Below are 56,118 nucleotides of genomic sequence, written 5' to 3'. Positions count from 1 at the left end.
ATCGCTGAGACGTTCCCGGCAGGCCGGGGCAGCCCGCATGGATGCGGGCTGAGGGCCGTGTTTTGCAAGGACGCTGCCTCGGCCCGACCCGAAGCCTGCAGGGATAAGTCGAAGGCACCGCGCAGCGGCGATGTTGCTGGCCGGAGCCCGGGGGTACAGGGGGCGGCGGCGACTGGCCGCCCCCTGTGCGCTCCCTGCGCCATGAGTGACATAACGCAGAAGGCGTATCGGGAGCGCAATGTGTGCTGAAGTCGTAGATCACATACAGGACTTCCCGACAGTGCTTTCCCTCCCCTACTCCCGGAGGGAAAGGGAACCGTCCAGCAGCGCCGGCCGGGCAATACCCGAAGATGGCACATTGCCAGCCATCTGATTCCCTGTGATTAATGTTGGTCCAGCCACGCCAACGCCTGCTCGCCCGCCTCGTCCATCGGCAGGTAGACCAACAGGCGCGAGCCGTTGCGCGGCGCCGAATACCAGTACATCTGCTGCAGGCTGAATCGCCCGAGCTGCGGGTGGTTAAAATGTTTAATCTGGTTTTCCACGCCGCGCACCTCGTAGCGCTGATGCCACAGCGCTTCAAACTCCGACGAGGCGGCGAAAAAGCGCGCCAGTTTGTTTTCCCACGCCGGATCGCCGCGGTGCTCGGCCATCGCGGCGCGGAAATAGGAGACGAAGGTCGGCAGCACATCGCGATTTTCGATCCGGCTGCGCCAGGTCTCATGGGTCAGATAGAGATAAATGCAGTTGCGATCTTCTTCCGGGAGGGTGGCGAAATCGATGCCCATCAGGCGGCAGAAGCTGTCGTTCCACGCCACAATATCAAAGTTCGGTTTCTGAATGCTGGCCGGCTGCGGCATCAGGCTGTCCAGCATCCGGCGGGTCCCTGGGCTGATGCCTTCGCACACCGTCACCTGGGTGGCTTCCGGCGGGGTCAGCCCGGCGAGCACGAACAGATGCCGGGTCTCCAGCGGACTGCACTGCAGGGCATTCGCCACCCCCACCAGCACCGCCTCCGACGGATTCACCTCCCGCCCCTGCTCCAGCCAGGTGTACCAGGTAACGCCGACGTCGGCGAGCATCGCCACCTCTTCCCGGCGCAGACCCGGCGTGCGCCGGCGGCCCACCCGGGGCAACCCCAGGCGCTGCGGATCGAGGCTTTCACGGCGGGCGCGCAGAAAGGCCCCCAGCTGTTTGCGTCGATCGTCCGGCACGGCGATCGTCGACTCCCGTTGCGGCATCGTGGTCATCACCCCTCCAGCATAGTAGTGCCAATACCAGTATAGACAGGAACTGGTACCCGTTTAATTTATCGGTAATGCTACGTCGGTCTGCTGAATGACGCAATGGAGAATCCCATGAATACGTCTGCTGTTTCACCCGGCCGCGCCGGTCTGTTGCTGCTGCTGAGCGGCCAGATGCTGCCGCTTATTGATACCTCGATCACCAATGTGGCGCTGGACGCCATCACCCACACCCTGGCGGCCAGCGCCACGCAGCTGGAGCTTATCGTCGCGCTGTACGGCGTCGCCTTTGCCGTCTGCCTGGCGATGGGCAGTAAGCTTGGCGATAACTATGGCCGCCGGCGCCTGTTTATGTGGGGCGTCGCCCTCTTTGGCATCGCTTCCCTGCTGTGCGGGATGGCGAACAGCATCGGCGCCCTGCTGGCGGCCCGCACCCTGCAGGGCGCCGGGGCGGCGCTGATTGTGCCGCAGATCCTCGCGACCCTGCACGTCACCCTCAAAGGCCCCGCCCACGCCCGGGCCATCAGCCTGTATGGCGGGATCGGCGGGATCGCCTTTATCGTCGGTCAGATGGGCGGCGGCTGGCTGGTGTCGGCGGACATCGCCGGGCTGGGCTGGCGCAACGCCTTTTTTATCAATGTGCCGATCTGCCTGCTGGTGCTGGCTCTGAGCCGCCGCTATGTGCCGGAAACCCGTCGCGAGACGCCGTCGCGGATTGACTGGCAGGGTACGCTGTACCTCGCGCTGATCCTCTGCTGCCTGCTGTTCCCGATGGCCCTCGGTCCGGAGCTGCACTGGCCGCTGTGGCTGCAGCTGATGCTGGTGGCGGTCCTGCCGCTGCTGTTCGCCATGCGTCAGAGCGCCCTGCGCCAGCAGCAGCGTGGCGACCATCCTCTGCTGCCGCCGCGTCTGCTGCAGTTGACCAGCATCCGCTTCGGGATGGCCATCGCCCTGCTGTTTTTCAGCGCCTGGTCCGGCTTTATGTTCTGCATGGCGCTGACCATGCAGGAGGGACTGGGGATGGCGCCGTGGCAGTCCGGCAATAGCTTTATCGCCCTCGGCGTGGCCTATTTTATTTCGGCGCTGTATGCCCCGCGGCTTATCGCCCGCTACAGCATGGGGCGGATCCTGCTGACCGGTCTGGCGGTGCAGATCGCCGGACTCCTGCTGCTGTGCGCCACCTTCTCCCGCTTCGGCGTCGCCACCAACACCCTGACGCTGGTTCCCGCCACGGCGCTGATCGGCTATGGCCAGGCGCTGATCGTCAACAGCTTTTATCGGATTGGTATGCGCGATATCAGCGCCAGCGACGCCGGGGCCGGGAGCGCAATCCTCAGCACCCTGCAGCAGGCGACCCTCGGTCTCGGACCGGCTATCCTTGGTTCGCTGTTCCTGGCGCTGGCCCGTCGCGGCGGCGGCAACTATCCGCAGGCGCTGATTGATTTTCTGCTGGTCGAGGTGGCCATGATGCTGTTGCTGGGGGCCATCGCGCTGTGGCTACGCCATCATCTCAACCGACAGCCGGCGACGGTGGCCTCGTAATACCGGCGGCGGTAATTTGCATAATAGCTATCCAGCGGTCATCATACCCGCTGGATATTCAGGAGACGTTATGCAGGAATTAATATCGCAAATTGCCGCCTTAGGAATCGAAATAACCCCCACCCGCTCGCTGATGATTATCTTCGGCATTATCTTGTTCACCGCCGTGGTCGTGCATCTGATATTGCACAAAGTGGTCCTGCGCGCATTTGAAAAACGGGCGCTGGCCAGCAGCCATCTGTGGCTGCAAATCATCACGCAGAATAAACTCTTTCACCGACTGGCCTTTACCCTGCAGGGGATCATCGTCAATGTGCAGGCGGTGCTGTGGCTGCAAAAAGGCAGCGAGGCCGCGGAAATATTAATCACCGTGGCTCAGCTATGGGTGATGATATATGCCATGCTGTCCTTCTTCTCGCTGCTGGATGTCATTTTAAAGCTGGCGCAGAAATTTCCCGCCGCCTCACAGCTGCCGCTGAAGGGCATATTCCAGGGAATTAAGCTGGTGACGGCGATTATTATCGGCATTCTGATTATTTCGCTACTGATAGGCCAGTCGCCAGCGATCCTGATTAGCGGGCTCGGCGCCATGGCCGCGGTGCTGATGCTGGTGTTTAAAGATCCGATCCTCGGTCTGGTGGCCGGTATCCAGCTCTCTGCCAACGATATGCTCAAGCTTGGCGACTGGCTGGAGATGCCGAAGTACGGCGCCGACGGCGCGGTGATCGATATCGGCCTCACCACGGTCAAGGTGCGCAACTGGGACAATACCATCACCACCATTCCGACCTGGTCGCTGGTCTCTGACTCGTTTAAAAACTGGAGCGGCATGTCGGCCTCCGGCGGCCGCCGCATCAAACGCAGCCTTAACATCGACACCACCAGCATTCATTTTCTTGATGAACAGGAGCAGCAGCGCCTGATCCGGGCGAAATTACTCAAACCCTATATGGATTCACGCCACGAGGAGATTAGCGCCTGGAACCAGCAGTACGCCGGGGAGCAATCGATCCTCAACGAGCGGCGGATGACCAATGTCGGCACCTTCCGCGCCTATCTGCAGGAGTATTTACGCCATCATCCGCGCATCCGCCAGGATATGACCCTGATGGTGCGCCAGCTGGCGCCGGATGCCAACGGCTTGCCGATCGAGATCTACTGCTTCACCAACACCGTGGTATGGGCGGAATATGAGGGGATCCAGGCGGATATTTTCGACCATGTCTTCGCTGTGGTGGATGAGTTTGGCTTACGCATTCATCAAACGCCCACCGGCAACGATATTCGCGCGCTGACCGGCGCCTTCTCCCGCTGATCCTCAGACGCTGGCGCGGTCTATCACGCGCCAGTCCATCATCACCCGCTCGACGGCAGCGTCGGGATCGTCGATGCGTTTCATCAGTAGAGACACCGCCGTACGGCCGATCGCCCGGGAGGGCTGTTCGACGGTGGTCAGCTGCGGGGAGACCACTTCCGCCAGCTCGGTGCCATCGAAGCCGATCACCGCGATATCTTCCGGCACCCGCAGTCCGGCCTGGGCGATAGCCCGCAGCGCCCCGGCGGCGAGGGAGTCCGAAACGGCAAACACCGCATCGGGCTTCTCGTCTTGCGACAGCAGTTGCTCCATCGCCCGTTTACCGGCCGCCGCGCTAAGATCCTGCGCGTAGGTCACCTGCTGATACGCCAGACCGTGCACGTGCAGCACGCTTTTATAGCCGCGCTCGCGCAGACGGGCATAGCGATAGCTGAGGTCGTGATTAATGAGCGCGATGCGGCGGCGGCCGCTATCGGCCAACCGGGATACCGCCCCCTGAGCCGCCTCAACGTCGTTAATCCCGACGCAGGAGATGCTGCCGGTGTCGGCATACTCCGCGCACTGCACCCAGGGCGCGTCGCCAATCATGGTGGTCAGTTCCGGCAGGCTGGAGAGCGCGTTCATGGTAATAATGCCGTCGACCATTTTGCCGGAGAGCAGCTGCAGGCCCGAGGTCGAGCGGGCCAGATCCGACCCGGAGTTACACAGCAGAATGCGATAGCCATTCTTCTCCGCCTCTTCTTCTATCCCCTTCACCACCTCGGCGCAAAAGGGGTTAGCGATATTGGAGACCATCACCAGGATCATATTGCTGCGGGCGGTTCGCAGCTGACGCGCCAGCAGGTTCGGCTGATAGTTGCTCTCTTTGATCGCCTGCAGTACGCGCTCACGGTTTTTGGCTTTTACCGTATCGCTGTTGTTCAGCACCCGCGACACCGTGGCCACCGAGACGCCGGCCAGACGAGCAATTTTCTGAATAGACATAAACCCTGCACTTCCTGCGATAGAGGTGGATCCTGCAGGCTATCATAAATGACCTCTGATTGGCCTGCCAGCCTGGCGCGAAAGCGCGGGAACGCGCGAGAAAACTATTAATAATCAGGGCTTCTCTCCCGCCCCGTTAACGCGCATCCTTTTGCCGTTTCATATTCTCATTAGCGCAGGAGGCGCAACAGACCGCCTGCGCCCCATTTTTTCTTTTATGATTAAGGATGATATCTCCATGAGGCTCTCCACCGCGATTCTCGCCCTCAGCTGTGCCCTGGCAACGATCACCGGCTGCACCTCGTCAAAATCGTCACCGGAACGCCATGCCTACGCCTTCGTCGCCCACCGCTCCGATTTTGTCGGCGGCAATTTCACCGTCAACCGCCAGGAAAATTACCGTTTAAACCTGCCGACCTTTACGGCGATGTATGCCCGCGGACAGCAGGATAAAGCCGCTGGCATGAGCGAAAGCGATGCCCGCCGCACCGCGGAAGCCATCAAACAGCAGGCGGCGCAGGGCACCCGCACCGAGCACGCCTTCACCGGCAATGCCAGCGACAAATGGGATAATGCGATGGAAAATAAAGATGCCGTCCTGTTCGGCAACGAGCTCTCCGGTGCCTATCTCGACGGCTATCTTGGGGTGAAATAATCCTGCGCCCCACCTGCGCTCAGCGTTCGACGCTGACCCAGCGCTGCTGCTGATGGCTTTTGACGATCGCCTCGATGATGTACATCACATCGGCGCCGTCGTCGAAAGCGGCGAAGCGCCGGGCCCCGGCCGCCGGCATCTTCCCGGCGCGCACCGCCTGATAAAAATGCCCCATCATATTCTTAAAGGCGTCCGGCCAGCCCTCAATGTGGCCGCCGGGGTAATGGGCGCTGTCAGCGATTTCCGGCCGCAGCAGGCTCGGGTCATCGCTGAGCAGGCGATCCGGCTGCTCGCGGTGGCCGATCCACAGCCGCTGGGGCACTTCCTGATCCCAGGCCAGAGAACAGAGGCTGCCGTTAATCTCCACCGCCAGACGGTTTTTCCGCCCGGCGCTCACCTGAGAGACCATAAAGCTGCCCTTGCTGCCATCGTCAAAACGCAACAGCACCGAGCCAAAGTCCTCGGTATCGACAGGCCGCGTTTCATATGCCTGCGCCTCGTGAACGGCGCTGAAGGTCGCTTTGCCATTGACCGGCGCTTTACGCGTTGGCCAGACGATAGACAGATCCGCCATCACCTCGACAATCCGCCGACCGGTCATAAACTGCACGGTATCGCACCAGTGGGAGCCGATGTCGGCCACCGTCCGCGACGCGCCGCCCTGCGCCGAATCGACCCGCCAGTTGTAGTCGGTCTCCAGCAGCATCCAGTCCTGTAAATAGCTGCCGTGGGCCGCGAAGATTCTGCCGACCTCGCCATGGCGGATCATCGCCGCCGCCTGCTGGACCATAGCGAACTGGCGGTAGACGAAGCTGACGCCATGCACCACGCCGGCCCGGGCGGCAAGCGCCACCAGCTTCCGCGCCTCCTCCGCCGTCATACACAGCGGTTTTTCGGAGAAGACGTGCAGCCCGGCGGCGAGGATCTGCCGGTTAATCTGGGCATGTAGATGGTTGGGCGTGCAGTTATGCACCACCTGCAGCCCCGGATGGGCCAGCAGCGCCTCCACGCTGTCGTAGGCATGGGCAATGTTCAGCGCTCGCGCCTTGCGCTGCGCCGCCTCAAGGCGGCTGTCGCACAGCGCCACCACCTCGACATCTCCCAGCCGCCGCAGCGCCTCCAGATGCGCCGGGCCGATAAACCCTGCCCCGATAATCGCGACCTGAATCATGTTATTCCCTCCCGCCGGCGGCAAAGTCATCGAAGGCCCGTCCGGCAACGGGAATGATATGGCGGCGGATAAACTCGCTGCCCTCGCGCGCGCCGGTCTCACTATCCTTCAGGCAGCACTCCCACTCCAGCACCGCCCAGCCGGCAAAATCATATTCGGTCAGCTTACTGAACACCCCTTTGAAGTCGATCTGTCCGTCGCCGGGAGAGCGGAAACGCCCGGCCCGCTGCTGCCAGGGCTGGTATCCACCGTAGACGCCATTGCGCCCGTTGCGGCGAAATTCGGCGTCCTTGACGTGAAACGCTTTAATACGCGCATGATAGATATCGATATAGGTCAGGTAGTCCATCTGCTGCAGATGCAGGTGGCTCGGGTCATAGAGCATATTGCAGCGCGGATGGTTATCCACCAGCGTAAGAAAACGCTCAAAGGTCACGCCATCGTGCAGGTCTTCGCCGGGATGGATCTCATAGCAGACATCGACTCCCTGCTCGTCGAATAGGTCCAGCAGCGGCCGCCAGCGCCGGGCCAGCTCGGCAAAGGCCTCATCCAGAAGCGGCTGATTGTGCGGCGGCCACGGATAAAAAAAGGGCCATGCCAGCGCCCCGGAAAAGGTCGCGTGCGCCTGCAGCCCCAGGCGGCCGGAGGCTACCGCCGCCTGGTGCACTTTCTCCACCGCCCAGCGCTGGCGCGCCTGCGGATCGCCATGCAGCGCCGCCGGGGCAAAGGCGTCTAACGCCGCGTCATACGCTGGATGCACCGCCACCAGCTGTCCTTCAAGGTGAGTGGACAGCTCGCTGATCACCAGCCCATGCTCCGCCAGGATGCCGCTGACCTCGTCGCAGTAGGTCTGGCTCGCCGCCGCCCGCTCGACATCAAAAATCGCCGGGTGGTTGCAGGGGATCTGCAATGCCTTGTACCCCAGGCCGGCGGCCCACTGCGCTATCCCCGCCAGGGTGTTGAACGGCGCCTGGGGCCCGATAAACTGCGCCAGAAAAATGCCCGGTCCCTTAATCGTTTTCATACCCCCTCCTGAAAAATTAGTGCGGCTCTTTCTCGTTGTACTGGAAAGAGAAAAGGAAAATCAGCGCGATAACCGCGGCGGCCACCGCCGGGATCCACCAGAAGGTCACCCAGGCCTGAGGCACGCTCTGGCCGGCCACCAGATGGTTATACAGCGCGCCGGAGATCTGCGAGCCCAGCAGCATGCCGATCCCGTAGGTGAACATCACAATCATGCTCTGCGCCTGGCCTTTTACCTTCTCGCCCGCCACGCGGTCGGTGTAGATAAAGCCAACGACAAAGAAAAAGTCATAGCACACGCCGTGCAGCAAAATGCCCAGATAGAGCAGGAAGCGCCCCTCCTCGCTGACTCCGAGAGCGAAAAAGGCGTAGCGGACGAACCACGCCGCCATGCCGATGAGCAGCATGTATTTCACCCCGAGGCGACGGAACAGCAACGGGATCACCAGCATAAAGACGATCTCTGACATCTGACCGAACGACATCGCGGTGCTGACATCTTTGACGCCGGCATCCGCCAGATACGACGCGGTATAGGCGTAATAGGTGCCTAACGGCACGGAAATTAAGGTGGCGCAGAGGGAGAAAATCAGGAAATGGCGGGTTTTCAGCAGCGCGAAGGCGTCCGCGCACAGCAGGTCGCGAAACTGAACCGGCATGCCTTTGGCCGGCGCCGGGGTGTGCGGCAGCGTCAGGCTGTAGAGCGCCAGCGCGACCGAACAGAGCGCCGCCAGCGTGAAGATGCCGGTGGTATCAGAGATACCGGTCACCCCGATGCAGATCCCGGCGATAATCCAGCCGATGGTGCCGAACACGCGGACCACCGGGAAGGTTTTATCGACATTGGCCAGGCTGTGGAAGGCGATATTGTTGGTCAGCGCCAGGGTCGGCATATAGCACAGCGTATAGCCGAACAGCAGGCCAATCAGCAGGGCGCCGTTCTGCGCCACCAGCGCCTGCGGGACAAACCACAGGATCGCCGCCCCGGCCAGGTGCATCACCGCCATCACCTTCTGCGAGGCGAAAAAGCGATCCACCAGCATCCCCAGCACAAAGGGAGACAAGATGGAGGCGATCGGCCCGGCGGAGAACGCATCGCCGATCAGCAATGACATCTCATAGCGGGTCATCACCAGCCCCAGGGTCACCGACCAGCTGCCCCAGATAAAAAACTGCATAAACATCATTAACGACAGCCGCGGCACCAGAAAACGGTGGCTCACGCGGACACTTTCCCGACCTTCTGTTGTTGTGACCATGTTGCTCGCCCTCAGAAAAGTAATCGATTACAAAACCACTCAAAACAAAAGTAATCGATTACAAAAAGAAGATCGCCAGGCAAATGCGCCGCCTGCGAAGAGGATCACAATAAAAAGGCAGGCAGCCCCGCCGGACGGCGGGGCATCTCGCTTACGCCGGGCGGCGCAACAGTTTGAAGGCGATAAACAGGAACAGGATCCACACCGGCAGCAGGATCGCCGACAGACGCATGCCGTCGATAGTGCACATCAGCGCCAGGATCAGCCCAAGGAAAGCAATACAGAAGTAGTTGCTGGCGGGCGCCAGCAGCGCTTTGAACTTCGATTCGCGCCCTTTGCGGCGCTGGGCGGCGCGGAACTTCAGGTGCGCCATACAGATCATGATCCAGTTCAGCAACAACGTCGCCACCACCAGGGCCATCAGCAGCCCCAGCGCTTCATGCGGCAGCAGGTAGTTCAGCACCACCACCAGCGAAGTGATAATCCCGGAGAGCAGCAGGGAGTTCACCGGCACGCCGCGCTTGCTGACGCGGGCGAGAAATTTCGGTGCATTACCCTGCACCGACAGGCCGAACAGCATCCGGCTGTTGGAGTACACGCCGCTGTTATACACCGACAGCGAGGCCACCAGAATGACGAAGTTCAGCGCGGAGGCCACCAGGTTGCTGTCCAGATTATGGAAAATCATCACAAACGGGCTGCTGTCGGATTTGATCTCCACCCACGGGTAGAGCGCCAGCAGCACCACCAGCGAACCGATATAGAACAGCAGGATACGATAGACCACCTGATTGACTGCTTTGGGAATGCTCTTTTCCGGATTTTGCGCTTCGGCGGCGGTGATGCCGATAAGCTCCAGCCCGCCGAAGGAGAACATGATCACCGCCAGCGACAGAATAAGTCCGTGCCAGCCGGTGGCGAGGAAGCCGCCGTGTTTCCACAGGTTGTCGAACCCGGCGTTGCTACCGCCGTGGCCGCCAAACAGCATCCACAGGCCAAAGGCAATCATGCCGATAATCGCCAGCACTTTTATCAGCGCGAACCAGAACTCGGCTTCACCATACAGTCGCACGTTGACCAGGTTGACGGCGTTAATAATGAGGAAGAAGGCCGCCGCCCAGACCCAGGTGGGGACGTCGGGCAGCCAGTACTGCATGTAGATCCCGGCGGCGGTCAGCTCCGCCATCCCCACCAGCACGAACATCACCCAGTAGTTCCAGCCGGACAGGAAGCCGGCGAACGGGCCCCAGTATTTGTAGGCAAAATGGGCAAAGGAGCCGGATACCGGCTCTTCCACCACCATTTCGCCCAGCTGGCGCATGATCAGAAAAGCGACAATCCCGGCCACGGCGTAGCCCAGTAAGACCGCCGGACCGGCCATCTGGATAGCGGGACCAATGCCGAGAAACAGGCCGGTGCCAATGGCGCCGCCAAGGGCGATAAGTTGAATGTGTCGGTTCTGTAAACCGCGATGAAGCGTCGGGCCACTTTCCGTGACGGTCTCCGACGACGTTGACGCGTCTTTCACGTCGTTCCCCTGTGTGTTTTTGTGAAGGGGCACCTTTTATCACTTAGGGGGGATTGTCGCAAGTTGCATGGGGCGAGCGTCAGCCGCCCGCCCCGCTTTTTTTAGCGTCAGAAGTCGTAGCTCATTGAGACGCGGACGGTACGCGGATCGCCTTCGAACAGATAAGTACCGGTATCGTCAATGCCAGACCAGTACTTCTCGTTGGTCACGTTGGTCACCCCGACGCGCCAGATCATTTCGTTCTGATCGGCGTTCAGACGCATACGATAGCGCAGACCTAAATCCAGGGTGGTGTAGCTATCCAGCTTTTTGGTGTTGGCCGCATCGGCATACTGCGACCCGCTATGATTGACGCGCGCGGTAGCGGTCAGGCCTTCCACCGGCTTGATGTCATATTCGGCGCCGAGCACCGCGTAGAAGTTAGCCACCCCGATGGCATCTTTACCGTCGGTTGCGCCTTCAGCGGTTTTAGTCTGTTTGGCATCCAGCCAGACGGTACTGGCGTTAAGACGCAGTCCCAGCATCGGCTCGCCAAAGACGTTCATCTCTACGCCGCGGTTACGCTGCTCGCCGTCGAGGCCGTAATTGCCAGCGGTATCGGAAATGGCGTTCGGTTTTTTAATTTCAAACAGCGCCAGCGATCCTCCGATCGTACCGTAGTCGATCTTGACGCCCACTTCGTCCTGCTTCGAGTACGCGATCCCGGTACTCTGCCCGGCATTGGCCGCCGTCGTCGGCGCCACAGAGCCCGGCTGCAGCGCTTCGGTATGGTTAGCATACAGCGACAGCTGCTCCCACGGCTTGTACACCAGGCCAAACGTCGGCATCCAGCGGCTTTGGGTATAACGCGAAGAGGTATCTTCCAGCCCGGTGGCGTTGCTGTAGTTGCGCACGACCACTTTCTGATGACGAGCGGCGGCGGTAAACAGCACTTTATCGTTAAAGAAGCCGAGGGTATCACTCAGCAGCCAGCCCTGCGTACGGCTGCGCGAGGTGACCAGCGGATCGTGGTAGTTGCCGCCAAAATAGGCGTTATCCGGCATCGCCACATCATGGTTGTCATAGATATTAGTGGTCGGGTTCCTGGCCGACATCCGCCAGGCGGTCGCATCGGTATGCACCTGCGCCGCATAGCCGAGGTTCACCTTATGCGAAATCGCGCCGGTATTGAAATCGCCGCGTACCCCGCCCATGCCGCTGATCGCGTCGATAATGCGGTTAGTATCCAGGCGGCCCACCGTCGCATCGCCGTTTTTATTCAGAAGCTTCGGCGCGCTGTAGGTACCAATTTCATGCGAATGCTGGCCGCCGAGGGCGCTGTATACCGTCCAGCTATCGGTCAGGTCATATTCTGCCTTCGCCATGCCGAACTCGCTTTCGATATCGCTATAGCCCCACTTCTGGCTGTAGTTTTTGCTGTTGTCCGGCAGCGCCGGAACGAAATCCACGCCGCTGATATTGACGCCCATCGTACCGCCGTGGAACGTTTTCTTCTGATAGCCGAAATCGAGCGAGGAGCGGAAACGGTCGCCGCGGTAATCAAGCCCCAGCGAAGCCAGCGTGGTACGGCGTTTATCATTATCAATAGCGCCTTCACCCTCGCGGTGCACCAGGTTGACCCGGGCGCCGAACTGGTTGTTGTCGCCGAAACGCCGCCCCAGGTCGAGGGTGCCGCCCACCTGAGAATCAGAGGTATAGTCGACGCCAACGCGCGCGGTCGGCAGATCTTCCGCCCGCTTCGGCTCGAGGTTAATCATCCCGCCGACGCCGCTGCTGGCCGCGCCGTTAAGCAGGCTGTTAGCCCCTTTGAAAATTTCAACGCGCTCCAGCATCTGGGTGTCCATCACCTGACGCGGCACCACGCCCGCCAGGCCGCCCATCGTCATGTCATCGCCATCGAGCTTAAACCCGCGGATTCGATAGGTCTCGGCGAAGTTGCCGTAGCCCTGTACGGCCTGCACGCCAGCGTCGTTACTGACGACATCGGCGATAGTTTTCGCCTGCTGATCCTGAATCAGCTTCGAGGTATAGCCGATGACGTTAAACGGGACGTCCATCGCTTTTTGTTCGCCAAGCATCCCCAGACGGCCGCCGTGGGCGATCTGGCCATCGAGGAATGCCGGAACCACCAGGTCGCCGCCGGATTTAAAATCGCTGGTTTCATTAGCCTCGACGATGAGGGTCTCTTCGCCAGGCTGCTTCGCGGCGGCAGCGTCCGCGGCCATCGCCGTTTGACTGGCGGCGCCGATGGCTAAGGCCAGCAGCGTTTTACGCAGCGGGAAGGATGAATAGTGCGTGGTGTGCATAATTTGCCCCATGGATGAGGATAAATGAATCAAAGGGCCCGTCGCCGGACCCGTTATTTTTATTGCGCGTTCAGGTCGATACGTACGACGCTGTCCGGGCCTTTAGTGGAGTGGTCTTTATTGAAGGGCTGTTTGACGGTGACAAACAGCGTCTGACCATCGGCGGAAAGCAGCAGGCTGTTGGGATTGGCCGGCAGCGCCCAGCTTTTCTTCAGCGTGTAGCGGCTGGCGTCAAGGCTGATGACCTTGCCGGATTCACGCTGTGAAATATAAATTTCGTGGCGTTTCTTATTGAATTGCACCGCCAGCGAATCGCCGACGTCGAGCTGTTTAAGCAGCTTGCCGCTGTGGATATCCAGCACCAGAGTGGTTTTCGCTTTCGAGTTGTCGGTCACGAACAGACGGCCGGTGTCGCTATCTTCGGCCATATTAAGCAGCAGCGCCGGCTTGTCGCCCAGCGGCTTCCAGCGCTGTTCAATGCGTTGGTTACGCGGGTTGATCACCAGAATTTCACCGCTGCCGTTAGCGGCGTACACGCGACCGGTTTGCGCGGAGTAGTGCAGGCCGGTCATCCATTTACCGGTATTTTTAATCCGCGTTTTCAGCTTCAGGGTAGTGGCGTCAACCACCCAGATTTGCGCCGGGTCGGCGACCGCGCCAACGTAGAGAGTATTATTCAGCAACAGCAGCTGACGGGCCCCATAAGGGCGACCTTTTTCATTGCGCTCGCTGAACAGCAGGCGGTTTTTTACCTTGCCGGTGGCGGTGTCGATAGCGCTGATGCCGCCGTCCAGCGAATTGCTGACATACAGCGTTTTACCCTCCGCAGAGAGCTGTAAAGCGAAGTTTTTCAGATCGGTATGCGTCAGGCCGATGGTATTGAGGGTGTGCGGATCCAGTGTGTAAACCGCCCCGCCCTGTACATTTTTAAAGCCTTCAGCGCTGGCGACGTACAGCGCATCACCCTGCGGGCTTAACGCCATCTCGTACAGCCCTTCCGCTAGCTGGCGCTGCAGCGGTTGCGCCACGTTAGGGACTGGCGAGTCGACAACCGGTTGGGAAACGGCAGAGGAATGAGGCGTCGCGCAGCCGCTTAACGCCGCGCTGATGGCCAGCGTCAACGCCGGAAGTGTGTATTTCATTGGATCAACCCTATAAAAAATCAATGACCCGATGGACGCGCAGCGGCCGATATTGTGTGTTTCCAGCCTGCTGTCTTTACGTCACCCTACGCCTTCGCGACTCTTAGTGAACGACTCACTGGCGCAGCTCGAACCTTGCCAAAATTACGAATGAAAAAGAGAATGAGAACTATACTCATTATCTAATATCAAACAAGTCCTGGCGGGCAAAAAAGATAATCTGCTGATTTTTTTTACGGCAATGGCGGATTAGGAGGGGAAGAAAGGATCCGTGACGGGAAAAGCGTCCCGGAAGCGATGCCGTGCACCGCCCGGGTTGCAGGCCAGAAGGCACACAATGTGTTGCCTATCTGGCGCAAAGCGACACATGACAGCGCTATGTCGCTGAACGGCGATTAATAGCGCACCATCACCGACTTCAGCTCCGTATAATCATCGATAAACGCGCTGCCGAATTCGCGCCCGATGCCCGAGCCCTTCATGCCGCCGAACGGTACCGCCGGGTCGAGGAAGGTATGCATATTGACCCATACGATGCCGGCCTCAATCGCCTCCGAGTAGCGTAGCGCCTGACGAATATTATCCGACCAGACGCTGGCCGCCAGGCCATACGGTGAGGCATTCATCCGCGCCAGCGCCTCTTCTTCACTGCGATAGCCGATAAAACTGCACACCGGACCGAAGGTCTCCTCGCGCATCAGGGTGCTCTCTTCGCTGCGCACTTTGACCGCGGTCGGCTGCAGGAAATAGCCCTCCCCCGGCAGCGCTTCGCCGCCGCAGACGATGGTATCGCCCTCGTCGCGGGCGGTCTGAATGAGCCGCAAAACTTTGTCATACTGCTGGCGGTTGGCCAGCGGCCCCATCAGCGTCCGTTCATCCAGCGGCGACCCCGGCGCAAAAGCACTGAGCTTGTCTTTCAGCAGCGCCAGTACCGCATCCAGTTTTCCCTGCGGCAGATAAAAACGTTCCGCAGCGGCGCAAATCTGCCCCTGGTTCAGGTAGCCAGCTTCAATAATGCCGTTGACCATCGCCTCCGGCGTCAGGTCATCGAGGAACAGCGCGGCGTTTTTGCCCCCCAGCTCAAGGGTCACCCGTTTACCTGACGCACTGGCCGACTGCTGGACTTTTTCACCGGTGGCCACCGAGCCGGTGAAGCTCACCTTGGCGCAGGCCGGATGCGTAATCAGCCGCTGGGCAATCTCGCCGCCGGCGCCGTTGACCACGTTAATCACCCCATCCGGGATACCCACCGCTTTTGCCAGCTCCGCCACGCGCAGCAGCGTCAGCGGCGTATATTCGCTCGGCTTGAGGACGATGGTGCAGCCGCAGACCAGGGCCGCCGCCAGCTTCCAGATGGCAATCATGATGGAGAAGTTCCACGGCACGATGCCAACCACCACCCCCAGCGGCTGGCGGCGGGTAAAGGCGGTATATTTCTCCCCGGCCATCGATGGCAGCGAGACATCCAGCGTTTCACCGGTGACTTTCCCCGCCCAGCCGGCGAAGTAGCGCAGGAACGCCACCGACTGGTCCAGCTCGAGCATCCGCGCCAGCGTGATAGTTTTGCCGGAACAGAGACTTTCCAGCTGCGCCAGCGCTTCGCGATGCTCTGCCAGCGTGTCCGCCAGCTTCAGCAGCAGCGCGCCGCGCGCCAGCGTCGGCATCTCGCGCCACTGACTAAACGCCTGGCGGGCGCTCTCCATAGCGCGATCCGCCTGGTCACTATCCGCCGCGGTGACCTCGGCAATCGCCCGCCCGGTCGCCGGGTTGATCACCGCGAACGGCGCGCCGCGGCCCGCCTCACGTTGACCGGCAATAAACTGCCCGTGCGGCTGGCGTAAGAAGGCGGTCACTTCCGCCAGTAAGGTTATCTCGCTCATCGTCAGCACCCGTTTTTCAGCAAAGTTAACCCATCACAGCACGGCTTCCCGCCGCAGCCTATCGTTCTAAAGAACGTCATTCTTCCGGACGATATTCAACGCCCGCGCGGCGTGCTGTGATGAGGGTCTTGAGCCAGGCAAGACCACAGGGTAACGCGATGAACATCAAGATCGATGCGCTGAACTACTACGGCGCGACGAAGAAATATCACCTCCATTTCCCGGCGCTACGGGAAGATATTGAAGCCGATGTGGTAATTATCGGCGGCGGCTTCTCTGGCATTAACACCGCCCTTGAGCTGGCGGAACAGGGGATCACCAACGTGGTGGTGCTGGAGGCGCGCCATCTCGGCTACGGCGGCACCGGGCGCAACGGCGGCCAGGTGATGGCCGGTATCGGCCACGATATCGAAGCGGTAAAAAAGCACGTCGGCAAAGAGGGGCTGGAGACGCTGTTTAAAATCGCCAACCTCGGCGCGGGCATCATTCGCGAACGCATCCGCAAATACAACATCGACGCCGATTTCGTGCCCGGCTACGGCTATCTCGCCTATAACCAGCGACAGCTTAAAACGCTGCGCCAGTGGGAGAAGGAGTTTAAAGCCGCTACCCCGGATGAAGAGATCGAACTGTATACCGGAAAAGAGGTGCAGCAGGTGGTGGGCTCCGAGGTCTACTGCGGCGCGCTGAAACATATGGGCGGCGGCCAGATCCATTCACTCAATATGCTGCTCGGTTCGGCGCAGGCCGCCCATTCGCTGGGGGTGAAGATTTTCGAATCCTCGCCGGTGGTGGAAGTGAATTACGGCAAACAGGTGCGGGTACGCACCGCGATGGGCAGCGTCAAAGCCGCCAAACTGCTGTGGGCCTGCGACAGCTTCCTCAACAATATGGAGCCGGAGATCTACAACAAGACGCTGGTCACTTACTCCTACCAGGTGTCGACCGAGCCGCTCTCCGATGAACTGATCGAACGCATCAGCCCACTGCGCGGCGCCTTCAGCGATATTCGCCCGGTAATTAACTACTACCGCGTCACCCGGGAAAACCGCCTGCTGTTCGGCAGCGCCACCCGCTTTGTGGAGTATACGCCGAACGATTTCGCCGCCTGGAACCGCACCTTGCTGGCGGAGGTCTTCCCCTATCTCAGGGATGTGAAGATCGATTTTGCGTGGGGCGGGCCGATGGCCTGTAGCGCCAACCTGTTCCCGCAGATCGGCACCTTACGCGACCATAACAACGTCTTTTACGTCCAGGGGTACTCCGGCTTCGGCGTCACCCCGTCGCACATCGTGTGCAAAATCCTCGCCGAAGGGATCAACGGCGGTTCCGACCGCTATCGTCTGCTAAGCAGCATTCCTCACGCGACCATCCACGGCCGTGACAGCCTGCGTCTGTTATTAGTCACGGCCGGAAAACTGATGCATCAAACCGCCGGTTTCTGGAAAGGCCGGAGTTAACCAGGAGAACGCTATGCACGCTTTTAAACTTAAACACCCGGTACCTGATCTGCAGCCGATCGGCAGCGTCAGCCTGCTCGGCGCGACGCCGACCGCCGGCGACCCGCAGGTAGCGGGCGCGATGATCTACGGCGAGCCGCAGGACGCCTTTACCTGCGGACTGTTTTCGTCCACTGAGGGGAGCTTTACCATGACCTATCCGTTTACCGAGCACGCCACCGTGCTGGAGGGCGAAGTGGAGCTGACCGTAGCCGGCGGCGAGCCGCAGCGCTTTGCGCCGGGTGACAGCTGGTTTGTTAAACAGGGCACCGAAGTGGAGTGGAAAATTCTGACGCCGCGCTTTGTGAAGCACTACCTGGCGAACGTCGAGACCCGCTAACAAACTGATAATGCCCGGCGGCGCATTACGCCTTCTCCGGGCTACCAAATCGCGCAGCGCTGTAGCCCCGGTAAGCGGCGCCACCGGGGGTTTTGAGGCCGCCAACACCGGCAGTTTCAGTCAGCATGGTGAATAAATTAAAGGCAGGCCGCACGGACCGTAGGCCGGATAAGGCGCAGCCGCCATCCGGCAGAAACAGGCGCAACGTGGCAAGACGGATGGCCCCGGTTTTCGGGGTCATATTGTTTATCCGCCGCGACATTCATCGACTGCGTCACAGAATCATGCGCCGCCCTCCACCTTCCGGACGATATTCGTTGAGCAGGATGCCCGCCTAAATTATGACTATCCGGGAGTGGCGCTGGCTATTCCCTGCCCTACCCCATTATTGTGCAGAGGTTGACTATGTTTAGTAACAGACTCGCCAGCCATCTTGAGCGCGGCGTCGTCGGCTTCCCGACCACCCTCGCCAGCTCCGTCGGGCTGATCATGGCCAGCCCGGTGATCCTCACGGTCACCAGCGGCTTCGGCATGGGCGGCGATACCTTCGCGCTGGCGGTGCTGCTGGCCTTTATTATGATGCAGGCGCAGGTCACCACCTTTGCCGAGGCGGCGACGCTCATTCCCACCACCGGTTCGGTGTACGACTATATCTCCTGCGGCATGGGCCGCTTCTTCGCTATCACCGGCGCGCTGTGCGCCTATCTGATCGTCCATATCTTCGCCGGGACGGCGGAGACGATCCTGGCGGGCATTATGGCGCTGGTGAACTTCGAGTCGATTAACGCCCAGATGGCCGCTCACCAGAACACCTGGATGGTGGGCGTCGGCATGGTGGTGATTTTCGGCTTGCTCAACGCCATCGGCGTGGAAATCTTCGGCAAGGTCGAAGTGGTGCTGACCTTCGGCATGTGGACCACGCTGACCATTTTCGGCCTGTGCGGCATTTTTATGGCGCCGGTGACTCATCTTTCCGGCTGGTTCGGCACGCCGCTGAACGTTAGCGATATCAACGGCCTGTTCGGCTATATCGGCATGGCGATGTTTATGTTCGTCGGTTGCGAACTGGTGACGCCGATGGCGCCGGAGATCAAACAGGCCCACCGCACCATACCGCGGGCGATGGCGCTGGGCCTGCTGGGGGTCGCCAGCTGCATGTTTATCTACGGCGCGGCGATCAACCGCCAGGTGGAGAATACCGTGCTCGACGCGGCCAACAACGTCCATCTGCTGGATACACCGATGGCGATCCCGGCCTTCGCCGAACGGGTGATGGGCCACGCCGGCCAGTACTGGCTGGGGGTCGGGCTGCTGTTGGCCGGCTGCGCCACCATCAATACGCTGATGGCCGCCGTGCCGCGTATTATCTACGGCATGGCGCTGGACGGCGCGCTGCCCCGTTTCCTGACCTGGCTGCATCCGCGCTTTAAGACACCGGTGATCGCCATTGCCATCGGGGTGGAGATCCCTTGCCTGCACGCCTGGTATCTGAACGGCGATCTGGACCGCATCGTGCCGCTGATCCTCGCCGCGGTCTGCGCCTGGGGCGTCGCCTATCTGCTGGTTACTCTGTCGGTGGTGATGCTGCGCATTCGCCGCCCGGACCTGCCGCGCGCCTACCGCTCGCCGTGGTTCCCGCTGCCGCAGATTATCTCCAGCGTCGGGATCATCATCGCTATCGTCAATATCACGCCGCCCGGGATGGACAGCCGCCAGGTGCTGGTGCCTTTCGGCATAATGCTCGGCCTGACCGCCGCTTACGCCCTGTTCTGGACGGTGTGCGTGCAGCGCGTCAATCCGTTCAAGCCGCTGGTAGTGGAAGAGGTGGTGGAGCGCGCCATCAACAATTATGAAAAACAGACCCGCGGGGAGATGACGCCAGATGTCCTCCGTCCCCTGGTTTGAAACGCCGTTAATGAACGCGGTGCAGCGCGATCTGGCGGGCTGGCCCAGCGAAAAGCTGAGCGAACGCAGCGCGCTGCTGCGCTTGAACGACGCCACCGCCGTCACCTTCAGCGTGCGTCAGAAGCGGCTGTTTATGGCCAGCATTCACAGCTGCGAGTTTATCGTCGAGGGGCCGGTGACCCGGCCCGTGAGCGGTAACATTCGCGCCCATCAATCCGGCTGGTGGAAACGCCAGCCGATCCGCTTTATCGGCGGCAAAGGCAGCGAGGAACTCGCCGGCTATCTCAACGGTTTTCCTAATCTCCAGCAGACCTTAAGCGAGCTGGATTACCGCCGCTTTTCGCTGACCTTTGATAGTAGCGGCTGGCGCTGCAGCATTGAACCCTGGGCCGCCAGCGAAGTGGTCTGTAAAATGCCGCCGCTGCGCCGTTATCTGCGGCTGGAAGCGCAGCAGCGGATGCTGCTGCTCAGCGTGCTGGCGATGGTTAATCAGGCGGTAAGTCAGTGGATGCGCGGTGAAATCGCAGAAGAGAAAGCATTGACTTCCCCGCCATCACCGCGGGGAAGCTGAGGTGGTTTATAGCAGGCCAAACTGCTGCGCCAGCCGATCGATGGCCTGGCGCTGAAACTGCGCGAACGTGGCGCGCGGCTGCTGCTGTTGAATAAATTCCAGCAGCGGATCCTGGACCTCGGTGCGGATGCCGCTCAGGGCTTCCATCACTGCCAGGCCGCAGAACGGCACGTAGGATTCGGCGTAGCCGCCCTCGTGCACCATCACCAGTTTCCCGCCGCACAGGCGATCCGCCGCCTGCTGGACCTGTTCGGTCATCGCCCGGAAGCTATCGCTGTGCAGCTGCATCCGCGCTAATGGATCCATGGCGTTGGCGTCATAGCCGCAGGCGATGATGATCAGCTCCGGCTCAAAACGCGCCAGCGCCGGAATAACGATAGTTTCCAGCGCATAGCGCCAGCTGTCATCCCCCGCCCCGGCCAACAGCGGAATATTGATGTTGTAACCTTCGCCCGCGCCCACGCCGCGATCGTCCTCGCCGGCGTAGCCCGGCGGGAAGCAGCCGTCCTGATGCAAGGAGATAGTCAGCACATCGTCGCGCTGCAGGTAGATATGCTGGGTGCCGTTACCGTGGTGAACATCCCAGTCAATGATCGCCACCTTGCCCAGCCCCAGCTGCGCTTTCGCTCGCTCGACGGCAATGGGAATATTGGCGAGGAAACAAAATCCCATCGACTGGTCCGGCAGGCAGTGGTGTCCGGGCGGGCGCGACAGCGAATAGGCGTTATCCAGCTCCCCCTTCAGCACCGCTTCCACCGCCGCACAGGCCAGCCCGGCGGAAAGACAGGCGATTTCATAACTGCCCGGCCCCAGCGGCGCCTCTTTGCCGAGCATGCCGCCGCCGTTATCGCTTATCGCCTTGAAGCGCTCCAGATAGCTGTCGGGGTGGATCCGCCGCAGGTCCTCAAGGCTCGCTGGCTCCGCGCTGCGCAGCGCCAGCTGCGGCGTCAGCCCGGAGACATCCATCAGGTTTTTCATCCGCCGTTTGGTCTCTGGCGATTCAGCATGACCGCCGCCGGCGGGCGGCTGTACCCACCCGCCCACCGGCAGCGTCACCGCGTGCAGACCGGTACTGTGCCAGAAACAACGTTCATCAAAAAAGAAACCGGTTTTTCTTTTCACTCTATCCTCCCGTGGGCTAAGCCTTCCCGGCGGCGGACGCCGCCACAATTAAAATCAGTGACAGCAGCGCGCAGACGCCTGCCGCCGCCAGCAGCGGGTCGGCGCTGGCGAAGTGTTGCAGTAAGGCCCCCGCAAGCGCCGGGCCAGCCGCCATGCCGCCGCCGATCACCAGATTGATGCTGTTCATTAGCCGACCGCTGTTATCGAGCCCGGCCACGCGGGCGAGAATAAAGGGCAGCACGAAGGTCCAGGTGAACTTAAACAGCAGCGCCGCGATGGCGTAACGCACCAGCAGCGGCTGGCCGATCAGCAGCCCAACGCTGACGATCAACAGGCCGTAGCCCAGCCACACCGGTAAACGATCGGCCCGCCGGGTGCCGCGCAGGGCCGCGCCGCCGGCGCCGATAATGCCGCAAACCGTCGCCGCCGCCAGCACCAGACCGACCTGCGTCGGGCTCAGCCCCGCCGCGCTGCCGATGGTGCCGATAAAGGTCCACACGGCGCTGAGGCTGATATAGAAAGTGAGCACCGCCAGCACCGCCAGCGCCTGACGCCACAGCGCCGTCGACGGCTGCTGGCGGGAGACTGAAAGCGGTTGAAAGCGCGGAGGGAAAGCGGATACCAGCGGCAAACAGCAGAGCATGATGGCGGCGAGGATCAGATACACCACCTTCAGGCCAAAGGTCGCGAACAGGCCGGGCAGCGCCAGCAGGCCAAGCATCCCTAACAGCAGTTGCCCGAGCACCCAGAAGGCGTAGACCCGCGACGGGTTCGGCGTTCCGGCCGCGCAGCTGATGCACAAAATCATCAACGTGCCGCCCGCCAGCGAGGCGATAAAGCGCGCCGCCAGCAGCGTCTCGTACTGGGTGACCACCGCCGAGGCGAGGTTGGCGGTCAGAAACACCACCCCGGCCATCAGAGCGACCCGCCGCCAGTCGAGGCGGCTCATCCACCACCACGCCGGGAGCGTCGCCAGACTCATCGCCCCCAGCTCCGCTGAGAACAGCCAGCCGATCTGCCCGGGTTTTAGCTGCCATTCGCTGGCCAGCTGCGCCGCCACCGCCGGCGCGGTCATCAGAATACCCGGCGCAATAGCGGCAAAAATAACGATCGCCGCCAGCAAACGCAGGGACACCACCAGCCCGGCGGGCCGGGAAAGCGCATTATCAGTGAGAGGTGTACTCGACATCGTAGGGCGTGCTCCGGTCAAAAAAGCCTCCCCCCGGAGGATCCTCCAGGGAGTGATACCCACAGGCATCAGGAAAACGCCGTGCTGCCACGGCGCGCGCGGGATGCGAAAGTCAGATTACAGATGCAGCGTACGCTGAGCGGCCGGCATCCAGGTTCGGGAAACCAGTTCGGTACGATTGACCACTTCGGTCTTGGCGAAAATATTGCGCAGGTGCGTTTTTACCGTCGAGAGCGAGATATCCAGCTGGCGGGCAATCAGCTTATTGCTGGCGCCTTCGCGCACCATGCCGACGATTTCCCGCTCTTTCGCCGTCAGGATGGCGGGCAAATCATCTTCTTCCTGCAGGCAGTCGCGAATGGCCAGCTCTACCAGCGGCAGCACCGCCTGGGCCCGCTGGCGCTCTTCGCTGGAGAAAGGCACGTCGCGCATCAGCGAGATACCGGCGACGATCCGCCGCTCGCGGCGGATAAAGATCTCGGTCATGTCGCGCACGTTATTCGGCAACATAAATTCATGATAGTAATGCCGGTTGCGGTCGCAGAGCCGCGGCGTCATCGCCGCCACGGTGGTGTTCTGGTGGCTAAAGTGCGACGGCAGAAGCGGATCCAGCGGCTGGAAGTTTTCCAGATATTGTTGGTGCGTATTATCGGAAATATTATGCAATATATAGTTTTCGGGTTTTAAACGATTATTTACTCGATAAAACACCGCTGAAGTTAGTGGAATTAACTGGGAAATAGTCTGTAAACAACGGGCTATTATCGCATCATTACGGCTGGCTTTTAACAAAGCAGACATGATAGGGCCTCCCCGTCGAGATGATGGTACATGACACATGGATGACTACTGATAATTGAAGCATACATTTCACATTTAAGTAACACAATCATTAACATATTAACAATGTGATAGCCGTTACAAAATTTTCAGCAATACATTGTTATATAAAGCATTTAAAAAACACCCCGGCCATGCTTTACGATAGCGGCGTTAAAACATAAACAAATAAGATTAACACCCGGCGTACCTGCCCCTGGTGATAAAAAAACCCTATTCCCGACGCGTGATTCTCATCCTAAAGAACGATGGATTTTTGTTTTTTTTCACTTATACCCTTAACAGGATGCAATTAATTTTCGCCGCGGCTTAATCATGTGATTACGCCAGACCCGCTGTTGCCAAAATAATATCAACAGCACCGGTCATTAACCGAGGATAAGCCGATGCTGAATATCGCCGCCCTGCGCCAGCAGCAAATTCCGCTGGCCGCTGAGCCGCGCTCGCCGGTGCCGTTTCATATTCTGATGAAGCCGATTGGCCCCGCCTGCAATCTCGCCTGCCGCTATTGCTATTACCCGCAGGACGAAACGCCGGTCAACAAGATGGATGACGCGCGGCTGGAGCAGTTTATCCGCCGCTATATTGCCGCCCAGCCCGCCGGCGCGCGGGAAATCAACTTTGTCTGGCAGGGGGGCGAGCCGCTGCTGGCCGGCCTGAGCTTCTACAAAAAAGCGCTCGCCCTGCAGGAGCGCTATGCCCCCGACGGCGTGACTATCAGCAACAGCCTGCAGACCAACGGGACGCTGATCAACGACGCATGGTGCCGACTGTTCCGCGAACATGGCTTTATTATCGGGTTGAGCCTCGAAGGCAACGAAGCGCTGCAGGACTACCATCGTCCGGATAAACGCGGCCGGTCGACCTGGTCGGCGGCGCTGCGCGGCATTGACCTGCTCCATCAGCATCAGGTGGACTTTAATCTGCTGGTGGTGGTGCATAACGAGATGGCGGCCCACGCGGCGGCGATTTATGACCGGCTGGTCAGCCTCGGCGCGCGCTATCTGCAGTTTCAGCCGCTGATGAGCGAAGGCGCGGCCCTGCGCGAAGGATACCAGCTCAGCGCCGATAACTGGGGACGTTTTATGGTCGGCATCTGGCGGCAGTGGCGGAAGCGCTGCGATAGGGGGCGGGTGTTCGTTATCAATATCGAACAGGCGTGGGCGCAGTATTTCACTCATACCAGCGGCAGCTGCGTGCACAGCCCCCGCTGCGGCAGCAACCTGGTGATGGAGCCCGACGGACAGCTCTACGCCTGCGACCACCTGATCAACGCCGAACATCGGCTGGGCCGCCTCGATGAGCAGACGCTCGCCGCCGCGGTCGACGCCTCGGTGCAACTGCCGTTCGGTCAGCAGAAAAGTCTGCGCCGCGAATGCCAGACTTGCTCGGTAAAAATGGTCTGCCAGGGCGGCTGCCCGGCGCATCTCAACGCCGCAGGCAACAACCGCCTCTGCGGCGGCTACTACCGCTTCTTTAGCGACATCCTCGCGCCAGTACGCCCCTTTTCCCGCGACCTTAATGGCCTGAAGGCCTGGCGGGCCGCGTTTGTTGGGACTGCGCATACTGCGTAGCGCCTTACCCTGATGATATCCCCCTCTGAACAGGAGAGTCAGTCGTGAACAAAAAAGCCATGGCCGCGGCGGTCAGCATGATCCTCGCCGGTGGCGCGCACGCCGCGCAGCAGGAGCGTCCAAACGTCATCGTGATTATCGCCGATGATATGGGCTACTCGGACATCAGCCCCTTTGGCGGCGAGATCCCCACCCCCAACCTGCAGGCGATGGCCGAGCAGGGAATGCGTATGAGCCAGTATTACACCTCGCCGATGTCGGCCCCGGCGCGCTCAATGCTGCTCACCGGCAACAGTAACCAGCAGGCTGGGATGGGCGGCATGTGGTGGTACGACAGCACCATTGGCAAGGAGGGCTACGAGCTGCGGCTGACCGACCGCGTCACCACCATGGCCGAGCGCTTTAAAGACGCGGGGTATAACACCCTGATGGCCGGTAAATGGCACCTCGGTTTTGTTCCCGGCGCCACGCCGAAAGATCGCGGCTTTAACCACGCCTTCGCCTTTATGGGCGGCGGCACCAGCCACTTTAACGACGCGATACCGCTGGGGACCGTTGAAGCCTTCCACACCTACTACACCCGCGACGGCGAGCGCGTCTCCCTACCGGATGATTTTTACTCCAGCGAAGCCTACGCCCGCCAGATGAACAGCTGGATTAAAGCGACGCCGAAGGAACAGCCGGTCTTCGCCTGGCTGGCCTTCACCGCCCCTCATGATCCCCTGCAGGCGCCGGACGAGTGGATTAAGCGCTTCAAAGGCCAGTATGAGCAGGGTTACGCCGAGGTCTATCGCCAGCGCATCGCCCGCCTGAAAGCGCTGGGAATTATCCATGACGATACCCCGCTGCCGCATCTGGAGCTGGATAAAGAGTGGGAGGCGCTAACGCCAGAACAGCAGAAATATACGGCGAAAGTGATGCAGGTGTATGCGGCGATGATCGCCAATATGGACGCGCAAATCGGCACCCTGATGGAGACGCTGAAACAAACCGGGCGCGATAAAAATACCCTGCTGGTCTTTTTAACCGATAACGGCGCCAACCCGGCGCAGGGTTTCTACTACGAATCTACCCCGGAATTCTGGAAGCAGTTCGATAACAGCTATGACAACGTCGGCCGCAAAGGATCATTTGTCTCCTACGGCCCCCACTGGGCCAACGTCAGCAACGCCCCCTACGCCAATTATCACAAAACCACCAGCGCCCAGGGCGGCATCAATACCGACTTTATGATCTCCGGTCCCGGGATCACCCGCCACGGTAAAATCGACGCCTCGACGATGGCGGTGTATGACGTGGCGCCGACGCTATATGAATTCGCCGGCATCGATCCGAACAAGTCGCTGGCGAAAAAGCCGGTGTTGCCGATGATCGGCGTCAGCTTTAAGCGCTATCTCACCGGCGAAGTACAGGAGCCGCCGCGCGGCAACTACGGGGTTGAACTGCATCATCAGGCGGCCTGGGTCGATGGCGAATGGAAGCTGCGACGGCTGGTGCCGCACGGCCTCACCGCCGGCGACGCGCCGTGGCAGCTGTTTAATCTGCACGACGACCCGCTGGAGACGCATGATGTCGCGGCCGAACATCCCGATCGGGTCAAAGCCATGAGCGAGGCCTACGAGGCATTTGCTAAGCGCACCATGGTTACCAAAGCGCAGGGCAAAATGATCGACTACGTCGGTATCGATAGCAAAACCGGGCGCTATCTGGCGGTCGACCCCGCCACCATGAAGCCGGTGCCTGCGCCGCAGGCGATCCCTGTGAGCGAGATCCATTAACCACCACGGCTATCGTTCTTCCGGGCGATAGCCGGGACCTGACGCGCTTTTTAAGGTAATCGGAAACCCCATTACAGGAGAGTGCGGATGGCGAGAGTCGTGGTGATAACCGGTGGCGGAACCGGAATTGGCGCCGCCTGCGCGCGGCTGATGCGCGCCGCGGGCGACCGGGTGTTTATTACCGGCCGGCGCGAAGCGCCGCTGCAGGCTGTCGCCAATGAGACCGGCGCCACGGCGCTGGTGGGCGATGCCGCCGACGGCGAGGTGTGGCGCCAGCGACTGCTACCGGCCATCCTCGACCAGACCGGCGGGATTGATGTCCTCATCTGCAGCGCCGGCGGGATGGGCAACAGCCCCGCCGCCGAGACCAGCGACCGCCAATGGCGCGAGGCGCTGGACGCGAATTTAAACAGCGCTTTCGTCAGCGTGCGCGCCTGCCTGGCTTCGCTGATTGCCTGCCGCGGCAATGTGCTGTTTGTCGCCTCCATCGCCTCTCTGGCCGCCGGGCCGCAGGCCTGTGGCTATGTCACCGCCAAACACGCGTTAATTGGCCTGATGCGCTCCATCGCCCGCGATTACGGCCCACAGGGCGTCCGCGCCAATGCGATTTGTCCCGGCTGGGTCACCACTCCGATGGCGGATGAAGAGATGATCCCACTGATGCAGGAACACGGGCTGTCGCTTACCGAAGCCTATCAACGGGTGTGCCGCGACGTTCCGCTACGCCGCCCCGCCAGCCCCGAGGAGATAGCCCAGGCCTGTCAGTTTCTCTGCTCTCCGCAGGCCGCCATCATCAGCGGCGCGACGCTGGTCGCCGATGGCGGGGCCAGCATCGTCGATGTTCCAACGCTGGCGTTTACTTAACGCCCTACTCTACTCAGGAGCTCACATGACTTCAGAAGCCGTATTTATCCAGGTCGGCGCGCTGGCCGATGGTTTCGCCCCGCACGGCAACCTGCTGGCCACCGCCAGTCTGCCCGCAGGCGAACGCTTTACCTTTTATGCTGACGGGAGCGAGCCGCAGCAGTTGGTTATCGAAAATGACCAGACACTGCTTTGGAACGGCAAACGCGCGCCCTGGCGGGCAACCGCCCTGCGCCCCGATATTCTGTTTATCGACTTCCTTGACCCGGAGCGGGATAACGCCAGTATCAGCGCGGTATGCAACCTGACGCAGCGCAATGCCACGCTGGTATACGGCCAGCTGCCGGACGAAGCCGCCGCGCGGCTGGACGCCTTCAGCCGGGTAGAACAAGGGTTGCCGCTGACCGCCGTCGAGGCGCGATTTGTCTTCGCCCGCCTGGATACCCAGCCGGGGCCGCTGCCGGACTTTACCACCGCGCTGGTCGGCATGCGCAATCAGTACACCTATAGCCCGACCGAGCGCTATGAGCACATCTATCTCAACGATAATTTTTACGCCTGGCAGTGTCTGGACGGCGTGGAAAAGGGGCTGGCGGATGTCGATCGCTGCCATTACGTGCAGGTGGCTGAGGATCTCTATTTGTTCGTCTGGCGGGAGAAAATCATTCCCACGCTGGGGGTGATCCTCATCGATCTGCAGCTGATGCGCACTGACGGCAAGATCATGGGCTATCAGGGCAGCGATTTCGGCGCCCTCAGCAATTTTCCGGTCGGCGCCAGCGCGAAGATCCTCAACGTCACCCGCCATCAGGAATAGTAGGGCGCCGCCGGGCACGCTTTCAGGCACCGCACCCGTCATTTCGCCGGGTGGCGGCTGCGCCTTACCCGGCCTACCGGGGCCTCTCACAGGCTCACACCTCGCAGGCCCGGTAAACGCAGCGCCACCGGGCGATGCTATCAGGCACAGAGCCGCTTTATTGCCGGGGCACTTACAGGCTCACACCTCGTAGGCCCGGTAAGCGCAGCGCCACCGGGCGATGCCATCAGGCACGGAGCCGCTTTATTGCCGGGTGGCGGCTGCGCCTTACCCGGCCTACTCGTCCGGCTCCGACTGTCTGTAGGCCCGGTAAGCGCAGCGCCACCGGGCGATAGCATCAGGCACGGAGCTGCGTTTATGCCGGGTGGCGGCTGGCGCCTTACCCGCCCTACAGGGTTTATCCGGACTGGGACGACTGAACCCACAGGCCTGTAGAAAAATTTATCCGCTCCGCTATTCCAGCCGCCAGCTCAGCACCGGCCAGCCGTATCCGGCACCGGCCGCCTGCAGCTGCGGACAGGGATTGACCAGCCGCACGCGATCCGCATGCAGGCACAGCGGCAGATCGTTAATGGAATCGGTATAGAACGTCACCTCGCCGTCATACTGCGGATGCGCCTCGCGCCACTGCGCCAGACGCGCCACCTTCCCCTGCTGATAGCTGGGGATCCCGGTGATTTCACCGCTGTAGCCGCCGTCGACCATCGCCACGTCAATACCCAGCGCCTGATCGATCTCCAGCGCGGCGGCCACCGCCTGCACCAGCAGGCTAACCGAGGCGGAGATAATCAGCATCTGCTCTCCCTCGGCCCGCAGACGACGAATGAGCTCCCACGCCTGCGGATAGACCCGGGGCAGGATCGCCTCGCGCACGCAGCGGGCCACCAGCGCGTCAACGTCCGACTTCGGTATTCCGGCCAGCGGCGCCTGGATCAGGGCCACATAATCGGCGATATTCATCTCTCCCCGGTCATAATCCGCCATTAGCCGCGCCTCGCGGGCAAGATACCCCTTCTGCGTCGCCAGCCCTTCGCGAACCATAAACTGGCTCCAGACCGTACTGCTATCGCCCTGTATCAGGGTGTTATCGAGATCAAAAATCGTCAGCGTGTTGCCCATGATACTTTCCCTTACTGGTCAAAATAAGCTGCCGGGAGCATGCGTAAAAAAGATGACAGGAAAATGAACCGGACGCCGCAGCGCCCGGCTCGCCATCAGCCGGCGCGGACCTTCGCGGTGCGGAACACCAGCACGATCCCGCCGACGATCGCCATCATACCGATCATCGCCGCCGCCGGCAGCCGGTTGCCCAGCAGCAGATAATCCAGCAGCGCCGTGATCGCTGGCACCAGATAAAAGAGGCTGGTGACATTGACGATATTTCCCGCGCTCAGCAGACGGTACAGCAGTAGCTGGGCGACCACCGAAATCAGCAGTCCGAGAAACAGCACCGGAATAATCAACCCGGCGTTAACGGTAAACCGGAAGCCGCTGACCGGGGCAATCAGCAGGCACAGCCCCAGACTAACGGCATACTGCAGCGGCAGGACATCCGCCGGCGCCTGACGGCTGCGCTTTTGCCACAGCGCGCCAAAGGTCATCAGCAGCAGCGCCGCCAGCGCAAACAGGATCCCCACCGTCGCCATCGGTGAGGCCGCCAGGCTGCGCCACACCAATAGCACCAGCCCCGCCAGGGCAAGCAGCAGTCCTGACAGCCGCCGCCCCTGCAGGCGGCGCTCCACCACGCAAAGCGTAAGGATGGGCTGAATCCCCATGATGGTGGCGATAAGTCCCGGCGTCACGCCGTTGGCCATCGCCTCGAAGTAACAGACCGAATAGCCGCCAATCAGCATCAGACCGGTGACAGCTGTCTGCAGGCGGGTGCCCGGCGCGGGCAGCCAGCGCCGACGGACGATAGCCAGCGGCGCCAGCGCGACCAGGGCAACCAGAAAACGAAAGACCAGCAGCGCCATCGGCGAGGCGTTATCCAGTCCCCAGCGGGTGAAGATGGCCGCGCTGCCCCACAGCAGCACAAAAAGGGCCGTTGTCGCCTGCGAGGCGAGCAGAGAATAGCGAACGTGCATAGCATGCTCCAGAACGTCAAACACAAGGTATCAAGCGTCATACCGGCAGGTAAGCGCCTGCTAAAGACGGCGTTAAGCGCCGAAAACTACCCGGTCTGGAGGGGGAGGCGGTGGGCAGAGCGTGGCGAAGCGATGATGAGGCGCAGACGTCATCCACCCCGCGTCGAAAGCGGCGCCGGGCAAAGTCTCGCTAGAGATGGCGTAATGCGTCATGGAATGCCTCGTGAAATGTTCCTGTCAGCATCCTGGCACAGACCGTTGCGGAGTGACAACTGCCCTTTATGGCTGATCCATCCGGAGGTTGTTTATTTTTAATCGTAAATAAACGTAAAGGCGGCCTCGGCTTATTCAGCCGTGGTTTTTAATCGGCTATAAAACAAAGCAGTCTGCTTGCTACTTCGAAAATAACGATATGAAGCCAAAACTGACGCATGCTCTCTTTTTAATTCCTTTTTTGTTGTTGGCAGGATGCTCCTCCTCACCGAAACAGGCAAAGAACACAAAATCTCATGCGGATATGACCATTGATAGCGGATCGGACGATCTGATCCCGGTGGTGGCGGCCCTGCATGATCAGATGCACACCTGGCAGGGAACCCCCTATGAATGGGGCGGTACTGAACAAAGCGGCGTCGACTGCTCGGGTTTCGTCTGGCGCACGCTGAAGGATCGCTTTAATCTGCCGATGGAGCGGATCACCACCCGCGAGCTGCTGCACATGGGCGTGCGGGTCAATAAGCGGGATTTACGTCCCGGCGATCTGGTGTTCTTCCGCACCCGGGCCGGGATGCACGTTGGCTTTTACGATACCGATCATAATTTCCTTCACGCCTCGAGCAGCCAGGGCGTGATGCGCTCTTCGCTGGACAACCCTTACTGGGAATCGGCGTTCTATCAGGCGCGTCGTCTGCCGAAGGAGTATAACGCGCAGATCACCATGAACAGCGACACCCTGCATCTGGCGAAGAATCGCCGCTAAAAAAAAGCCGCAGCCAGGGCTGCGGCGGGTGGTTCTGCGGTTAATCAGAACTGGTAGGTCATACCCAGCGCGACGATGTCGTCATCGTTGATGCCGAGTTTGTTATCGCTTTTCAGCTGGTTGATTTTGTAATCCACGAAGGCGTTCATGTTTTTGTTGAAGTAGTAGGTCAGGCCCACGTCAATGTAGTTAACCAGATCCTCACTTCCCACCCCTTCGATATCCTTCCCTTTCGACAGCACATAGCCGAGGGACGGACGCAGACCGAAGTCGAACTGATACTGCGCCACCGCTTCAAAGTTCTGCGCTTTGTTGGCAAAGCCGCCGCTGATCGGGGTCATCTTGCGGGTTTCAGAGTACATGGTCGCCAGGTAGATATTGTTGGCGTCATATTTCAGGCCGGTCGCCCAGGCTTCCGCTTTCGAACCCTGGCCGCGGGCCAGCAGGTTCTGATCGTTGGTACGGTCGGAGCTGGTGTAGGCTGCGCTGACGGCGAAGTCGCTGCCGCCGAAATCATAGCTTAACGAGGTGCCGACGCCGTCGCCGTTCTGTTTCTTCGCTTCACGGCCTTCGTTTTTACCCTGGTACTGCAGGGTCAGATCCAGGCCATCCACCAGACCGAAGAAGTCGGTGTTGCGGTAGGTCGCCAGGCCGCTGGCGCGCTTGGTCATAAAGTTATCGGTCTGGGCAGAGGAATCGCCGCCGAATTCCGGGAACATATCGGTCCAGGCTTCCACGTCGTACAGGGCGCCAAGGTTACGACCGTAATCGAAGGAGCCGTAGTTCTTCAGCTTCACGCCGGCGAACGCCAGACGGGTTTTCTGACTGGAGTCGCTCTCGGTTTTGTTACCGGAGAATTCAGATTCCCAACGGCCATAGCCGGTCAGGTCGTCGTTAATCTGCGTTTCGCCTTTAATACCGAAACGCACGTAGGTCTGATCGCCATCCTTGCTGTCATAGTCGCTGAAATAGTGCATGGCTTTGATCTTGCCGTACACATCCAGCTTGTTCGCGTTCTTATTATAAACTTCCGCTGCCTGCGTCGCTGTTGAAGCCACAAAGCCCATCATCATTAATGCCAGAGTACTCTTTTTCATTATTCAGTCCTGGTGATTTATTTATACGCGCTATTCAATTGCGGGCGCTCGCCCATCAAAAACTGGAGGTTTTTTAACGCCGGGATATTAAATATTTATGACAAGATGGAACTTTTTATAAAAAAGGGTATTTAAATGTATCTGACATATTTTTGTCACATTCCCTCTCCAGAATGCCCGATCCCGCGCAATAAAATGGCGCGCCCGCCGCCCCGGGTGTTGGCAAGCGGGCCGACTCCTGCTACAACATCAGCTCGATATCGATATTCCTTTTGAACGGCAGAGAATCATGAGTGAAAGCCAGACGCTGGTGGTAAAACTGGGCACCAGTGTTTTAACAGGCGGGTCCCGTCGCCTGAACCGCGCCCATATCGTCGAGCTTGTGCGCCAGTGCGCACAGTTGCACGCCATGGGACACCGTATTGTCATCGTGACCTCCGGGGCCATTGCCGCCGGGCGCGAGCACCTTGGTTACCCGGAACTGCCCGCCACCATCGCCTCCAAGCAACTGCTGGCGGCGGTGGGACAAAGCCGTCTGATCCAGCTGTGGGAACAGCTGTTTTCTATCTATGGCATTCACGTTGGCCAGATGCTGCTGACCCGCGCCGACATGGAAGACAGAGAACGGTTCCTCAACGCCCGCGACACTCTGCGCGCGCTGCTGGATAACAGCATCGTCCCGGTCATTAACGAAAACGACGCCGTCGCAACCGCGGAAATCAAAGTGGGCGATAACGACAATCTCTCCGCGCTGGCCGCGATCCTCGCCGGGGCGGATAAGCTGCTGCTGTTAACCGACCAGCCAGGCCTGTTCACCGCCGACCCGCGCAGCAACCCGCAGGCGGAGCTGATTAAAGACGTTTACGGCATCGACGACGCGCTGCGCGCCATCGCCGGCGATAGCGTCTCCGGACTTGGCACCGGCGGCATGGGCACCAAGCTGCAGGCCGCGGACGTCGCCTGCCGGGCGGGGATTGATACCATCATCGCCGCAGGCAACCGTCCGGACGTCATCGGCCATGCGATGGCAGGCCTGCCGGTAGGTACCTGCTTCCACGCCCAGGAGTCTCCGCTGGAGAACCGTAAGCGCTGGATCTTCGGCGCGCCGCCGGCGGGGGAAATCACCGTCGATGCGGGCGCGACCCAGGCGATCCTCGAAAGAGGCAGCTCGCTGTTGCCAAAAGGGATCAAAATCGTCAGCGGCAATTTCTCCCGCGGCGAAGTGATCCGCATCCGCAATAGCGAAGGACGCGACATCGCTCACGGCGTCAGCCGCTACAACAGCGATGCGCTGCGCCTTATCGCCGGCCAGCACTCGCAGCAAATCGATGCCATTCTGGGCTATGAATACGGCCCGGTGGCCGTCCACCGCGATGATATGATCATCCGTTAAGGAGCTGAAAATGCTGGAACAAATGGGCATTGCCGCCAAAGCGGCCTCCTGGCAGCTGGCGTTACTCTCCAGCCGGGAAAAGAATCAGGTACTGGAAAAGATCGCCGATTATCTGGAAGCGCAGACCGACGATATTCTGCGTGCCAACGCGGAAGATTTAGCCGAAGCTCGCGCCAATGGCCTGAGTGAAGCGATGCTCGATCGCCTCGCGCTGACCCCGGCGCGTCTGAGCGGCATCGCCAGCGATGTGCGCCAGGTGTGCAATCTGGCCGATCCGGTCGGCCAGGTGATCGACGGCGGGCTGCTGGACAGCGGTCTGCGTATTGAACGTCGCCGCGTCCCGCTGGGGGTGATTGGCGTGATTTATGAAGCGCGTCCTAACGTGACGGTCGACGTCGCCTCCCTGTGTCTGAAAACCGGCAACGCGGCGATCCTGCGCGGCGGGAAAGAGACCTGGCGCACCAACGCCGCCACGGTGAAGGTGATCCAGCAGGCGCTGCAGGAGTGCGGTCTGCCGGCCGCCGCAGTACAGGCTATCGAGAGCCCGGATCGCGCGCTGGTGGGCGAAATGCTGAAGATGGATAAATACATCGATATGCTGATCCCTCGCGGCGGCGCGGGCCTGCACAAGCTATGCCGTGAGCAGTCAACGATCCCGGTGATCACCGGCGGGATTGGCGTGTGCCATATTTTCGTTGATGAAACCGCCGAGCTCGCCCCCGCGCTGAAGATCATCGTCAACGCCAAGACCCAGCGGCCGAGCACCTGCAATACCGTGGAAACGCTGCTGGTGCACCGCAACATCGCCGACACCTTCCTGCCGGCGTTAAGCAAGCAGATGGCCGAGAGCGGCGTCACCCTGCACGCCGCCCCTTCCGCCCTCCCCGCGCTGCAAAACGGCCCTGCGAAGGTCGAGCCGGTGAAAGCGGAGCAGTATGACGACGAGTATCTGTCGCTGGATCTGAACGTCAAAGTGGTGGCTGATATGGATGAGGCTATCGCCCATATCCGCGAACATGGCACCCAGCACTCCGACGCCATCCTGACCCGCACCCTGCGTAACGCCAACCGCTTTATCAATGAAGTGGACTCTTCCGCGGTATATGTGAACGCCTCCACGCGCTTCACCGACGGCGGCCAGTTCGGCCTCGGCGCGGAAGTGGCGGTCAGCACCCAGAAGCTGCACGCCCGCGGCCCGATGGGGCTGGAAGCGTTAACCACCTATAAGTGGATTGGTTTCGGCGACGATACCATTCGTGCGTAAATGAGAACGGGCGATGCAAAAATAGGCAGTTGATTCCACTGGCTATTGACGCATCGCCCGCTAAGTTCTAACCTTTTGCCTCGTGATTCACCCTCGTGAACACCTCTTGCAGGGCCGATATAGCTCAGTTGGTAGAGCAGCGCATTCGTAATGCGAAGGTCGTAGGTTCGACTCCTATTATCGGCACCATTTCAAACTCTTCCCAAGTCTACCGAAATCAACTTAAAGCCCGTATACTGCGGTTTCTGGCCCGTATCTTATCTCCTGTTATCAACTGGACTAAACCGAAATCAAGTCACAGTTGGGGGCATAAGTGGGGGCATTCTGTGTTCGGTCCAGGGAGATGCCCCCAATGAAACTTAATGCGAGACAGGTAGACGCTGCTAAACCCAGAGAGAAAGCCTATAAGCTGGCAGATGGTGCTGGTTTGTATCTTGAGGTTGTTCCCTCTGGTTCCAGATACTGGCGGATGAAGTATCGCTTCAATGGAAAAGAGAAACGTATGGCTTTTGGTGTCTATCCGGCAGTCTCCCTTGCACAAGCCAGGGCACTACGTGATGAAGCCAAGAAAAAGCTGGCCGAAGGTATCGATCCATCATTTGCCAAGAAAGAAGAAAAGCTAGTTCGTGATGTGCAGCTCAACAACACGTTTCAGGCGGTGGCGCTTGAATGGCACGGAACGAAGGTGAGCCGGTGGTCAGAAGGCTATGCCTCCGACATTATCGAAGCTTTCAATAAAGATATTTTCCCCTATATCGGCCAACTTCCGGTAAATGAAATCAAACCACTGGTTCTGCTGAATGTGCTGCGTCGAATGGAAAGCCGTGGCGCGACAGAGAAGGCTAAGAAGGTTCGCCAGCGCTGCAGCGAGGTCTTTCGTTACGCCATCGTTACCGGTCGTGCGGAATACAATCCTGCGGCGGATCTAACCAGCGCGATGTCAGGACATGAATCGAAGCATTATCCCTTCCTTACCGTTGAGGAGTTACCAGACTTCTTTAAAGCTCTCTCTGGCTATACAGGCAGCCCGTTAGTTGTTCTTGCCGCTCGTTTGCTGATCCTTACGGGAGTTCGTACTGGCGAGCTCCGAGGTGCTTTCTGGAGTGAATTTGATCTTGAGAAAGCGGTGTGGGAAATTCCTGCCGACCGAATGAAGATGAAACGGCCTCACCTTGTCCCCCTCTCTACCCAAGCGCTGGAGATCGTACAGCAGCTCAAAGTGATTACTAGGCAATATCCACTGGTATTCCCAGGGCGAAATGATCCCCGCAAAACGATGAGTGAAGCGAGTATTAATCAGGTATTCAAACGAATTGGGTATACGGGAAAGGTTACAGGACATGGTTTTAGGCACACGATGAGTACGATTTTGCATGAAGAAGGGTTCAATACGGCGTGGATTGAAACTCAGCTTGCGCATGTCGATAAGAATGCGATTCGTGGGACGTACAACCATGCGTTGTATCTGGAAGGGCGGAGGGAGATGATGCAGTGGTATGCAGATTTCATCGGTCAAGTAGGTAAATTCCAGCTCACCTCTAGTTTATGCAGCTATTAGCTTAATTGCTTGGATAGAGTGATAAGGGGCAAGTAGAGCCTCTTCTCTCCGAAGAGGCTGGACCAACGTGAGCTTATTTTTTGCCTTCGGAGTTAGCGCTTTACTCAGATTTTTTCTGTACCGCAGGATGTGAAGATCTACGGAGGTTAGAGATGAAAATCATGCTATGTTTGTCTCTGAAGAGTGAGTCAAAATGCTATAACTTTTTCAAAGAGGCGTTATATCGTGAAAGTTGTCTTTAATGTTAATGGTAAAAAAGTTCCGCTCAAATCTCTGCAATATATAAGTAAAGCAAATCAACTTGAAGTAATGAGGAATTGGTTTTTTGAAAATTTCGAAGACCCCGCAAACTCTTGCCCGTATGAATCCCGTGAAGGCGGATATGCTTACATTTATGGTGGCCCATATGAAGCAAGTGAAGAGTTACAAGCGATGTTTGAAGGGTACGTGAAATTTGATTATATCCAAGAATTAGTTAGTGATTTACAAGAACAGTGCTACGAGTGGTCTGGCAATTCAAATAATATTAATGATTGGTACGACGAAGACTTGTACGATGCTGTTACATCTTCCGAACAGCCTTTTTCTAAGTTCGTTGAAAGCATTGATGGAATAAAATCGCTGGCTAAAGGTGATTTTAAAGATAAGCAAAAAGAACATCTGCTTAGCATCTTATATATTAACGTCATTACAGCCTTGGAAACGCTTTATGTTGAGTTATTTATTAACTCTATAGATAAAAATGACTCATACCTTACAGATTTCATAGAAAAAGGTAAGACGGAATTTAAGGTAAATAAAGAAATTTTGGCTTTGCCATTCAAAGGAGAAACTATTGAAAACATGAGGGCGGAATTGATCAAAGCAATCAAAGAACATTTGATTAGTGCAAGTTGGCATAGTACAAACAAAGTTGTAGGGCGTTATAAAGCTACATTTGACATTAATGTACAAAAAGAGTGGCCAATAGACGAGATCGAAATAGCAACACAAAAGCGTAATCATTTAGTTCATCGTGGCGGGAAAGATAAAGAAGGCAATCCGGTAGTGATTACTGAACAAGATTTAGATATGTTGCTGGATCACGCTCAAATTCTTGGAGAAAAATTATTTGATAGTCTTGGGGTAGCATTACAGAAAAAAGATGAGAGCGAATTTTGAGTCTCGGGTTTGGTTGGTAGTGCTACCGATAACAAGCAAGAAATTGATACGCGGCAGGCAGTGCCTGCCGGAGGATTACTTTTTACTTCCAAACTGAATACTGAGAAGTTTATTCTCTGCTTTATCACCACGAAGAGTAAGAACTATTTTTGATTTCAGCTCTAACATTTCGATTTCAGATAAAGTTGTTTCCATAGCATTAAAGTTTTCAGTGTTTAAAGATGCTATATATTGCTTTCCGCTTCGTTTTAATGATTGCTTGACAAAAGAGAACCACCTTGCGCGAATGTAAGCGCACCAGAAGAAGCACCAGAGTCGATTTAGACGACCGATTGCCGGTCAATGTGACCCGAGGGCATAAATCGGATTGAATGGATCAACTAGGCCGATGTCAGGTGATTACTAGAACTGTACAAACGGGCAGTTTAAAACAGGTTTACGTAACAACTATCTTGAAAAACGCCGCTACAAAGATTTTAAGCTGCTGAGAAGATGTGATATTATATCTTCATCACTTTAAGAATACAGCTTAGACCCCTTTTGTAATTAATCTTCATCTTCTTCTACAAGTGCTTCTTCTACGCTTTTGAACTCTTCTAGTGCTGCTGTGAGCAATTCAACAATCTCACTTGCGATGACTGCTGGTGGCTGAAGATTTTCTATATCTTCCAATGATTGGTCTTTCAACCAGGTGATATCGAGATTTGTCTTATCTCTTGCGATGATCTCGTCATAGCGGTACTCACGCCAACGACCATTTGGTCCCGCTCCAGTCTCTTCGTTTTGTACTTCAGCCCATGTCGCGACACGCGCTTTGAGGTTACCAGGTTTATAGAGCTCAACAAATTCGTCAAAGTCACTACGAACAAGTTTATTCGTCCTTAACGTTTTGTGTACATTAGTTCGATAGTCATAAACCCATACGCTTTCAGTCAAAGGTTTTTTGGCGGCAGGTTTCGCATCAAAAAATATCACGTTTGCTTTAACTCCTTGTGCGTAAAAAATGCCCGTCGGTAGGCGCAAGATAGTGTGCAGTTTAAAGCGAGCCAGCAGTGCTTTGCGAATTGTTTCACCGGCCCCCCCCTCAAACAACACGTTATCAGGTAAAACAACCGCAGCTTTGCCTGAGTTGCTACCATCAACTTTCAGCATGTTACCGATATGCTGAACGAAGTTAAGCTGTTTATTCGAAGTTTCTGCCCAAAAGTCCGCACGGGTGTAGGTCAGCTTTTCTTTCTCTAATTTTCCGGTAGAGTCGTTAATGATAGTGATTGAGCTTTTTTTACCAAAAGGGGGATTCGCGAGAACCATATCTACTTTGTTTAAACCGACCTCTTTTGCGAGCGCATCAGATGTAGATATCGGGCACTCTTCAGTTCCAATACCATGAAGGTAAAGGTTCATAGCACATAGACGTGCGACTGAGTCTGATATATCGTTCCCACTTATTGCTTCATTTTTTAAGAAACGTTTTTCTTTTTTCGACAACGACTTAGGCATTCTTTTTCCGGTCACTCGATCTATGTCGAAAAGCACATAGTCGTGCGCTGCCGTCAAAAAGCCTCCTGTACCGCAAGCAGGATCAGCAATTGTCTGCATTGGTTGAGGCTGCATTACATCTACAATAGCCTCAATGATTGGTCTTGGCGTAAAGTACTGGCCCGCACCCTTCTTCTCACTTTCAGCCCCTTTTTGGAGTAGGCCTTCGTAAATCTCGCCTTTGACATCAATACTCAATGATGACCATGATTCTTTATTAATCATGGATATCAGGCGCTCAAGCTTTTCTGGATCTTGAATTTTGTTCTGCGCCTTACGGAAAATCATACCCAGAGTGCCTTTTTGGCTACCCAGACTCTCCAATGTATAGCGATATTCCACCTCCAAATCTGAACCATCTAACTCTATCAGCTTGGCCCAACAATCCGCCGCAAGACTTTCTCCGCCCTGTCCACTTTCAGCGCGCTCAGATGACATTTTCAGAAAAATCAGATAGGTTAGCTGCTCAACATAATCACCGTAGCCAACGCCTTCATCACGTAATACATGGGCATAGTTCCAAACACGGTTTAAAATTTCTTCTGCACTAATATTATTCATTTTAGAACTCTAATTTACTGCCTCAAGCAACCCTTTTTCTTTAATTACTTGAGTACATGCTGAGGTGAACGGTTGATGCTCATTAATATAACCAACCAATTCATCAGCTAACTGATCACATTGTGCTTGATCTCTATTGGGTGAGCTTTCGGCTTCAATTAACCTGTCACAAAGAATACCAACCTCATCCATCAAGTCTTTCCGTTGATAATTCCATGTTCCTTCATCCAGATGATAAAACGCTATTGATTGAATAGCTCTTTTGTTCTTCCACGGATCTTGCTGTACAGAAAAAGTAGCAAGTGGCCTACCATCATTAGTATCGAAACAAATTAATTTACAATCACCAATCACTGTTGGATCGAGAAGAACAGGATTCTCATTCCGCTCACCTGCCTCGTCGATAGCTCTAGCATCACCATCTTTAAGAGGAAAATACGCGCCTTTTCCAACAATTTGACCTGTCAGATAATCAGTAATTCGAACGTTACATGTAGGGTGTGATAGTCGGAAATTAGTCCAATCAAAAGCTCGCCACCAGTAACCAGAGTGTGCAACTCCATTAAGACCGTGAGGCTTCTTCTTTGGTCTGAAGTGTTCAACGTGCCCTTGTTGAACTTGTAGTTCCGACTCAGAATACCAACATTTTAAGTTGCCCAACTGCCACAGAGCTGGCTTTAACTTTGACCAACGATCACCGTTGGCATCAATAAAATCACTACGTTGATCTGCTGGTAATGCAGCAATTTGTGCTTTTGCCAAATCAATGTCTGTTAAATCGACCAATCTACGCAGCTGGCGTTTATCTATGTATCTCAAACGTCCTCCTTTTTTCTCGATAACCGTTTAGCAATATCAAGAGAAATCCGTTTCCTAACCTGCCAAGAAACATGATCAGGAGTTGCGTTTGCAATTTCTGGAAACTCTTTTTGTGCTTCGGTAATTGCGCGGATATATTCTAGATATAGAGGATCACGTGCTGCATGTGAAAAATCTAATTTTCCAAGAATTGTGTTGAGCTCATCAAGTCGCTGTCTGTCTTCGTCGGTTTTTTCTTCTTTTAAACCCAGCTCACGTTTTTCATCAAGCAAATTCAGAGTATCCCTATCCAGGGTCGAGCGTAACTTAAAGAAATCACTGGTTAGAATAGCCTGGAAACCCATCCCCTTTGGAGCGGTGGTAGGGTGATAGCTATAAATCTGACCATCCGAGTTTTTGTCCACAATCACAACTTCGTGCTTGTCTAAACCTGCAAAAGTAAGTGGGCTGTGTGTGGTAATTAAAATTTGGCTGTTTTTAGGGTCGACACCATATGTTCTGAGGTTTTTTAACAAATCCAAGCACCACGCTGGATTAAGGTGTGTGTCCGGCTCATCTAACAAAAAGAGACTTTCATCTCGCTGAGTGAAACGCATAAGCCCAATAATAGTGAGCAGCTGTTGCTCACCTTCACTCATTTCCTTGAAAGTAATCGCATCCTTAACACCTTTAAGCCTCACACGGATCTTTAATCCGCTGCCGTCTAGGCTCAAAATATCACTGAAAATAGAACTTTCTAAGCGAGTGAAAAATTCTTTTGGCTCTAACCCGTCAGCTAATTTATTAATAGAGTCCTGAGAGTTTAGAAAACAATATCTTGTTTCTAAGTTAGTCGTTCGATTTATTGATATTTCTTTTCTTTCGGTCCCAGCCATTGGTGCATAGGCAAGACTAAATAATTTATTTAAGAATGGCTCAACATTTCCGCCAGCCCCCCAAAAACGCCTATCTTTATTCTGCTTTTCTAGTTCGCTCTTTTTAGTCGAACTACTCCAATAGGGTTCTTGAAGTGTAAACAAGACTGAAGACAAGCTTTCTATGTCGAACTCATCCAACAAAAACTTTGCAGTAGCCTCATCCTGCTTAGCAAAAAAAGATAATAATGAAAACTGACTATGGTGAGGCTTAGCTAAAAACATAGTTCTAAGCGACATTTCCTCCCCATCCTTCTGGTCAGAATAGTAATCGCGCTCGTGAGTTTCGAACGCTTCATTAAAGCGTGCCGATATTCCCGAGTAGTAACCAAAAACATAATCAGGAAGCAGTCTTTCATCTCTAAATTGATAAACGCCGCTTTCGTTTTTAATAGCTTGGTTGCGGCGGTTAAATTCAGTCTCTTTTAACTCTACAAATAATTTTTCAATTTCTTCGCTACTTTTATCTTCAATATCTGCAGCGTTTTCAATTACCCAATAAGAACGTTTGAAGCGCTGAATATTTTCTCGCCGAGTACCTTTGCGCCTAGGCTTTTTACTCGATTTCCCTTTAGATATTACTTTTACATAGTGATCACGGCATCGATATTTAATCTCATACTCAAAGTCAGATTCTTCACAAAGATCTAAGTCTCTGAAAATCCATGCGATGGACTCCAATATATTGGATTTGCCGACACCATTGCGACCAATAATAACTTGGCGTTCAGACTTTAAGGAAAAATCCACCTCAAAACTTGTGAGGTTTTTGAAGTTTTCTAATCGTAACCAATCAATTTTCACAACTAATCCTTTAGCTTCAATTTAATCTCTGACTCTTTTTCATAAGGCCAGTTTTTAATCAGTTTTTCGTCAGGTGAGAGCTGTGCTACTTTCTCTGAGATTTCGGCCAACTCAATATAAAATTCTTCAACTTCATTAGATGAAAAACCAGCTAACTGCATAAGCTCATCAGGTTTTATAGGTTCGCTTTGTTCGTTCAACACTGTCAGTAATGGTTTACGCCCTGAAGTCACTTTTTTCCCCCTCTTAATTGAACGTTTTGGCTTTGTTTCTGCTAAAGCTTCTTTTTCTGTCTTAATTTGATCTAGAAGATCTTTGGTATTTTCTTTGCTGTTATGTTGTACCAACTCACCAGAAAATGCTTTCGCTAATATTGAAGACTTTAGGGAAACTGAATGTTTTATCTTTCCATCTATAGTGGTTTCTGCTCTACTTGCGCTTGCCAACTTTTCGGTCACTTGTAGCACTAACTCTCGTTGTTCTTCAACTGACATTAATGGAACAGAAACTGTTTCTAATATTGCTAAGTTGATATTTTTTTGGGCTGTGGCTGGAGCATAGCGATCAAGGTCTTCTCTGACTGTCCTAAAGAAGAACTCTATATATTCAACTGAAATATTTTCATTTTGAGGGATAAAGCCTACTACACTGTCAGGGAAACATGCATCAATACCAAGTATTGCTGTTTCAGCAATATTTGCGGCAATAGTGATACACAATGTACCTTTTGGCCATAAACGACTTTGAGCAAGCCCTTTTTTTGAATATGTCTGCTTATAATTTGTTAAAAGGCCATCAGCTGCTCGTACGTCACCAGTTTGAACAAACGGATAATCTCCACCATATAAACTCGGGTCATTACGTGGTCTATGCTTTGATTTTCCTCTATTTAACTCACCAAGCTGAGTTATAGTAGCCCAAGTCCAACTATCGGGTATTTCAGGTAAGGAAGACACATCAGCCTGAGGGGGCTCTTTATAATTCTCCTTCCACCTATCGTTCTTCGGCGTAATCCCTTTCTCTTCAAAGGACTTTAGCTGCTCAGCTTCCCAGTTAGCTCGGCGCTCATCGAGAATACGATTTAGCAACGAACTCGCTGGCTCTAACTTGTCTACATTTTGCTCACGCCATTGCTCTGTTAGCTTACCGGTGACGGCATCTTTAAGTACTGACTGACGATATTGTTGAAGCTTAGCCTTTGCTTGCTTTAACCCTTCAACACCAGCATCAATATGGGAATAAAGTTCTTCTATTTTATCGACTATTGCGTGCTGAGTGCTTAACGACGGTAAAGATACAGGGATTTTCTTCATACTCGCTTGATTAAGCTTCAAGCGAGTAGACCCACCAACAAACCCTTTATAATCAAATTGATTCAAGTAATGACTTAAATATCTATTGGATGTAACAGAATCAAATGCCTTTAAAATATGGGCATGATTATTAATCCAAAATTTTTCTTTAACAACAAATGCCACATTTTTAGTTTTATCAAAAAATGGGGCTCCATCCTCTCCAATTAAAAGGTGTTCACCTTCAAAAATGAAGTCATCAATAAGCCCTACTTCTCCAGTTGCTCCATAATAAGGATAGAGCTCGCTTCTACTTTTACCTTTAATTCTTTTAGCTCTCTCTCCTGCATTAACAGGTATTCTCTTGGAGTCCAAAATTGCGACACAGTCTTCCAAAAGAACTTCAATCCAGCCTTCTTTTTTACCATTTTTACTTGTCATGCGATTAGGTAGCCATTCAATTCATTTACAACATTATCTAGCCTATCACCAAATAATTGCTTGGCTCAAAAAACACCACCTTGCTGATTAAAAGGCGCATATTCAAAGACTTCAATCATCATTTCTGCATTTTCAGCAATTTGCTTTTTAATCATTTTCAGCCACTCAAGCTGACTTTCATCAAACTCAACACCCGCTTGTCGTTGCTGAACTAACCAAGCACTGAAACGCAGCTCAACGACTTTAGGGAAAAGGTCAAGTATATCCTTTATCCCTGTTGCGTAGCTCACCAAACTAACGATATTTGTCAGTAAAGCAGCGGGTGGAACACCTTTTACCTTTGCGGCTACAAGCTGCTCATAGGCTTACCATACTTGTATAGGGGCGGGATTATACGGCGGCGCTTTGATGCTTTCAGCAAATTCCTCGATTTGCTCATAACTTAGATGGCGTTGATGATACTGTTTTCTGTAAATGAGTTCGATAGCTGTGGGCTCATCTTTGTTTTCTTCCATAAATTGTCTGAAGCTCTTGATGATGTGGTTCGCTTTTTCAGCATCAAATCCAGCATCAAGCCACTCATCGGTACTTGTTATGACCCAGCTGTTCCTGCACAACTAAGCGGCTTGAGCATAGGCCTGCGCCGGGGTTTTCATCTTTAGCGCCTGATGCGGGTGCTTCTGGTTGTAAAACTGGAGCCAGTCGCCAATCACTCGGCTGGCATGTTGTAACGTCTCGAACCGCTACCGGTGTACGCATTGCTCTTTCAGGGTTCGGATCACTCGCTCAACCATGCCGTTTTGCTTTGGCGTATACGGTGTGATGAACTCCTGTTGTAACCCATAGCTTTTGACCCGCGCGGTTGTAGTTGCGTCTGGTAAACACCAAGCCATTGTCGCTACGTAACAAGGACGGCGTGGTTACCCGTCCCACGCATCCGAACCGGGTTATCAGCGCTTGCTCCTGCGCCGCCTCAGCCGTCTTTGATTTACCACTGCGCGATAGATGCCCCCCAGCAACTCTCGGGTATGGCAATCAATCACCAAGGCCAACGAATACCAGCCATTCTGTCCAGCCCAGATCCGACATAGGTCGGTCGCCCAACGCTGGTTAGGGGCCGATGCCACCGAGGACAAGGCCCGGAGTCTCGGGCGAAACCCAACCGGACGTTTACGCACTTGCCACCCCTTGAGCTGGAAGATGCGCTGGACCGTGTTCTTGTTAAAACCCAGCAGTGCCGCCACGGTTCGATAGCTTAACGATGGATTCTCGTCGATCATGACCTTGATCGACGAGACCAGATGCTGCTGAACCTTGGGAACTGCCTTGACGCTGCGGTAATACCAAGTGCGCCGAGGCAAACCAACGGCATATTTTACTGACGGAGACCTCGGTACCCTCGGCCAGCGCGCAATCCCTGCTGAACATCGGCGACTATCTGTCGCCCTCGCCCGGCAGAGAAGCCAACTTTTTTCTGGCACGGAGCTCCAGCATGGCTTCGTCATAGGCCTTCTGGAGCTCTTTGAGCTGTTTTTCGTACTGTTCGCGGATATCCAAGTCTGTTTAACCGGCTGGTTGCAATCGGTGTTGAATAAAGAGCGGCTGCGTATAGCCAGACCAGTGTTTAAACTTTTGTTGTGTCGTCGATAAAACTAGCAACACCAGACTTCAATCGGGCGAACACAGTTCTTTCCACCCTATCCAGCACAGAGCTCTACTCGAAACAGAAATGCTACCGCCCCTGGCTGTCGCTACCAGATTGCTTAAACAGGATGCTAGTGGTTAGTCGCTTGATTATGCATAAAAACCTTACCATACCAGCATATTGCGACATTTAACATTTTCAATCATCACAGAATGAGCGATTACTCGACGAAACTTGATTTGCTTTGCACAAAACGCACTCGTTGTGCCAGACTCTTTGAGTATAACATACTGATATTTCACTTAATTCAGGTGGGGTGTAATACGTCCATGGGGATACACACATACCTGTGTTTCTCCCTCCTCGCCGAGGATAAAAAAACAAGCCTCCCAGCCACAGGCTGGGGGATACTTGTTTTTTTTGGGGGGAGAGAGGGACACCTGGAACAGACGAGGGATGGACTAACCGGAAATTGCGATCTCCAAATCATCGGTAGATGGGTCATAGATAAAGGGTCATAGAAAACCCGATTGGGTGACAGGACCGACTCAATCACTGTCACGGTGATCTCATTCGGTCTTTCGCGGATTGGCGGTGGTGTGACTTAACCGGCAGTGCGGCTAATGCCGAGGTGATGATCGATAAATCATCCAGATAACCGGCAAATGAAATGGGATCGGGTACCACGTCGAACGGGCTTACCAGATAAGCCAGCGCACCGATGATGAGCGCATAGCACCAGACCAGCAGATCGCCATCCGTGAGCAGGACATACAAGAGCACGGCCTTCTCCAGCAGCTCCTTAATCCCCTTGATCTCTTTTAACTTGCGCATGATGTCGCTATGACTGGGATTACTCATGGTGCATCGCCTCCAAGGTGGGAATCCGCGCTGTATCTGAATGGTGAAGTGGTCAACTAAAACTGGCCACCGCTAGAGTTTTTCGAATATCGGTTTTCCGATTCATTTGGGGGTAATCCACGGTTATATTCATGCGGCCTGAGAGCGCTGTAATACCTGACGATATAGTCCGTTATTGCCTAGGCTGCATTGCTGAAGCTTGTGTCACCCGTCACCGGTACCCATTCGTTCTTCAGACTCTTGAAGAAGCGTTCCATTGGACTGTTAGGTGGAGGAGCTCTGCTTTTTTCCTAGGAGTAAAGCGGTTCAGCACAGTTCGGAACTGATATCAGTGGCCGGTAAATAGCAGATATTCATCCATTATTTGCATGAGGGATATGTTTTCCTCCTGCCGTCCAATCAGCCACAAGCCTAGATCTTCAGGTGCCTTACGTTTCAGGTTATCCAGCCAGTCTTCCAGCGTTGCACCTATCATCAAATCGTACCAACATAGCCAGACCAGTTTGTGGCGATGCTCCGGTGAGCTGAATTGTTGTAACAGGCTAATCAGCCTATTTGCCAGTGGGCGTTGTTTCAGGCGGATACATTCACTCAGCAATATCCCTTCCAGCATTGGGTGGTGCAGTAAAGTTTTTTGGTTTGTCTCAAGACTGATTTGCATATCAGTCACTACCGACACAGGTTCTGTATGCTGACTTCCGTAAATCAGTCGGTAAAGGCATTGTGGTACCACTGCAGTCATCTGTCCCGCGCCGGGAAAGTACAGACTGCCCACCATCAGATGGTGGCTGGCCTGGATATTGGGGTGACACATGCCATTTATGATGGCCAGTTTTGTAAACCCGTTTAGCCAACGTTGATAGCTATCCAGCAAACTGTCATATCGCGTCTTTGTCTCTTTCATGGTGAATTATCCCTGAATACTGAATGACAGGCAGCCGCAAACCTCCGCAATGAGCGGATAAAGAGACTGCCTGTCAGGAAAGTGATATGTAAGGAGAGGTATCTAGCTGCGTGATTCTTCGATTCTCGCCTGTAGCCAGGCTTCCACTTCACTTTTCCGCCAGCGGGAGCTGCGACCAAATTTGGTTGGTTTTGGAAACTTACCGTCTTTAATAAGCTTGTAAAACCATTTATCGGTCAACTGGGTGAGTTGCGTAATGAATGCCATATCGATGAACTGGTCTTCGAGCAGGGAAATTTGAATAGTCATGATTTTATTCTCCGGTATCTGAATGGAAACCGGAGAAGGTCTTATTATTGTTACTATCCCGCTCCGGCATAGGTACCGGTGGTGCCGTAAAAAATAGTATTAGCCTGGTATATATTTTCTGGGTCTACCCTGTCGTGCAGGTGGTGGAACCTCATTACATCCCCAGACTGGGTAATCATATTTCTGGTCTTCTTTTGTCAGATAACTGGCTATACGTCTTAAGCTGTTTAAGGCTTCATTATTGTGATATTCAACAACGTTGTTAATGTTGTCCCGATGATATTCATTTGGCTTGCATCGCTGAGACTTGCCTTCACCATGGGTAATCTCTAGCCACATTTGCTCCGCCTGTAAAATGAATGGGAATGACTTCTGATGTTCTTGAGCATTAAGATAGAAAATCGCATGGGCATGAACTACTCCTTCTGATGTCCATTCCAGTACCCAGAAAATACCAGTGACACCAGGAATGTTAGTCATCGCCTGAGTGAGGTCTCTGAGATCATCCTGTATCTCAAATGAGGAATTACGAATAAATCTTTTAGTGCCTCGCTGGTAATCAAAATCCATTCGAAACGCCAGTATTTTGGAGTGACATGCCAGGATCTGATTAAGATGGTGGTTAATCATATTTAGCAGGAAGTCATTCGGGGTGATTTTCTTTAGATGTGGGTAATATTTTTGCATTGCTCTGTTCCTTTGGATGAGTTCAAAGGAATTGGCATATCTGTTTTTTTGTCTCTTAAAGGATGCTTGTAAAGCAGGGTCCAATCACTTTTGATAGATATATATCATCCCGTGGTGGGGATGTTAGATGACTATAAATGGAGAACTACTATCTATAATACCAATTAACCTTAATTATTTTTTAACCTGATAGCACTCCACAGTTTCCCTATTTCTTTTACATTTATATTATCTGCTATTCGTAACAGTCGTCGTGGGTGTCACATAGCCAATTTTTAGTGTTCCAAGTAAACGTTCTACATGATGTAGGTCAAGATTTCTCAGGTATCATTAAAATCTAGTCCTTGAGTGCACTAGGGAAGGCTTGTGATAACAAAAAAATAACGCATTCTACTACGTAGAGTGCTACGATTTTTTCTAAGATTGTTATTACGTTTGAGGTTATGATGAGTGCAGGAAAGCGAGTGACCAGTCTCTGGACAAAAAGAGTAAACTTATGGCTTTACTGGGATATCTTTCGCTCAGAATTAATGCATGTTGATGAGTCTCGTGAATTAGTGGAAAGAATAGACGATGCCACTCTTTTCAAAGAGTCTTGCATTAACTATATGAACAAAAAAGAAATGGTTAAATATTGGAGTGCGGAGGATTTCTTTGAAAAGAGTAAGCGAGAGGTTGAGGGTCAATTAATACCTTTTAGTGAACTTGAATGGATTGATTGTGAGCGTTCGTTGTCATTTGTTGCTAATTATATTCATGCCGAATATAAGCTATATGCAAATAATAACACCCCCTCTCTTCTTGATGTTACTTTACCTGAATGGAGCCTTGACACTAATCAGGGTGGCGTAAATTATGACGGGTTAATTCTTATGATCGACTACCAATGTCGTGTATCAAGCTTTAACCATATTCGCTCAAACTTAGAACGTTTGAGAAATTCTTGGCTCCGTATCCAGAAAAAATTTGGCAATCCGTTCTGGTTCTCATCCACCAGATATGATGCTAAATACTTGACAGATTATCAGTGGGTGATGTCCTACTTCGACAAGAACAAAATGATTAATGGTAATGTGGATTTTTGGTTTGAAAAAAATATGAACCTGAAAATTCATTCAATCTTTGATCAATGGGTTGAGAATAAATCCGATGCTGAAGGTGAATTGTTTATTATAAGAATAAAAAAGGCATGGGGTCAGAAAAAATTCAGAGATAGTGTTGCAAACAAAAAGGTTCTCAATACCTATATTAGCAAAGGCAGTAAGAGACAACTTGATTATTTGGTCAGTCAAAATGAAATGAAAATCAATGAATTGATTGAGATGCTGATCAATGATGCATATACAAAAGCCAAACTAAAAAGTTGGGAAAATTAAAAAAGATTACAGATATATATCATCACTCTGAACACACCCCATTAACGGCAGAACCTCGTGGTTCTGCCGTTTTTGTATTCTTTTTCAGAGGAGCAGTAATGAAACAATTTGACGGTCTGCACTCACTGCAGCAACCGCTTTCCGGCCTGCCCCAGTGGGTCTCTGAACGCATTCTGCAGCAGATAAATCAGCTTACTCACTATGAGCCGGTGGTAGGCATTATGGGTAAAACCGGGACAGGAAAGAGCAGCCTGTGCAATACCCTGTTTGCTGGGGATATATCACCGGTCAGTGATGTGGCGGCATGTACCCGAAAACCACTGCAGTTTCGCCTGCAGGTCGGCAAACGCTTTATGACAATTATGGACCTACCCGGTGTTGGAGAGTCCGAACTACGGGATGCTGAATATGCCGCTCTCTACCGTGAACAACTTCCCCGGCTCGACCTGGTGCTGTGGTTGATCAAGGCCGATGATCGAGCGCTGGCGGTGGATGAACATTTTTACCGGGAGGTGATTGGTGAGGCATACCGGCATAAGGTGTTGTTTGTTATCAGTCAGTCCGACAAGGTTGAACCCACCTGCGGTGGTGAAAAGTTGTCTACAGAGCAGAAACAAAATATCAGCCGAAAAATCTGTCTGCTGCATGAGCTGTTCCAACCTGTAAACCCTGTCTGTGCGGTGTCGGTACGTTTGCAGTGGGGGCTGCGGGTGATGGCTGAACGGATGATTCGTTGCCTGCCACGGGAGGCCAGTAGTCCGGTGGCGGTACAGCTTAGTGCTCCACTTCGTACCGATGCCGTTAATAAAAAAGCCCGTGACGATTTTGGTGAAACGGTCGGCTCGGTACTGGATACCATAAGTTCCATGCCCCTGATACCGGCCCCGGTTCGGACAGTCATCCAGGCTGTACGCGACATCGTGGTATCAGTCGCTCGTGCAGTCTGGAACTTCTTCTTCTGAAAATTAACCCTTCTAACCCGTAGTTTCCTGAGCCCTGCCGCGACTTTGCGGCAGGGCTTTTTGTATTTATTTTCCATCATGAGGAGTCTGCTTATGACCCGTCTGGCTTCGCGCTTTGGCGCAGTAAATCTTATCCGTAGTGACCGTCCGTTAACCCGCGAAGAACTATTTCTTGTGGTACCCAGCGTATTCAGCGAGGACAAACACGCATCCCGCAGTGAGCGGTACACGTATATACCCACCATATCCCTGCTGGACAGTCTGCAGCGCGAAGGCTTTCAGCCCTTCTTTGCCTGTCAGACCAGAGTGCGTGATCCAGGTCGCCGCGAGCACACAAAGCACATGCTGCGCTTGCGTCGGGAGGGGCAAATTACCGGCAAGCAAGTCCCCGAAATCATTCTGCTCAACTCTCATGACGGCACCAGCTCGTATCAGATGCTGCCGGGATTATTCCGTGCGGTGTGCCAGAACGGACTCGTCTGCGGTGAGTCGTTTGGCGAGGTGCGGGTGCCGCACAAAGGAGATGTCGTGAGTCAGGTGATTGAGGGGGCGTATGAAGTGCTGGGTATTTTTGACCGTGTGGAAGAGAAGCGGGATGCCATGCAGTCGCTGGTGCTGCCGCCACCTGCACAACAGGCTCTGGCACAGGCTGCACAGACGTACCGTTTCGGTGAGGATCACCAGCCGGTGACAGCACCTCAGATACTCTCCCCACGCCGCTGGCAGAATGAGAGCAATGATCTGTGGACCACATACCAGCGTATTCAGGAGAACCTGATTAAGGGCGGGCTCAGTGGACGCAGTGCGAAAGGCAGACGAACGCATACCCGTGCGGTGCGCGGTATTGACGGTGATGTGAAGCTCAACCGGGCTCTCTGGGTGATGGCGGAAGCGATGCTGAGTGGGTTTCAGTCCTGAGCTTGTTATCAACATGTTGGGAAGGGACACTCCCTGTCCGTTTTACCTCCATTGGATTGAGTGTTTTATCACCGCATTTCACGGTGTACCGCGTCGGGCCTGCTTCCGGAGGCAGATAAAAAATAGTTCATTCCATGTCCATACCCTGTCCGCCCCCCTCTTTAGAATCATTTCATATTCAGTCAGTTAACTATTACGGAGATTTAAGATGGCACAGACAGAGCGCCGTCATGATCGGCTGGCTGTCAGGCTGTCACTGATAATCAGCCGCCTGGTTGCAGGTGAAACGCTGAACATGGCGCGGCTGGCTGCAGAGTTTGGTGTGTCAGTCCGTACCCTGCGACGGGATTTTCGCGAACGGCTGATGTACCTCGACCTTGAGTATCGACGGGGGCAATGCCGCCTGCGCAGCACCGGTGGGGGCGTACAGGGGGAGCTGGATGCGCTGACCTTCGCGCACCGGGCCGGACTGGCCGATATCTTTCCGGGACTGGATCGGCGTCTGGCGGGCATGCTGCTCACTGCGGGAGGGATGCCGTGTCTGGTATGGCAGCCGCCACAGTCTGTGTCACCGGCCATCTCACTGGTGTTCTACCGTCTCGTCAGTGCCATTACCGCCTGCCAGCGGGTACTGCTGCTGGCCGAGGGAGAGCGCTGTGACGGGCTGGCTCCGTACCGCCTGATATCACTCGACGGCTGCTGGTACCTCACCGGTGAACTTAACGGGCATATCACCGTGCACCCTCTGGCGACCATCCATGCGGTGACAGTTCTGAACACCACTTTTACCCCGCGAAAACGTCTCAGCCAGTTAACCACACAGGCGGGCTTTATCCGGGCTCTACCGCACTTCAGCTGTATTCGCGAAATCCTGTCTCCTGGGCCCTCTGAGGAGGAGCGGGGCAACACACTGATTTAATTACCTCTGTTAAGAAGGAAAAACAATGACCTGGCATTACGAGAAAAATGGCATACGTCACGACAATGTGACTGAAGACGACATCACCGGCCTGATTATGCGCGGTGAACTGACTGCATCCACTCTGGTATGGCGACAGGGCATGACGGAGTGGCAACCGGTCTCCGCTACCCTGCTGGCTTCGGCGCTGCTCCGGAGCACCACACCGCCAGCGCTGCCGGGGAACCGCATTCCGGGTGGCGTTCTGTGGACGCTGGCATTTGCTCCCTTCATTGGCTACGCGCTGGAGTTGTGGACTGCAGGATTGAGCGGGATGTCATTTGACGAGGCATATGATGCCGTCTCGGGTGGGCAGTACTGGTTTATCACGCTGCTACTCAATATTGCTCTGGGGTATCTCGATGAACGACGCCTGCGTAAGGCCGGAGTGGACACCACCACGTTCGGCAAACTGGCCTGGCTGGTGCCGTTCTATCTGTGGCGGCGGGCGAAAAACCTCGGTCAGAAACCGGCTTACTTCTGGGTATGGCTTGTGATGCTGGCCCTGACCGTCTGGGCCTGAATCACCGCTACCTGATACTTTCTCTGTTAAGGACCAACGTAATGAAAACACTGATTAAAATACTGGGCATTACCGGCAGCCTTCTGCTTTGTGCAGGGGCTCAGGCCCAGCCCTATAACCGGACGCTACCTGCAGTCGTCAATGACAACAACGGGAATATTTTCTGGTGTGATGCGCATCGTCAGGTTACCGGAAAATGCGAAGCCATGTCTGTTGACCGTCAGGGCGGGATGGTCACGGTGCGTTCAGCACCTTTTAAAGACTGCGAAGGCGGCCTGTGGGGCTGGATAACTATCATGCGCAACGATGTGTCGAAGGGATTCACCATTACTCCGGATAAGAAATTCGGGCTCACCGTAAAAGATCTGTGCCGTCCGGGCACGGTAGTGACCTTTAAGCCCAACCAGAAGAAGCCGGAATATGACGACCTGGTGGCACTTTACCAGGGCAAAGAGCTGTTTCGCTACCGGCGCTTCTGATAACACTCGATACCAACCTCCCTCATTTTGCCCGACAGCGGGCTGGATTAATTCAGGAAGAAAACCATGCTGAAAATACTGACCTCTGCTGTACCCGCCCTCATTCTGTCACTTGCCGCCTTCAGTGACGGTGCCGCTCAGCTTCCGGCAAGCCTGATGGATAAAGACAATCCCGGCCAAGAGTACTGGTGCCAGGGAAACGACATCAACACCTCCATGTGCTCACTAACCAGTGTCAGCGACGACCATAAATTTGCCCTGATTCAGGACCTGCCGGGCCCGGCCTGTGAAGACTTAAGCTTCGGGGTTATTGATCTGGTGCGTCAGACCGGCGTCAACATTCCTTACGACGGTGGTGACTGTAAGGGTGATGTGCAGGCCGGTTTTGTGCGAGGCACGAAAGATAATGCCCTGTATGTGAAAATTGTCCGGGGCAGTAAAACCCTGCGGTTGTATAAAGTACAAACCGGTTACTGATAATCACCCCATACCTGAATACTCCCATAGCCCCTGACGCGTCTGCGTCAGGGGCTTTTGCTTTTAAGGTGCACCGAATGCCTGAATCTCACATGCTGCCACCGAGACCTTTTACCCGACAGCAGGCCGAAGCGGTTACCCGCCGGTATCAAAACATCGCTATTGAAGATGACCAGCGCAGTCACTTCCGCCTGGTAGTTCGCGACTCTGAAGGTCGAATGATCTGGCGGGCGTGGTGCTTTGAACCGGATGGCGGTGAAGGGCTTAACCGTTATATCCGCAAGTCAGGCATCCTCAGAGCATCCTCCTCCTGACCACACCCATTCATCATCCCTGTATGTCCTTTATTTCCCCATACGCCAGACATCGTTGCTGGCGTTTTTATTGACGGAGAATATCCATGACGACACAAACGCAATGCGAATTGATGTCTGCTAATGAACCTCAATTTGACCTTACTGCAACACCAATACCTGACGAGCAGCGTCTCGATTTCTGGCAGCTGTACTTTGGCGATATCCCGCAGTGGATATCGCTGGAACCCCGTATTTTCGCCTGGATGGAGCGCTTCTGTAATGAGTACAGCGGTGGTATCTGGTCCTTTTACACGCTCAGTAATGGCGGCGCGTTTATGGCCCCTGATGCTGACGGTGGTGATAAATGGCATCTGTTCAACAGGATGAACGGTAATGGTGTGGAAATGAGCGTGGAAGCCGCAGGTATCGCGGTCTGCCTGATTGAATACAGCCATCACGCCTGTCGTACCGAATGCGATGCCATGACTGAGCACTATTACCGCCTGCGGGATTACGCCCTGCAGCACCCTGAATCCAGCACCATTCTGCGCATTATTGATTAAGGATACTTATGATGGAACAGTCACTTATCCCACAGACTCCGGCACTACCACTAACCGCACAACGCACGGTAAAACGCGCCTTAACGCTGCTTGACCGACACCTGCGCGAAACAGGAGTGGCATTCACTTCCACTCAGGCTGCCCGTGACTGGCTGAAACTGAAAATGGCGGGACTGGAGCGCGAAGAGTTTATGGTGCTGTATCTGAACCAGCAGAACCAGTTGATTGCCCATGAAACCCTGTTTGCCGGTTCTATTAGCAGTACCGAGGTACATCCCCGTGAGGTGGTCAAACGCGCCCTGTACTTCAATGCGGCAGCAGTGATACTGGCGCATAACCATCCCTCCGGCGACACCTCGCCCAGCAAGGCAGATAAGACCATCACGCAGCGTCTGGTGCAGGCGCTTCAGCTTGTTGATATCCGTGTGCCTGACCACCTTATTGTAGGTGGTACGCAGATATTGTCGTTCGCTGAACACGGTCTGCTGTGAGGTATGACATGAGAATTATCAGTAAACGCCGGGCGATGACGATTTACCGTCAGCATCCGGCCTCCCGCATTTTTCGATACTGCACCGGCAGATACCAGTGGCATGGCAGTGTCTGTCATTACACCGGTCTGGCCGTTCCTGACATTCCCGGCGTGCTGGCGGTATACGCCGAACGCCGTCAGGATCGCAACGGACCTTATACCTGTCTGATGAGT

General features: G+C 55.2%; 52 protein-coding genes, 1 tRNA gene and 3 pseudogenes (1 of these 56 only partly in view). 28 read left to right on the top strand and 28 right to left on the bottom strand.

Annotated features, from left to right (window positions below):
• Window positions 1–383: 383 nt before the first annotated feature.
• Window positions 384–1,250 (bottom strand): helix-turn-helix transcriptional regulator, encoded by an 867-nt coding sequence (locus BHE81_RS02560; RefSeq protein WP_004151823.1) that lies wholly within the window; start codon window positions 1,248–1,250, stop codon window positions 384–386.
• A gap of 108 nt (window positions 1,251–1,358) precedes the next feature.
• Between BHE81_RS02560 and BHE81_RS02555 the strand changes: the two genes are divergently transcribed.
• Entirely contained in the window at window positions 1,359–2,786 is a 1,428-nt protein-coding gene (locus BHE81_RS02555) for an MFS transporter (protein ID WP_023300814.1), read from the top strand.
• A gap of 70 nt (window positions 2,787–2,856) precedes the next feature.
• Entirely contained in the window at window positions 2,857–4,101 is a 1,245-nt protein-coding gene (locus tag BHE81_RS02550; protein ID WP_004191456.1) for a mechanosensitive ion channel family protein, read from the top strand.
• A 3-nt stretch (window positions 4,102–4,104) separates the two neighbouring features.
• Here the strand turns inward: BHE81_RS02550 and BHE81_RS02545 are convergent, their stop codons facing one another.
• Window positions 4,105–5,085, bottom strand: coding sequence for a LacI family DNA-binding transcriptional regulator (locus BHE81_RS02545; protein ID WP_004176981.1), 981 nt, complete (start codon window positions 5,083–5,085; stop codon window positions 4,105–4,107).
• A gap of 238 nt (window positions 5,086–5,323) precedes the next feature.
• Here BHE81_RS02545 and BHE81_RS02540 point away from each other — a divergent pair, with 238 nt between their 5' ends.
• Window positions 5,324–5,740 carry an Exc2 family lipoprotein gene (locus BHE81_RS02540; RefSeq protein WP_004202462.1) on the top strand — a complete coding sequence of 139 codons (417 nt, stop codon included), beginning with the start codon at window positions 5,324–5,326 and terminating at the stop codon, window positions 5,738–5,740.
• Between the two features lie 19 nt (window positions 5,741–5,759).
• On the opposite strand, the gene BHE81_RS02535 is transcribed toward BHE81_RS02540, so the two are convergent.
• The 7 genes from BHE81_RS02535 to BHE81_RS02505 form a co-directional block, all read right to left on the bottom strand.
• On the bottom strand, window positions 5,760–6,911 hold the full coding sequence (locus BHE81_RS02535; protein WP_023302207.1) for a Gfo/Idh/MocA family protein: 1,152 nt from the start codon (window positions 6,909–6,911) through the stop codon (window positions 5,760–5,762).
• A 1-nt stretch (window position 6,912) separates the two neighbouring features.
• On the bottom strand, window positions 6,913–7,935 hold the full coding sequence (locus BHE81_RS02530) for a sugar phosphate isomerase/epimerase family protein (RefSeq protein ID WP_020804837.1): 1,023 nt from the start codon (window positions 7,933–7,935) through the stop codon (window positions 6,913–6,915).
• Between the two features lie 16 nt (window positions 7,936–7,951).
• A complete protein-coding gene (locus BHE81_RS02525; RefSeq protein ID WP_004198867.1) occupies window positions 7,952–9,157 on the bottom strand; it encodes an MFS transporter in 1,206 nt (401 codons plus the stop codon).
• Window positions 9,158–9,344: 187 nt separating this feature from the next.
• Complete coding sequence (gene pheP, locus BHE81_RS02520) at window positions 9,345–10,721, bottom strand: phenylalanine transporter (protein WP_023342944.1); 1,377 nt, start codon at window positions 10,719–10,721, stop codon at window positions 9,345–9,347.
• A gap of 107 nt (window positions 10,722–10,828) precedes the next feature.
• Window positions 10,829–13,027 carry a TonB-dependent receptor gene (locus BHE81_RS02515; RefSeq protein ID WP_023342945.1) on the bottom strand — a complete coding sequence of 733 codons (2,199 nt, stop codon included), beginning with the start codon at window positions 13,025–13,027 and terminating at the stop codon, window positions 10,829–10,831.
• A gap of 59 nt (window positions 13,028–13,086) precedes the next feature.
• Window positions 13,087–14,169 carry a YncE family protein gene (locus BHE81_RS02510; RefSeq protein ID WP_004147457.1) on the bottom strand — a complete coding sequence of 361 codons (1,083 nt, stop codon included), beginning with the start codon at window positions 14,167–14,169 and terminating at the stop codon, window positions 13,087–13,089.
• A 395-nt stretch (window positions 14,170–14,564) separates the two neighbouring features.
• Window positions 14,565–16,049 (bottom strand): aldehyde dehydrogenase family protein, encoded by a 1,485-nt coding sequence (locus tag BHE81_RS02505; RefSeq protein WP_004178887.1) that lies wholly within the window; start codon window positions 16,047–16,049, stop codon window positions 14,565–14,567.
• Between the two features lie 158 nt (window positions 16,050–16,207).
• Between BHE81_RS02505 and BHE81_RS02500 the strand changes: the two genes are divergently transcribed.
• Together BHE81_RS02500 and BHE81_RS02495 are read left to right on the top strand one after the other, a co-directional pair.
• A complete protein-coding gene (locus tag BHE81_RS02500; RefSeq protein ID WP_004176990.1) occupies window positions 16,208–17,509 on the top strand; it encodes an NAD(P)/FAD-dependent oxidoreductase in 1,302 nt (433 codons plus the stop codon).
• Between the two features lie 13 nt (window positions 17,510–17,522).
• Window positions 17,523–17,888, top strand: a complete 366-nt coding sequence (locus tag BHE81_RS02495) for a cupin domain-containing protein (RefSeq protein WP_002892824.1) — start codon at window positions 17,523–17,525, stop codon at window positions 17,886–17,888.
• 25 nt (window positions 17,889–17,913) lie between these two features.
• Here the strand turns inward: BHE81_RS02495 and BHE81_RS02490 are convergent, their stop codons facing one another.
• Window positions 17,914–18,129, bottom strand: a complete 216-nt coding sequence (locus BHE81_RS02490) for a hypothetical protein (RefSeq protein ID WP_004183278.1) — start codon at window positions 18,127–18,129, stop codon at window positions 17,914–17,916.
• 164 nt (window positions 18,130–18,293) lie between these two features.
• Between BHE81_RS02490 and BHE81_RS02485 the strand changes: the two genes are divergently transcribed.
• Window positions 18,294–19,793 (top strand): APC family permease, encoded by a 1,500-nt coding sequence (locus tag BHE81_RS02485; protein WP_149888782.1) that lies wholly within the window; start codon window positions 18,294–18,296, stop codon window positions 19,791–19,793.
• Entirely contained in the window at window positions 19,771–20,364 is a 594-nt protein-coding gene (locus BHE81_RS02480) for a DUF3156 family protein (RefSeq protein WP_023302210.1), read from the top strand. The genes BHE81_RS02485 and BHE81_RS02480 overlap by 23 nt, the downstream gene beginning before the upstream one ends.
• Before the next feature lie 6 nt (window positions 20,365–20,370).
• Here the strand turns inward: BHE81_RS02480 and BHE81_RS02475 are convergent, their stop codons facing one another.
• The 3 genes from BHE81_RS02475 to BHE81_RS02465 form a co-directional block, all read right to left on the bottom strand.
• Window positions 20,371–21,486 (bottom strand): class II histone deacetylase, encoded by a 1,116-nt coding sequence (locus BHE81_RS02475; protein WP_023342946.1) that lies wholly within the window; start codon window positions 21,484–21,486, stop codon window positions 20,371–20,373.
• A 16-nt stretch (window positions 21,487–21,502) separates the two neighbouring features.
• Window positions 21,503–22,675, bottom strand: coding sequence for an MFS transporter (locus tag BHE81_RS02470; RefSeq protein ID WP_023284814.1), 1,173 nt, complete (start codon window positions 22,673–22,675; stop codon window positions 21,503–21,505).
• A gap of 117 nt (window positions 22,676–22,792) precedes the next feature.
• Window positions 22,793–23,476, bottom strand: a complete 684-nt coding sequence (locus BHE81_RS02465; RefSeq protein WP_002892774.1) for a helix-turn-helix transcriptional regulator — start codon at window positions 23,474–23,476, stop codon at window positions 22,793–22,795.
• A gap of 425 nt (window positions 23,477–23,901) precedes the next feature.
• Here BHE81_RS02465 and BHE81_RS02460 point away from each other — a divergent pair, with 425 nt between their 5' ends.
• The 4 genes from BHE81_RS02460 to BHE81_RS02445 all read left to right on the top strand — a co-directional run bounded on the left by BHE81_RS02460 (window position 23,902) and on the right by BHE81_RS02445 (window position 28,548).
• Window positions 23,902–25,089: an anaerobic sulfatase maturase gene (locus BHE81_RS02460; protein ID WP_023342948.1), complete on the top strand. Its 1,188-nt coding sequence runs from the start codon at window positions 23,902–23,904 to the stop codon at window positions 25,087–25,089.
• A 44-nt stretch (window positions 25,090–25,133) separates the two neighbouring features.
• On the top strand, window positions 25,134–26,867 hold the full coding sequence (locus BHE81_RS02455; RefSeq protein ID WP_023279761.1) for an arylsulfatase: 1,734 nt from the start codon (window positions 25,134–25,136) through the stop codon (window positions 26,865–26,867).
• An 87-nt stretch (window positions 26,868–26,954) separates the two neighbouring features.
• On the top strand, window positions 26,955–27,731 hold the full coding sequence (locus tag BHE81_RS02450) for an SDR family NAD(P)-dependent oxidoreductase (protein ID WP_023342950.1): 777 nt from the start codon (window positions 26,955–26,957) through the stop codon (window positions 27,729–27,731).
• Between the two features lie 25 nt (window positions 27,732–27,756).
• Window positions 27,757–28,548, top strand: coding sequence for a MoaF C-terminal domain-containing protein (locus BHE81_RS02445; RefSeq protein WP_023342951.1), 792 nt, complete (start codon window positions 27,757–27,759; stop codon window positions 28,546–28,548).
• Between the two features lie 453 nt (window positions 28,549–29,001).
• Here BHE81_RS02445 and BHE81_RS02440 read toward each other — a convergent pair whose 3' ends face one another.
• The gene (locus BHE81_RS02440) at window positions 29,002–29,667 is read right to left on the bottom strand and encodes an HAD family hydrolase (protein ID WP_004177299.1); all 666 of its coding nucleotides are present in this window, start codon (window positions 29,665–29,667) and stop codon (window positions 29,002–29,004) included.
• A 95-nt stretch (window positions 29,668–29,762) separates the two neighbouring features.
• Window positions 29,763–30,632 carry a DMT family transporter gene (locus BHE81_RS02435; RefSeq protein ID WP_023300784.1) on the bottom strand — a complete coding sequence of 290 codons (870 nt, stop codon included), beginning with the start codon at window positions 30,630–30,632 and terminating at the stop codon, window positions 29,763–29,765.
• Window positions 30,633–31,044: 412 nt separating this feature from the next.
• Here BHE81_RS02435 and BHE81_RS02425 point away from each other — a divergent pair, with 412 nt between their 5' ends.
• Window positions 31,045–31,611 carry a C40 family peptidase gene (locus BHE81_RS02425; RefSeq protein ID WP_004191825.1) on the top strand — a complete coding sequence of 189 codons (567 nt, stop codon included), beginning with the start codon at window positions 31,045–31,047 and terminating at the stop codon, window positions 31,609–31,611.
• A gap of 44 nt (window positions 31,612–31,655) precedes the next feature.
• On the opposite strand, the gene phoE is transcribed toward BHE81_RS02425, so the two are convergent.
• Window positions 31,656–32,708, bottom strand: coding sequence for a phosphoporin PhoE (gene phoE / locus BHE81_RS02420; protein ID WP_004144576.1), 1,053 nt, complete (start codon window positions 32,706–32,708; stop codon window positions 31,656–31,658).
• 289 nt (window positions 32,709–32,997) lie between these two features.
• On the opposite strand from phoE, the gene proB reads away from it, so the two are divergent.
• The 5 genes from proB (at window position 32,998) to BHE81_RS02395 (ending at window position 38,084) form a co-directional block, all read left to right on the top strand.
• Window positions 32,998–34,101, top strand: coding sequence for a glutamate 5-kinase (gene proB, locus BHE81_RS02415; protein WP_004144574.1), 1,104 nt, complete (start codon window positions 32,998–33,000; stop codon window positions 34,099–34,101).
• 10 nt (window positions 34,102–34,111) lie between these two features.
• Window positions 34,112–35,365: a glutamate-5-semialdehyde dehydrogenase gene (proA, locus tag BHE81_RS02410; RefSeq protein WP_023302256.1), complete on the top strand. Its 1,254-nt coding sequence runs from the start codon at window positions 34,112–34,114 to the stop codon at window positions 35,363–35,365.
• 113 nt (window positions 35,366–35,478) lie between these two features.
• Window positions 35,479–35,554, top strand: a tRNA-Thr gene (locus BHE81_RS02405).
• 163 nt (window positions 35,555–35,717) lie between these two features.
• Complete coding sequence (locus tag BHE81_RS02400) at window positions 35,718–36,923, top strand: tyrosine-type recombinase/integrase (RefSeq protein ID WP_023302257.1); 1,206 nt, start codon at window positions 35,718–35,720, stop codon at window positions 36,921–36,923.
• 225 nt (window positions 36,924–37,148) lie between these two features.
• Window positions 37,149–38,084: a hypothetical protein gene (locus BHE81_RS02395; protein ID WP_023302259.1), complete on the top strand. Its 936-nt coding sequence runs from the start codon at window positions 37,149–37,151 to the stop codon at window positions 38,082–38,084.
• Window positions 38,085–38,159: 75 nt separating this feature from the next.
• Here the strand turns inward: BHE81_RS02395 and BHE81_RS29095 are convergent, their stop codons facing one another.
• From BHE81_RS29095 to BHE81_RS02330, 12 genes and pseudogenes are all read right to left on the bottom strand, one after another.
• Window positions 38,160–38,372: a DUF2326 domain-containing protein gene (locus tag BHE81_RS29095; RefSeq protein WP_352665365.1), complete on the bottom strand. Its 213-nt coding sequence runs from the start codon at window positions 38,370–38,372 to the stop codon at window positions 38,160–38,162.
• A 258-nt stretch (window positions 38,373–38,630) separates the two neighbouring features.
• A complete protein-coding gene (locus BHE81_RS02385) occupies window positions 38,631–40,184 on the bottom strand; it encodes an HsdM family class I SAM-dependent methyltransferase (RefSeq protein WP_029499360.1) in 1,554 nt (517 codons plus the stop codon).
• Window positions 40,185–40,193: 9 nt separating this feature from the next.
• Window positions 40,194–41,003: a hypothetical protein gene (locus BHE81_RS02380; RefSeq protein ID WP_023302261.1), complete on the bottom strand. Its 810-nt coding sequence runs from the start codon at window positions 41,001–41,003 to the stop codon at window positions 40,194–40,196.
• On the bottom strand, window positions 41,000–42,721 hold the full coding sequence (locus BHE81_RS02375) for an AAA family ATPase (protein WP_023302262.1): 1,722 nt from the start codon (window positions 42,719–42,721) through the stop codon (window positions 41,000–41,002). Before BHE81_RS02375 ends, BHE81_RS02380 begins: the two co-directional genes overlap by 4 nt.
• A gap of 2 nt (window positions 42,722–42,723) precedes the next feature.
• On the bottom strand, window positions 42,724–44,454 hold the full coding sequence (locus BHE81_RS02370) for a restriction endonuclease subunit S (RefSeq protein ID WP_149888781.1): 1,731 nt from the start codon (window positions 44,452–44,454) through the stop codon (window positions 42,724–42,726).
• Window positions 44,455–44,519: 65 nt separating this feature from the next.
• A pseudogene (locus BHE81_RS29000) lies at window positions 44,520–44,798 on the bottom strand (type I restriction-modification enzyme R subunit C-terminal domain-containing protein); the annotation flags it as partial.
• Window positions 44,799–45,071: 273 nt separating this feature from the next.
• Window positions 45,072–45,248: pseudogene (locus BHE81_RS29090) on the bottom strand (integrase core domain-containing protein).
• A gap of 1,409 nt (window positions 45,249–46,657) precedes the next feature.
• Window positions 46,658–46,960, bottom strand: a complete 303-nt coding sequence (locus BHE81_RS02350) for a YkvA family protein (protein WP_023302265.1) — start codon at window positions 46,958–46,960, stop codon at window positions 46,658–46,660.
• 52 nt (window positions 46,961–47,012) lie between these two features.
• Window positions 47,013–47,226: pseudogene (locus tag BHE81_RS02345) on the bottom strand (integrase core domain-containing protein); the annotation flags it as partial.
• A gap of 62 nt (window positions 47,227–47,288) precedes the next feature.
• Window positions 47,289–47,864: a hypothetical protein gene (locus BHE81_RS02340; RefSeq protein WP_023302266.1), complete on the bottom strand. Its 576-nt coding sequence runs from the start codon at window positions 47,862–47,864 to the stop codon at window positions 47,289–47,291.
• A gap of 102 nt (window positions 47,865–47,966) precedes the next feature.
• Window positions 47,967–48,173, bottom strand: coding sequence for a helix-turn-helix transcriptional regulator (locus BHE81_RS02335; RefSeq protein ID WP_023302267.1), 207 nt, complete (start codon window positions 48,171–48,173; stop codon window positions 47,967–47,969).
• A gap of 99 nt (window positions 48,174–48,272) precedes the next feature.
• A complete protein-coding gene (locus tag BHE81_RS02330) occupies window positions 48,273–48,860 on the bottom strand; it encodes an inovirus-type Gp2 protein (RefSeq protein ID WP_023302268.1) in 588 nt (195 codons plus the stop codon).
• 464 nt (window positions 48,861–49,324) lie between these two features.
• Between BHE81_RS02330 and BHE81_RS02325 the strand changes: the two genes are divergently transcribed.
• The 11 genes from BHE81_RS02325 to BHE81_RS02275 form a co-directional block, all read left to right on the top strand.
• A complete protein-coding gene (locus tag BHE81_RS02325; RefSeq protein ID WP_223363217.1) occupies window positions 49,325–50,236 on the top strand; it encodes a hypothetical protein in 912 nt (303 codons plus the stop codon).
• 98 nt (window positions 50,237–50,334) lie between these two features.
• Window positions 50,335–51,198 carry a GTPase family protein gene (locus tag BHE81_RS02320; RefSeq protein ID WP_023302270.1) on the top strand — a complete coding sequence of 288 codons (864 nt, stop codon included), beginning with the start codon at window positions 50,335–50,337 and terminating at the stop codon, window positions 51,196–51,198.
• Between the two features lie 93 nt (window positions 51,199–51,291).
• On the top strand, window positions 51,292–52,116 hold the full coding sequence (locus BHE81_RS02315; protein ID WP_023302271.1) for a DUF932 domain-containing protein: 825 nt from the start codon (window positions 51,292–51,294) through the stop codon (window positions 52,114–52,116).
• Window positions 52,117–52,324: 208 nt separating this feature from the next.
• Window positions 52,325–53,035 carry a DeoR family transcriptional regulator gene (locus BHE81_RS02310; RefSeq protein ID WP_023302272.1) on the top strand — a complete coding sequence of 237 codons (711 nt, stop codon included), beginning with the start codon at window positions 52,325–52,327 and terminating at the stop codon, window positions 53,033–53,035.
• 25 nt (window positions 53,036–53,060) lie between these two features.
• Window positions 53,061–53,597 (top strand): DUF4339 domain-containing protein, encoded by a 537-nt coding sequence (locus BHE81_RS02305; protein ID WP_023302273.1) that lies wholly within the window; start codon window positions 53,061–53,063, stop codon window positions 53,595–53,597.
• Window positions 53,598–53,638: 41 nt separating this feature from the next.
• The gene (locus BHE81_RS02300; protein WP_023301392.1) at window positions 53,639–54,076 is read left to right on the top strand and encodes a hypothetical protein; all 438 of its coding nucleotides are present in this window, start codon (window positions 53,639–53,641) and stop codon (window positions 54,074–54,076) included.
• A gap of 66 nt (window positions 54,077–54,142) precedes the next feature.
• Window positions 54,143–54,553: a hypothetical protein gene (locus tag BHE81_RS02295; RefSeq protein WP_110246686.1), complete on the top strand. Its 411-nt coding sequence runs from the start codon at window positions 54,143–54,145 to the stop codon at window positions 54,551–54,553.
• A 77-nt stretch (window positions 54,554–54,630) separates the two neighbouring features.
• A complete protein-coding gene (locus tag BHE81_RS02290) occupies window positions 54,631–54,867 on the top strand; it encodes a DUF905 domain-containing protein (protein WP_032410024.1) in 237 nt (78 codons plus the stop codon).
• 86 nt (window positions 54,868–54,953) lie between these two features.
• Window positions 54,954–55,412 carry an antirestriction protein gene (locus BHE81_RS02285; protein WP_023302275.1) on the top strand — a complete coding sequence of 153 codons (459 nt, stop codon included), beginning with the start codon at window positions 54,954–54,956 and terminating at the stop codon, window positions 55,410–55,412.
• A gap of 8 nt (window positions 55,413–55,420) precedes the next feature.
• A complete protein-coding gene (locus BHE81_RS02280; protein ID WP_023302276.1) occupies window positions 55,421–55,903 on the top strand; it encodes a JAB domain-containing protein in 483 nt (160 codons plus the stop codon).
• Between the two features lie 8 nt (window positions 55,904–55,911).
• Window positions 55,912–56,118, top strand: the 5' portion of a protein-coding gene (locus BHE81_RS02275) for a DUF987 domain-containing protein (RefSeq protein WP_023302277.1). Its footprint extends 15 nt past the window's final position; the window shows 207 of its 222 coding nt (coding positions 1–207); its start codon is at window positions 55,912–55,914; its stop codon lies beyond the right edge, outside the window.

The organism is Klebsiella sp. AqSCr (assembly GCF_008452795.1).
GTDB lineage: Bacteria > Pseudomonadota > Gammaproteobacteria > Enterobacterales > Enterobacteriaceae > Klebsiella > Klebsiella pneumoniae.
This window is presented reverse-complemented; position numbering and strand designations above follow the sequence as displayed.

Excerpts from the sequence above, each read along its gene's own strand:
- BHE81_RS02560 (WP_004151823.1), bottom strand. The coding sequence starts at position 1,250 with ATGACCACGATGCCGCAACGGGAGTCGACGATCGCCGTGCCGGACGAT.
- BHE81_RS02555 (WP_023300814.1), top strand. The coding sequence starts at position 1,359 with ATGAATACGTCTGCTGTTTCACCCGGCCGCGCCGGTCTGTTGCTGCTG.
- BHE81_RS02550 (WP_004191456.1), top strand. The coding sequence starts at position 2,857 with ATGCAGGAATTAATATCGCAAATTGCCGCCTTAGGAATCGAAATAACC.
- BHE81_RS02545 (WP_004176981.1), bottom strand. The coding sequence starts at position 5,085 with ATGTCTATTCAGAAAATTGCTCGTCTGGCCGGCGTCTCGGTGGCCACG.
- BHE81_RS02540 (WP_004202462.1), top strand. The coding sequence starts at position 5,324 with ATGAGGCTCTCCACCGCGATTCTCGCCCTCAGCTGTGCCCTGGCAACG.
- BHE81_RS02535 (WP_023302207.1), bottom strand. The coding sequence starts at position 6,911 with ATGATTCAGGTCGCGATTATCGGGGCAGGGTTTATCGGCCCGGCGCAT.
- BHE81_RS02530 (WP_020804837.1), bottom strand. The coding sequence starts at position 7,935 with ATGAAAACGATTAAGGGACCGGGCATTTTTCTGGCGCAGTTTATCGGG.
- BHE81_RS02515 (WP_023342945.1), bottom strand. The coding sequence starts at position 13,027 with ATGCACACCACGCACTATTCATCCTTCCCGCTGCGTAAAACGCTGCTG.
- BHE81_RS02510 (WP_004147457.1), bottom strand. The coding sequence starts at position 14,169 with ATGAAATACACACTTCCGGCGTTGACGCTGGCCATCAGCGCGGCGTTA.
- BHE81_RS02505 (WP_004178887.1), bottom strand. The coding sequence starts at position 16,049 with ATGAGCGAGATAACCTTACTGGCGGAAGTGACCGCCTTCTTACGCCAG.
- BHE81_RS02500 (WP_004176990.1), top strand. The coding sequence starts at position 16,208 with ATGAACATCAAGATCGATGCGCTGAACTACTACGGCGCGACGAAGAAA.
- BHE81_RS02495 (WP_002892824.1), top strand. The coding sequence starts at position 17,523 with ATGCACGCTTTTAAACTTAAACACCCGGTACCTGATCTGCAGCCGATC.
- BHE81_RS02490 (WP_004183278.1), bottom strand. The coding sequence starts at position 18,129 with ATGACCCCGAAAACCGGGGCCATCCGTCTTGCCACGTTGCGCCTGTTT.
- BHE81_RS02485 (WP_149888782.1), top strand. The coding sequence starts at position 18,294 with ATGTTTAGTAACAGACTCGCCAGCCATCTTGAGCGCGGCGTCGTCGGC.
- BHE81_RS02480 (WP_023302210.1), top strand. The coding sequence starts at position 19,771 with ATGTCCTCCGTCCCCTGGTTTGAAACGCCGTTAATGAACGCGGTGCAG.
- BHE81_RS02470 (WP_023284814.1), bottom strand. The coding sequence starts at position 22,675 with ATGTCGAGTACACCTCTCACTGATAATGCGCTTTCCCGGCCCGCCGGG.
- BHE81_RS02465 (WP_002892774.1), bottom strand. The coding sequence starts at position 23,476 with ATGTCTGCTTTGTTAAAAGCCAGCCGTAATGATGCGATAATAGCCCGT.
- BHE81_RS02460 (WP_023342948.1), top strand. The coding sequence starts at position 23,902 with ATGCTGAATATCGCCGCCCTGCGCCAGCAGCAAATTCCGCTGGCCGCT.
- BHE81_RS02450 (WP_023342950.1), top strand. The coding sequence starts at position 26,955 with ATGGCGAGAGTCGTGGTGATAACCGGTGGCGGAACCGGAATTGGCGCC.
- BHE81_RS02445 (WP_023342951.1), top strand. The coding sequence starts at position 27,757 with ATGACTTCAGAAGCCGTATTTATCCAGGTCGGCGCGCTGGCCGATGGT.
- BHE81_RS02440 (WP_004177299.1), bottom strand. The coding sequence starts at position 29,667 with ATGGGCAACACGCTGACGATTTTTGATCTCGATAACACCCTGATACAG.
- BHE81_RS02435 (WP_023300784.1), bottom strand. The coding sequence starts at position 30,632 with ATGCACGTTCGCTATTCTCTGCTCGCCTCGCAGGCGACAACGGCCCTT.
- BHE81_RS02425 (WP_004191825.1), top strand. The coding sequence starts at position 31,045 with ATGAAGCCAAAACTGACGCATGCTCTCTTTTTAATTCCTTTTTTGTTG.
- phoE (WP_004144576.1), bottom strand. The coding sequence starts at position 32,708 with ATGAAAAAGAGTACTCTGGCATTAATGATGATGGGCTTTGTGGCTTCA.
- proB (WP_004144574.1), top strand. The coding sequence starts at position 32,998 with ATGAGTGAAAGCCAGACGCTGGTGGTAAAACTGGGCACCAGTGTTTTA.
- proA (WP_023302256.1), top strand. The coding sequence starts at position 34,112 with ATGCTGGAACAAATGGGCATTGCCGCCAAAGCGGCCTCCTGGCAGCTG.
- BHE81_RS02400 (WP_023302257.1), top strand. The coding sequence starts at position 35,718 with ATGAAACTTAATGCGAGACAGGTAGACGCTGCTAAACCCAGAGAGAAA.
- BHE81_RS02385 (WP_029499360.1), bottom strand. The coding sequence starts at position 40,184 with ATGAATAATATTAGTGCAGAAGAAATTTTAAACCGTGTTTGGAACTAT.
- BHE81_RS02370 (WP_149888781.1), bottom strand. The coding sequence starts at position 44,454 with ATGACAAGTAAAAATGGTAAAAAAGAAGGCTGGATTGAAGTTCTTTTG.
- BHE81_RS02350 (WP_023302265.1), bottom strand. The coding sequence starts at position 46,960 with ATGAGTAATCCCAGTCATAGCGACATCATGCGCAAGTTAAAAGAGATC.
- BHE81_RS02340 (WP_023302266.1), bottom strand. The coding sequence starts at position 47,864 with ATGAAAGAGACAAAGACGCGATATGACAGTTTGCTGGATAGCTATCAA.
- BHE81_RS02335 (WP_023302267.1), bottom strand. The coding sequence starts at position 48,173 with ATGACTATTCAAATTTCCCTGCTCGAAGACCAGTTCATCGATATGGCA.
- BHE81_RS02330 (WP_023302268.1), bottom strand. The coding sequence starts at position 48,860 with ATGCAAAAATATTACCCACATCTAAAGAAAATCACCCCGAATGACTTC.
- BHE81_RS02320 (WP_023302270.1), top strand. The coding sequence starts at position 50,335 with ATGAAACAATTTGACGGTCTGCACTCACTGCAGCAACCGCTTTCCGGC.
- BHE81_RS02315 (WP_023302271.1), top strand. The coding sequence starts at position 51,292 with ATGACCCGTCTGGCTTCGCGCTTTGGCGCAGTAAATCTTATCCGTAGT.
- BHE81_RS02310 (WP_023302272.1), top strand. The coding sequence starts at position 52,325 with ATGGCACAGACAGAGCGCCGTCATGATCGGCTGGCTGTCAGGCTGTCA.
- BHE81_RS02305 (WP_023302273.1), top strand. The coding sequence starts at position 53,061 with ATGACCTGGCATTACGAGAAAAATGGCATACGTCACGACAATGTGACT.
- BHE81_RS02300 (WP_023301392.1), top strand. The coding sequence starts at position 53,639 with ATGAAAACACTGATTAAAATACTGGGCATTACCGGCAGCCTTCTGCTT.
- BHE81_RS02295 (WP_110246686.1), top strand. The coding sequence starts at position 54,143 with ATGCTGAAAATACTGACCTCTGCTGTACCCGCCCTCATTCTGTCACTT.
- BHE81_RS02290 (WP_032410024.1), top strand. The coding sequence starts at position 54,631 with ATGCCTGAATCTCACATGCTGCCACCGAGACCTTTTACCCGACAGCAG.
- BHE81_RS02285 (WP_023302275.1), top strand. The coding sequence starts at position 54,954 with ATGACGACACAAACGCAATGCGAATTGATGTCTGCTAATGAACCTCAA.
- BHE81_RS02280 (WP_023302276.1), top strand. The coding sequence starts at position 55,421 with ATGATGGAACAGTCACTTATCCCACAGACTCCGGCACTACCACTAACC.